Source organism: Vibrio sp. VB16 (assembly GCF_015594925.2).
In the GTDB taxonomy this organism is placed as follows: Bacteria; Pseudomonadota; Gammaproteobacteria; order Enterobacterales; family Vibrionaceae; genus Vibrio.
Genome location: NZ_CP087590.1, coordinates 517,471 through 575,141, shown reverse-complemented (window position 1 = coordinate 575,141; position 57,671 = coordinate 517,471). Strand labels below are relative to the sequence as shown.

Sequence of the window (57,671 nt, the reverse complement as noted above, 5' to 3'; positions counted from 1 at the left end):
AATAAGCGTTTTAGAAAAAAAGGATGGGTAAAAATGGCAGTACGGGAGGTGTATCCGTACCGCCATAGAACACCAAAAATGATGCTCCAAGCTCAACGCTACAGATAAAATCATACCTTGGTAATAGCAATTACTTAATTTTTTGCCAAAAATACAAAAAGGCCACTATTTCTAGTGGCCTTTCTTTTTGCATAGATATGCAATTGTAATGGCAGGGGTGGAGAGATTCGAACTCCCAACACGCGGATTTGGAATCCGCTGCTCTGCCAATTGGAGCTACACCCCTATAACTGTTTTCTTGTAAGAACTGGCGGAGTGGACGGGACTCGAACCCGCGACCCCCGGCGTGACAGGCCGGTATTCTAACCAACTGAACTACCACTCCACATGGTATTCTTACGACAATCGAAGTCTTATAAAAGATAGCTTTGATTGTTTTTGCCTTATCTTTCCTAAAAAAGATAAAACGATATTAAAGCCTGGCGATGTCCTACTCTCACATGGGGAGACCCCACACTACCATCGGCGCTATTGCGTTTCACTTCTGAGTTCGGCATGGAATCAGGTGGGTCCACAACGCTATGGTCGCCAAGCAAATTTGGTAAAGCTTCCTAATAATTTAGAAAACTTTAATAATCTGGATTACTGACCTAAATAAAAGTTCACACACATTCAATGTTCTTACATTGAGTCCACAAAACCCCTTGGGTGTTGTATGGTTAAGCCTCACGGGCAATTAGTACAGGTTAGCTCAACGCCTCACAACGCTTACACACCCTGCCTATCAACGTTCTAGTCTCGAACAACCCTTTAGGACACGTAAAGTGCCAGGGAAGACTCATCTCAAGGCTCGCTTCGCGCTTAGATGCTTTCAGCGCTTATCGATTCCGAACTTAGCTACCGGGCAATGCCATTGGCATGACAACCCGAACACCAGTGGTTCGTCCACTCCGGTCCTCTCGTACTAGGAGCAGCCCCTTTCAATCTTCCAACGCCCACGGCAGATAGGGACCGAACTGTCTCACGACGTTCTAAACCCAGCTCGCGTACCACTTTAAATGGCGAACAGCCATACCCTTGGGACCGACTTCAGCCCCAGGATGTGATGAGCCGACATCGAGGTGCCAAACACCGCCGTCGATATGAACTCTTGGGCGGTATCAGCCTGTTATCCCCGGAGTACCTTTTATCCGTTGAGCGATGGCCCTTCCATTCAGAACCACCGGATCACTATGACCTGCTTTCGCACCTGCTCGAATTGTCATTCTCGCAGTCAAGCGGGCTTATGCCATTGCACTAACCACACGATGTCCAACCGTGTTTAGCCCACCTTCGTGCTCCTCCGTTACTCTTTGGGAGGAGACCGCCCCAGTCAAACTACCCACCAGGCACTGTCCGCAACCCCGATAAGGGGCCTACGTTAGAACATCAAGCATACAAGGGTGGTATTTCAAGGTCGACTCCACTCCATCTAGCGACGAAGTTTCAAAGTCTCCCACCTATCCTACACATGTAGGGTCAATGTTCAGTGCCAAGCTGTAGTAAAGGTTCACGGGGTCTTTCCGTCTAGCCGCGGGTACACTGCATCTTCACAGCGATTTCAATTTCACTGAGTCTCGGGTGGAGACAGCGTGGCCATCATTACGCCATTCGTGCAGGTCGGAACTTACCCGACAAGGAATTTCGCTACCTTAGGACCGTTATAGTTACGGCCGCCGTTTACCGGGGCTTCGATCAAGAGCTTCGTCCGAAGACTAACCCCATCAATTAACCTTCCGGCACCGGGCAGGCGTCACACCGTATACGTCATCTTACGATTTTGCACAGTGCTGTGTTTTTAATAAACAGTTGCAGCCACCTGGTATCTGCGACTCCCGATAGCTCCATCCGCAAGGGATTTCACCGTCAAGAGCGTACCTTCTCCCGAAGTTACGGTACCATTTTGCCTAGTTCCTTCACCCGAGTTCTCTCAAGCGCCTTGGTATTCTCTACCCGACCACCTGTGTCGGTTTGGGGTACGATTTCTTATAATCTGAAGCTTAGAGGCTTTTCCTGGAAGCATGGCATCAATGACTTCATCACCGTAGTGACTCGACATCGGGTCTCAGCCTAACAATTTCCCGGATTTACCTAAGAAATTAGCCTACACCCTTGAACCTGGACTACCATCGCCAGGCTCACCTAGCCTTCTCCGTCCCCCCATCGCAATTATAAGAAGTACGGGAATATTAACCCGTTTCCCATCGACTACGCCTTTCGGCCTCGCCTTAGGGGTCGACTTACCCTGCCCCGATTAACGTTGGACAGGAACCCTTGGTCTTCCGGCGTGGGAGTTTTTCACTCCCATTATCGTTACTCATGTCAGCATTCGCACTTCTGATACCTCCAGCAGACCTTACAGTCCACCTTCAACGGCTTACAGAACGCTCCCCTACCCAACATAATAAATTATGTTGCCGCAGCTTCGGTGTATAGCTTAGCCCCGTTACATCTTCCGCGCAGGCCGACTCGACCAGTGAGCTATTACGCTTTCTTTAAATGATGGCTGCTTCTAAGCCAACATCCTGGCTGTCTGAGCCTTCCCACATCGTTTCCCACTTAGCTATACTTTGGGACCTTAGCTGGCGGTCTGGGTTGTTTCCCTCTCCACGACGGACGTTAGCACCCGCCGTGTGTCTCCCGGATATTACTTACTGGTATTCGGAGTTTGCAAAGGGTTGGTAAGTCGGGATGACCCCCTAGCCTTAACAGTGCTCTACCCCCAGTAGTATTCGTCCGAGGCGCTACCTAAATAGCTTTCGGGGAGAACCAGCTATCTCCAGGTTTGATTGGCCTTTCACCCCTAGCCACAAGTCATCCGCTAATTTTTCAACATTAGTCGGTTCGGTCCTCCAGTTGATGTTACTCAACCTTCAACCTGCCCATGGCTAGATCACCTGGTTTCGGGTCTATACCTAGCAACTCGACGCCCAGTTAAGACTCGGTTTCCCTACGGCTCCCCTATACGGTTAACCTTGCTACTAAATATAAGTCGCTGACCCATTATACAAAAGGTACGCAGTCACAGGACGCAATGCCTGCTCCTACTGCTTGTACGTACACGGTTTCAGGTTCTATTTCACTCCCCTCACAGGGGTTCTTTTCGCCTTTCCCTCACGGTACTGGTTCACTATCGGTCAGTCAGTAGTATTTAGCCTTGGAGGATGGTCCCCCCATATTCAAACAGGATATCACGTGTCCCGCCTTACTCGTTTTCACTTAAAATGACGTGTCGGTTACAGGGCTATCACCTTGTATCGCGATACTTTCCAGAATCTTCACCTGCATCATTAAAAGCTTAAGGGCTAATCCAATTTCGCTCGCCGCTACTTTCGGAATCTCGGTTGATTTCTACTCCTCCGGGTACTTAGATGTTTCAGTTCCCCGGGTTTGCCTTATTAACCTATGTATTCAGTTAATAATACTAGCTTATGCTAGTGGGTTTCCCCATTCGGAAATCGTAGACTCAAGTGGCTTTTACTGCCTTATCTACGCTTATCGCAAGTTAATACGTCCTTCATCGCCTCTGACTGCCAAGGCATCCACCGTGTACGCTTAGTCACTTAACCATACAACCCCAAAGGGTTTCGCTTACGCGAAATAACAACGAATTGTTATTGTATTAGTAACCAAGGTTTCTATCGTTGCCTCATTATTTGAATGAGCGAGACAACATTTTCGATTTTGCCGGACTCAAATATTAAACAGTTAACCGAAGTTAGCTGTTTCCAAGAACACTTGAATGTGTGTTGGTTTGTTATCACCGAAGTGACAACAAGTACCTAAATCTAAAAGACTTAGGATTTGAGAACTTTTATTTTGATAAATAATAATCAATTATTTATCAGTCAGCTTTCCAAATTGTTAAAGAGCAAAGATTTCATACTTATAAAAATAAGCCAAAACCATTTTTAAATATTCTTTTCTCTATGCAGAGTAAAAACACTTAAAGATGGTGGAGCTATGCGGGATCGAACCGCAGACCTCCTGCGTGCAAGGCAGGCGCTCTCCCAGCTGAGCTATAACCCCATCAGTTGGGTGTTTTTTTTGACAACTCATGAAATCTAATAAAGTTAACTCTTTTTAGACAAGGCAAATTGCAAGGAAGTGTATGTAAATACACGACGAACAATTTAACGCAGTATAAAGGAGAGTTTGGTGGGTCTGAGTGGACTTGAACCACCGACCTCCCGCTTATCAGGCGAGCGCTCTAACCAGCTGAGCTACAGACCCATTCTTGCTTTATGCTTTCTCTTAGTTGAACTAAGAAAAATCATGATGCAATAACAGAAGATATTTCTGAGTTATCATCTCTTTGCTTTTCTAAACCTATTTCAATCTGTGTGGACACTCATCATGAGCAATCATCGTTTAAGGAGGTGATCCAGCCCCAGGTTCCCCTAGGGCTACCTTGTTACGACTTCACCCCAGTCATGAACCACAAAGTGGTAAGCGTCCCCCCGAAGGTTAAACTACCTACTTCTTTTGCAGCCCACTCCCATGGTGTGACGGGCGGTGTGTACAAGGCCCGGGAACGTATTCACCGTAGCATTCTGATCTACGATTACTAGCGATTCCGACTTCATGGAGTCGAGTTGCAGACTCCAATCCGGACTACGACGCACTTTTTGGGATTCGCTCACTATTGCTAGTTGGCTGCCCTCTGTATGCGCCATTGTAGCACGTGTGTAGCCCTACTCGTAAGGGCCATGATGACTTGACGTCGTCCCCACCTTCCTCCGGTTTATCACCGGCAGTCTCCCCAAAGTTCCCGACATAACTCGCTGGCAATTAAGGATAAGGGTTGCGCTCGTTGCGGGACTTAACCCAACATTTCACAACACGAGCTGACGACAGCCATGCAGCACCTGTCTCAGAGCTCCCGAAGGCACACCTGTGTCTCCACTGGCTTCTCTGGATGTCAAGAGTAGGTAAGGTTCTTCGCGTTGCATCGAATTAAACCACATGCTCCACCGCTTGTGCGGGCCCCCGTCAATTCATTTGAGTTTTAATCTTGCGACCGTACTCCCCAGGCGGTCTACTTAACGCGTTAGCTCCGAAAGCCACGGCTCAAGGCCACAACCTTCAAGTAGACATCGTTTACGGCGTGGACTACCAGGGTATCTAATCCTGTTTGCTCCCCACGCTTTCGCATCTGAGTGTCAGTATCTGTCCAGGGGGCCGCCTTCGCCACTGGTATTCCTTCAGATCTCTACGCATTTCACCGCTACACCTGAAATTCTACCCCCCTCTACAGTACTCTAGTTTGCCAGTTTCAAATGACCTTCCGGGGTTGAGCCCCGGGCTTTCACATCTGACTTAACAAACCACCTGCATGCGCTTTACGCCCAGTAATTCCGATTAACGCTCGCACCCTCCGTATTACCGCGGCTGCTGGCACGGAGTTAGCCGGTGCTTCTTCTGTAGCTAACGTCAAACAATAAGCGTATTAAACTTACTGCCTTCCTCACTACTGAAAGTACTTTACAACCCGAAGGCCTTCTTCATACACGCGGCATGGCTGCATCAGGCTTTCGCCCATTGTGCAATATTCCCCACTGCTGCCTCCCGTAGGAGTCTGGACCGTGTCTCAGTTCCAGTGTGGCTGATCATCCTCTCAGACCAGCTAGAGATCGTCGCCTTGGTGAGCCATTACCCCACCAACTAGCTAATCTCACTTAGGCTTATCCAATCGCGGAAGGCCCGAAGGTCCCCTCCTTTCCCCCGTAGGGCGTATGCGGTATTAGCTATCGTTTCCAATAGTTATCCCCCTCAACTGGGCAAATTCCTAAGCATTACTCACCCGTCCGCCGCTCGACGCCTATTAACGCTCCCGAAGGATTGTTAACATCGTTTCCGCTCGACTTGCATGTGTTAAGCCTGCCGCCAGCGTTCAATCTGAGCCATGATCAAACTCTTCAATTTAAGTTCTTTTTGGCTCAATGAATACTGACTTTAAATTGCCTTTTACTTTAGATAACCGAAGGTTAAATAGTAAAGTGTTCTTTAAAGTTCTATCACTCCAACAGAGTGATATTTAAATAACTGTGTTCGATACCCGAAAGCATCAAATTAGGTCACTCAGTTCATTGAAACCGTTGTTGATTTCATGCCCTAAGGCAGAGAATCATCTTCGATTGTCATCAACGAGTGCCCACACAGATTGATATAGGTTTAAATTGTTAAAGAGCGTTGCTTGGAAGTCTCTCTCAAGCGGACGGTCATTTTAGCGATATAGCCTTCTGTGTCAAACACTTTTTGCTATTTATTTTCTCTCGTTTGGCTTTTCACTTTTTGAAGTGATCTGGAACAAGAAAGAGAAGATAAATCTCTATCGCCAGTCTTTATTGACCGACATCATCAACACGTTTAGTTAGTAACTATTCGGTGACAACGGAGGCGCATTATAGGGAGAAATCACGAGAGCACAATACCTATACGTCATTTATTTTCAAAAATGATCCTGTTCGATTATTTTTCAATCTAATCGAACAAAAAAGGGGCTTTCGCCCCTTTGATTGTTAATAAATAGTAATTTCTTCAAATATTATTGATGTGCGATGATTCGATCATTACTGACTAAAAGCTGCACTTTCTTATCTGGGTCGACCTTCCCTGCCAATATTGCTTTGGCCAATGGGTTCTCGACACTCTGTTGAATTGCTCGTTTCAACGGTCGAGCACCATACACAGGATCAAACCCTACATGTGCAATGAGATCGAGCGCCTTTTCGGAAACGTCTAGCTCATAGCCATTATCTTTCATGCGGCTTGCTAGTCTCGCTAACTGTATTACCGCAATTGATCTAATGTGCTCTTGGCCTAACGGATGGAATACAACCATTTCATCCACTCTATTAAGGAACTCAGGTCTGAAGTGTTTAACCACAACATTCATCACCTCTTCTTTTATCCCTTCATAATCTAGTGTGTTGAAATGTTCTTGTATTCGATCGGAACCTAAATTGGATGTCATGATGACTACGGTGTTTCGAAAGTCGACTGTTCGTCCCTGACCATCAGTAAGACGCCCATCATCGAGAACCTGAAGAAGTATATTGAATACATCAGGATGAGCCTTTTCTACTTCATCTAATAGAATGACAGAATAGGGTTTCCTTCTAACGGCTTCAGTTAGATACCCACCTTCTTCGTATCCAACATATCCAGGGGGTGCTCCAACTAGACGCGCGACAGAGTGTTTTTCCATAAATTCGGACATATCTATCCTAACCATAGCCTCCTCACTGTCAAACATAAAGTTTGCAAGTGTCTTGCAGAGCTCCGTTTTACCTACACCTGTTGGGCCCAAGAATAAGAACGAACCGATAGGACGATTAGGGTCAGATAAACCCGCTCGACTGCGACGAATCGCATTCGATACCATTTTCACCGCTTCTTTTTGTCCAATGACTCGCTTATGAAGCACATCTTCCATTGCAAGTAATTTACTGCGCTCAGCTTCTAGCATTTTCGATACAGGGATACCCGTTTGTTTCGACAACACTTCTGCAATTTCTTCATCAGTAACCTTATTTTTGAGTAAGGTCATTTCTTGCATTTCAGCTTGCGCTGCAAGATCAAGTTGCTTCTCTAGTTCTGGAATACGTCCATATTGAAGTTCAGACATTCGATTAAGATCACCGGCACGTCTAGCGAAGTCCATATCCATGCGAGCATGCTCTAATTCGCTCTTTATATGTTGCGTACCAGAAAGTGCTGCTTTCTCTGCGTTCCAGATCTCTTCCAGTTCAGCGTAGTCTCTTTCCTTAACGCTCAGTTCTTGATTAATGACTTCTAATCGTTTGCTACTCGCATCATCATCTTCGTTAACCAACGCTTGCTGTTCTATTTTTAGCTGGATGATCTTTCGTTCTAGTTTATCTAATGACTCTGGCTTTGAATCAATCTGCATACGGATACTAGATGCGGCCTCATCAATTAGATCGATGGCTTTATCTGGTAGTTGTCTATCCGAAACATAACGATGGGATAAACGTGCTGCTGCAACAATTGCAGGGTCGGTAATCTCAACATGATGGTGAAGTTCATAGCGTTCTTTTAAACCACGTAAGATAGCAATCGTATCTTCTACGCTCGGCTCATCAACAATTATTTTTTGGAATCGACGTTCTAGAGCTGGGTCTTTTTCAATGTATTGGCGATATTCATCAAGCGTTGTTGCGCCAACACAATGCAGCTCGCCTCGAGCCAGCGCTGGTTTTAACATATTGCCAGCATCCATTGAGCCTTCACCTTTACCCGCACCTACCATGGTATGAAGTTCATCGATAAAGAGAATGATATTGCCTTCTTCTTTAGACAGTTCATTTAACACTGACTTAAGCCGTTCTTCGAACTCGCCTCGATATTTCGCGCCGGCAATCAAAGAGCCCATATCTAACGAAAGTACACGACGGCCTCTTAAACCCTCGGGGACTTCATTATTTATAATGCGTTGAGCGAGTCCTTCAACAATAGCCGTTTTACCCACACCCGGTTCACCAATAATAACCGGGTTGTTTTTTGTTCTTCGCTGGAGTACTTGAATGGTACGACGAATCTCATCGTCACGACCAATGACAGGATCCAGCTTTCCTTGCTCAGCTCGTTCGGTTAAATCTATAGTGTATTTTTCTAACGCTTGGCGTTTTTCTTCTGCATTTGGGTCATCCACTTTTTGTCCACCACGTATTTGTTCAATTGCAGCAGACAACGTTTTTTCTACAAGCCCCATTTCTTTAAGCAGTAGACCTAGTGGCCCTTTATCTTCTATGGCTGCTAATAGAAAAACTTCGGATGAGATATAGGCATCTTTTCTTTGCTGTGCAATCTTGTCGCACATGTTAAACAGCTGACCCATTCCACTTGATAGCTGAACATCACCACCAATGCCGCTCACTTTGGGTAAGCGATCCATCATCTCAGACAATTTGGATCTTAACTGGATAATGTCTATATCTAACATGGTGAGTAATGGGCGAATTGCACTGCCATCTTGGTTTAATAGAGAAACCATAAGATGTACAGGTTCGATATATTGATGATCACGTCCGAGTGCTAATGACTGGGCATCGGATATCGCTACTTGAAACTTGCTTGTAAATCGGTCTAAACGCATAGCAGCCCCCAATATGAAATTTATTGTCTGCTATCAAGATGGATACAAGTTGGCGTTTTTTCAAGGGAGGACGTTAATCTATCCAAATAAAGGTCGCTTGACGACCCGTTACACCATCTCTGCGATAAGAATAGAATTTCTCTGAGTCTTCGAAGGTACACATATTACTTCGATAAATACTTTCGACACCTACGTCATTTAGACGCTGCGTTGCGAGCATATTCATGTCAGCTAGGTATTTACCATTACTCTTAGATTGAAAGGCTTTTTCTGCTTGCGATGAATGTGAGACAAAGATATCAAACACATCTTGACCTACTTCAAAGGCACCAGCACCAATTGCAGGCCCTAGCCACGCAATAACAGGCTTAGTGAATTCTTTAACGGCGTTCTCTAAAATACCGTCAGCTAACCCACGCCAACCTGCATGTACTGCCGCGACCATTGTCCCTTCTATGTCAGTAAGTAATACCGGCAAACAATCTGCCGTCATTACCGTACAAACCACATTCGATGACGATGTTAATGCACCATCTGCATCAATAACCTTTGTTGTTGGTTGTTTTAACTCAACAACAAGGTCCGAGTGCGTTTGGTTAAGCCATACCTGATTACTCGGTAGCATGGCTTTTTCGTGAAGAATTTGACGGTTTTTCTTAACAACAATTGGATCATCCTCAACGTGCAGTCCTAAATTAAGCCCTTTATATACACCATCTGAGATTCCACCCAGTCTAGTCGTAGTAAAGGCCTTTATATTTCCAGGTACTTTCCAATTAGGGACAATCAATTCCATTTAGATGTCATACTCTTTGTTATATTTTGCGTCATCTCTTAGCGCTTGCGTCAGCACAACCATATCGTCCGGAATAGGGGCGTGAAACTCCATCTCTTCTCTCGTCGCTGGATGCTCAAATTTTAACATCGCAGCATGCAGAGACTGGCGATCAAAACGACGAATCATTTCAGTTAATTCCTCTGAAGCGTCTTTCGGAATTCGAGCACGACCACCATAGGCTATATCTCCTAACAATGGATGTTGGAGGAAAGCCATGTGCACACGAATCTGGTGTGTACGACCGGATTCTAGGCGCAGACGAATTCTTGTATGCTCTCTAAAGTGTTCAGCAACACGGTAGTGTGTAATTGCTGGTTTACCCGTTATATTCACCGCCATTAGAGTGCGTTTTGTCGAGTGACGACCAATAGGTTCGTCAACCACCCCACCCGCGGTCATTTTGCCAATCGCAATCGCTTCGTACTCTCGCGTAATTTTGCGCTTTTGAAGCGCACGTACTAATCTCGTTTGCGCAGGAACCGTCTTAGCCACCACCATTAGACCTGTGGTGTCTTTATCCAAACGATGCACGATACCAGCTCTTGGTACTTCTGCTATTTCAGGATAGTGAAATAACAATGCATTGAGTATCGTTCCATCTGGCGTGCCGGCACCTGGGTGCACAACTAAGCCTCGTGGTTTGTTGATAACAATTATATCGTCATCTTCGTAAATAATATTTAGGGGTATATCTTGAGCTTCCCAACGCTCTTCATCTTCAAGTTCACCTTGAATGGTTATTAATTCGCCACCCATCACTTTAACGCGGGCTTTGGAAACAACTTCACCATCAACTTGAACTTTTCCTGCTATTATCCATTCTTTCAAACGAGAACGAGAAAAATCAGAAAATAATTCTGCTATGGCTTGGTCTAATCTTTGACCAAGTTGGCTATCTTTTACGGTTTCGGTTAATTCTATCTGCTGAGCCATATCGAACTTTTTAAAAAACTATGAGACTAATGCTCATGACTGTGAAAAAATACGCTACTGCTTTCTACCTTCAATTGTAGCTAGCTTCTTTATTTATAGCGTCCAAGTTGGCATCATTCTATCTGTTAAAAGATAAGAAGTAACGGAAGCAACAGAATTATTTAATTTAAGGAAATAGAATCCTGACATGAATTACCGCACTTTATCGAGCTTACTGGCACTTTCACTACTATTTGGTTGCTCGAGCAGCGACGAAATAGTACCTGACGTCCCAGCCTCTGAACTTTATACTGACGCTCAATCTTCACTCAGAAGTGGCAACTGGCTTACCGCCGTAGAAAAGCTGGAAGCATTGGATTCTCGATATCCTTTCGGCCCATATTCGGAGCAAGTTCAACTCGACCTTATCTATGCTTACTACAAAAACGGAGATCTTCCTTTAGCTCTCGCTACCATAGAAAGGTTTTCCCGATTAAATCCAACGCATACGAAAATGGATTGGGTACTTTACATGCGCGGCCTATCGCACATGGCACAAGACCAGAATTACATGCACAATATTTTTAATATTGATCGTTCTGATCGCGACCCAGAGCCTGTAAAGTCAGCGTTTGCTGATTTTAAGAGATTGCTCCAGAGATACCCGAATAGTGCATTCGCTGCTGATGCTCAAAAAAGAATGTATGCACTTAAGAATAGGTTAGCTAACTACGATTTAGCCAGTGCCGATTTCTATTTACGCAGGGAGGCATGGATTGCTGCAATCAATCGCAGCCAAGAGTTACAAAAAACCTATCCCGATACCGAAGCGGCGAGAGAATCGCTCGAGATTCAGCTTGAAGCTTATCAACAACTAGGGTTAACCGAAGCGGTGGCACGAACCAAAGAGCTCATGAAGCTCAATCCAATTTAGGCGTCACTAAGAAAAACCGTTGAATATCAGCGGTTTTTTTATTTCTAATCTATACTGTTTGGGTATAGCGTCTAATGTGTTTTCTTTGGAAACATACACCGTTCTCATAAATAAATTTCATTGCCGACATAATTAAACCAACACGGATTGTTGTATGAAAATAGATTGTTCTATCAAGATAGATCCTCGTAACAAAGCGAAAATTAACGTCGTTAAGAGGAACTCGATTAACCATTGGTATCGATGGGTATTATCTCTTCTCTTTATCCCCTTCTTTAGTGTTTCTCTTGAACTTACCCCTTTAGACAACACTCCTTACACAGGCGATCTAGATGTTTTATCTAAAAAAGGCATCCTTCGTGTTTTGGTTTCAGAAGATCTGGGCTTTTACTATGTTGAAGGCGGCAAGCCAAAAGGAATGCTTGCTGAAATCCTTCATCATTTTGAAAAAAAATTGAAAAAAGAACACCCTTCGGTACATATTCAAATAATTCCAGTGACAAGAGATGATCTAATTCCTGCCCTTAATGCGGGTTTTGGTGACGTGATAGTTGCAAACCTCACGAAAACAAACCGACGTGAAAAGTCTCTCGATTTTAGTATTCCGATGATAAGCGATATTAATGAGTTTTTGGTCACTCATACAAGAGAACCTGAACTAGTGGATATAGATCAACTTAGTGGAAAAGAGATCTGGGTTCGACCAAGCTCCAGTTACTTCGAAAGTATCCAAAGTATCAACGAGTATCTAAACCTCAGTAAATTAGAACCAATCCGCGTCCAATTTTTTGATGAAGCGCTACAAGACTATGAAATCATTGAAATGGTTAATCAAGGCTATATCTACTCAACCGTTTTAGATAGTCACAAAGTTGAGCTGTGGCTTAGCGTGATGGACAATATAAAAATACATGAAAATCTTCCACTACGTTCTGGGGCAGAAATTGGATGGGCATTTCGAAAAAACAGTCCGATACTTGAAAAGCAGGTAAATAGCTATCTACGAACCGCTAAAGCCGGAACGCTCTTAGGTAATGTGTTATACGATAGATACATCCTCAATTCAAAATGGCTTAGCCGTGCCCTTAGCCCTGATAGAATCAAACGAATGCAGTCACTCACTAACTTATTTGAAAAATATTCAGCTCAGTATGAATTCGACTGGTTAATGATATCTGCGCAGGCGTTCCAAGAGTCTGGTCTCGACAACAGTAAAGTCTCCCACAAGGGCGCAGTAGGAATAATGCAAGTACTCCCCTCTACAGCCAACGATCCCAACGTAAATATCAAAGACATTAAAAAGCTCGAAAACAATGTTCATGCCGGTGTGAAATACATGCGTTTCATTACTGACCGTTATTTTTCAGATGACGACATCACTAGAGACAATCAAGTTTATTTATCTCTAGCTGCATACAATGCCGGACCCGGTAATATTCGTAAAATGCGCAGATTAGCCGTTAAACATGGTTATGACCCAAATGTCTGGTTTAAGAATGTAGAAATCATTACACGAAGGAATATAGGTCGAGAACCCGTAAACTATGTTGCGAACATCAATCGCTATTTCGTCATTTACAAGCAGCTAGAAGACATGCGAAAAATAAGAGAAGAAAAAAGCGCAGCCCTATTAAAACTCGTCTCGCCTGAATGAATTCAATCTGCAAGACAAATAAAAATGCCACAACCATAAAGAGTGTGGCATTTCACAAATCGAATATCTAAATACGTGCCGTACGAGATCACGTTTTCATCTTGATTATTAATTAGTCATTACAAATAAAAGCCTGCACTAGGCCCCTAAAAATGGGGTTATTTCTAGTACGCAACTTCTTACCAATCTATAGAGTTCATATTTCAGTACAAGCTTTTTTAACGAATTAATTTGGTAGATTTGTTACAGATCACATTAAATGAACATTGATAGAAACAGCCTAGTTATAGTGATTTAGATCACATTATTTTCTTATTGAAACAGTAATCTGAACTTAACCCATAAGGGAAGTTTCAGAGGAAAACACTATATGAAAGTAAATATTACCGGCAAAAACTTAGAAATCACCTCTGCAATACGCACGCATATAGAGTCCAAGTTTGAGAAACTTGAGAAATGGCAAGTTGACATTATTGGTTGCCAGACTGCGATCAGCGAAGAACCAAATAACAAAATGAAATTCGAAGCAAGCATTACTGTACCGAAAGGAAAGCTTGTTGCATCTTCTAGCAATGACGATTTATATAAAGCAATAACAGAAGTAGAACAAAAATTGGAGCGTCAGCTAAACAAATTGCGCCATAAGCCTGAAGCTCGCCGAGCTACTCACGCTGAAAAACCTGAAGTATCAGAGCTAGACGAAGTTGAGTTTAGTGAAGCTGAATAGCAAAACAACCTAATAGAATTAGGAATTCAGTTATATAGCGCTTACGGGCGCTATTTTTTTGCTTGACGGGTTTGTATCCCTTGCTTATTGTGTCAGTAGACCTACAACATAGTGATTCAATGATGACGACATTTTCTCTGTTCTTTTTTGACTTCTTTTTTAACTCCTAACACTGGAGGCTGAAATCGTTTTAGGAAAAACAAGTCAAAAACGAATAGGAAGCCTCCCAAACGGGGGGCTTTTTTATAACTAAAATGGACTTACTTAGCATGACAGACAGTAAATATTCCCTTGATGAAATTCGAATCCGTTTAAATGACCTCGATGATCAACTCCTACAGCTGCTTTCGGAAAGACGAGCACTAAGTATTGAAGTAGCAAAAAGCAAAGTTGAGACATCTAAGCCAGTTAGAGACGCTAAGCGAGAGCAACAATTATTAGTCAAATTGATTAATAACGGCAAGAAAAAATACAACTTAGATGCGCAATACATCACCAAGTTATTCCACACGGTTATCGAAGACTCGGTGTTATTGCAACAGTCTCATTTACAGAATTTGGCAAATCCAGCACAGAGCCGAAAACCTATCGCACGAGTTGCTTTCTTGGGTTCAAGGGGATCATACTCACACCTTGCAAGTCGTGAATATTTTAGCCGCAAGAATACGGAGTTGGTTGAGTTAAATTGTGAGCATTTTAAAGAGGTAACCAAAACCGTAGAATCTGGTCATGCGGATTTTGGTTTGCTACCGATAGAGAATACAAGTTCAGGATCAATCAACGAAGTTTATGATTTACTTCAACACACAACACTCTACATTGTTGGCGAAATAACCCTGCCTATTGATCACTGCATATTAGCTAATTCTGATATCCATTTAGAAGACATCAAAACGCTTTACTCTCATCCGCAGCCTCATCAGCAATGCAGTGAGTTTCTTAGCCACCTAAATGGGGTTACTTTGGAATCATGCGCGAGCACAGCAGATGCAATGCAGAAAGTAAAAAATCTTGGAAGAGAAGATGTCGCGGCGATAGGTAATTCATCCAGCGGTAAGCTATACGGCTTACAGCCAATAAAGAATAATATTTCTAATCAAACAGAAAACCATACGCGCTTTATTTTGGTTGCCCGTAAACCCGTTGAAGTATCAACGCAGATCCCAGCGAAAACAACACTGATCATGTCCACATCTCAAGCCGCTGGCTCATTAGTAGAGACCCTACTCGTATTACAACGGTATGGGATCAACATGACTAAGCTAGAAAATAGACCTATTATGGGTAATCCATGGGAAGAGATGTTCTATGTTGATCTAGAAGCGCACGTTGAATCCACTGAGATGCAACAGGCTATCAGCGAACTGACCAAAATAACCCAGCATCTTAAAGTATTGGGTTGTTACCCAAGTGAGAATGTCAAACCAACTCAAATAAAACTTATATAGAGAGAAGCACCGATGAAGACCGTAATTATTGCTTCCCTTAACCCAGCAAAAATCAACGCCGTTAAAGCCGCTTTTTTGGATGTATTTCCAAAGCAAGCATTTCAATTTCAGGGTGTTAGCGTGGCAAGTAACGTTCCAGATCAACCGATATCAGACGTAGAAACAAAACTTGGCGCATTAAATCGAGTAAAAAATGCCAAAATTGAGACCAACAATGCCGATTTCTATGTCGGCTTAGAAGCAGGGAATGACGGAGACTTTACCTTTGCATGGATGGTGATTGAATCCGCCAGCAGAAGAGGTGAGTCTCGTTCAGCGAGCTTAATGCTTCCCCCTGTAGTCTTGGAGAAAATAAGAGATGGCCGAGAACTTGGGCTTGTTATGGATGAGGTGTTTTCTACAGAGAATATAAAACAAAAAGGGGGAGCGATAGGCCTACTGACAAATCATCTGCTAACTCGAAGTTCTGTCTATCATCAGGCGCTTATTCTGGCGTTAATACCTTTTATGAACGAAGACCATTTCCCAGAGAACCTATAGCACAGGTAATGAGATAGACTTAATTTACAATAATACCATCGTAATTCGTACACTAACAATTGAATCGCCCGCGGCTTCTAGAGACTAGATAACTAAAAACCCAAGGGCATTCAGGAAGATCACGTAGCAAAACGTTCATCGGTCGGTGTGTTGGTTATTAGCTCTCTGCTACTTTTAATAATTGGGACAATGCTTCACGCTCATCTTCTGTATGAATCTTTAACTCATTGGAACCACGAGTAATGGTTGCTACCCCGACACCTAGCATTTGACTAATCTGCCGCTGAGATATATCACCTTTCAAAAGCTCGTTAAAAATATTCATTCTCGCAACTAAGGCTTCTCTCTCATCCGGAGTCATCAACATGGTTAAAAGCATTTCATGTTGCTCGCTATCGGCTGCACTTTTAACTATCTTCATCACGTGTTGCCAATCTGAGATTTCTGGAGTCAATGACATTTTATAGATACCAATATTTCAAAACAGAGCAGACATTGTAATGTGTTCTACTCTAATTTGGATCAATATTTAGTCGAAACTTCATTAGAGTGCAAAAATTCGCCATCGACTTTCATCAGATTCCGATAATATGTCTCAAACATCAAAATATTCTGAACGTACCCTCGGGTTTCTTTATAAGGAATCGCTTCAATAAATGCGAAAGCATCCAGCTTTTGGTCGGATCTTTTACGCCAAACTTTCACTCTATGCGGCCCTGCATTATAGGCAGCAAACGCAAAAATTCGATTGTTATCATACTGTTTTAAAAGGCCATTTAGGTAGTGACTGCCGATCTCTATGTTCTTACCTACATCATACAGTTCACTTGTGCCTTTATATTTGAGCTTGTATTTCTTCGCTGTATATTTTGCTGTTTTCGGCATGATTTGCATAATGCCACGCGCACCAACCGGGGAACGAGCCTCGACATCCATGGCACTCTCTTGCCTAGCGACAGACATTAAAGTAATTGGGTCGATATTGTGTTTTTCACCGTAAAAATTAAACCACCATTGATGGGCAAGAGGAAAACGCAACACGGTGTTATCCCACATTTTTGCCTCTATCGTGGCTTTTACCGATAAATGATGCCATTTTTTCTTCGCTGCATAGACAGCTAAGGCCTCTTTTTCTTCTTTTCCTACCTGCCAAAGCAACCAGTTCCACTCACTTTTTGTTGCCGCAATCTTGTCTACCTCAACGAGTTCATTAATCCGAACCAAACTTGAACGATAAGGCTTAAGGATGTCAGTGGCGCGCTTATCATCACTTACTTGATACGACACTGGTTTATCCAATATCTTTGCTGCTGCCACACTGTAGAAATTTCGTTTACCTAAAATACCTTGTAGCCGTGCAATGCCCTGATTTCGCTTACCTAGTTCTAGCTCACTTCTACCGAGCCAAAACTGCCAACGCAGAGAATTTTGGTCGTCTTGAGGTAGGTGACCTATCCAATCAGAAATCCCCTGCCAATCAGCCTGACGAATAGCTAACCGAATACGTTGTTCAATCGCCGACAAGCTAGTCGATGTTATTAACACTTCATCCCGCCACTTCGCTAGGTCCATATCCTCAGTATTAAAAAGTCTAACCGCTAGGTAATCCGAAACATTTTGTTGGGTATTGACAGGAAACGCTTGTGCTTCAAATACAATCGGCAATATTCGTTGTGCTAATTCAATATCTTTCCTAGCCAATTTTTTAAGCGCTATCTGTGATTTTTTACGATTAAATTCGGTTGCAGGATATTTCTGAGAAAACTCAACCACATATTCTGAGTTTTTAGCAAGGAACTTTATTTCCTTTGCTTGTTGAATACTCTGCTCACTCGTCGGCATCTTAGCTAAATAGTTCGTCAAATCGTTGCTGTTTTTCTCAAAACTAAGCAGCATTCGCCTGAGCACCATATCATCGGTTCTTAACCCCGCTTGCTGCCATTCACTGAAAAGCTGCTCACAATTATCTGACACACTTTTTCCGCTCAGCCAAAGCTTAGCCGCACCTTCAAAAGCCTGTTCTTTTTCACCATTTTTCAATCGAGCGTAGTAATAACTACACTGATACTTCTCCATTCGAGGTTCATTCGTCTGATATTGATATAAATCGTTCCATTTCTTTTTTGCTATCAACGCGTCTAGATAACGTGACCTTATGCTGTTTGAAAAAGGAAAATCTCGATACTTCGCCGTAAATTCATCTACTTCTTCCGGTGTTCTCTTACCGATATCAATGAGAAACGTTCGATAATCAACATAAGGGGTGAGTGGATAATCTGAAATCAGATCTCGGATCTCTAAATACTCATCTACTTGTTTCTTATCCAAATAGTTTTGGGCTTTTTGGTAAATAACTCTCTGCTGTTCAAGAGACGCTGGAGCAGAAAAAGCACCAGAAGAAAACGCCAATACTGGCAACACAGCAGAGATAAGTTTATTAAACCTATACATCTATTTTGTACATCCCTATAAAATGAAGTCCATATCATATATAACCACTATGGCACGCCTTCTCACTTATTAAAGTTAATAAGCTGTAACTCTTATGTTAGAAAATGATCGTTCCTTTACGCAAGCTTTTATTTGTTAAATTATCTTTCATTCTCAGGAGTGGCAATTTGAGTTAAAATACTTGCTAATTTTCTGAAACAGTAGGAACTATCGGCAATGGCTGAATACGTTTATACCATGTCGCGGGTGAGTAAAGTTGTACCACCTAAGCGTAAAATATTAAAAGACATTTCTCTTAGCTTTTTTCCCGGTGCTAAAATCGGTGTTTTAGGTCTTAACGGCTCTGGTAAATCCACCCTACTTCGAATCATGGCTGGTCTTGATACCGACATTGATGGTGAAGCTCGCCCTCAACCAGGTTTAAACGTCGGTTATCTTCCTCAAGAACCCAAACTTGATGAAACGAAAACCGTACGTGAAATTATTGAAGAAGCGGTTTCGGATGTTGCTGGTGCACTAAAACGACTCGATGCTGTTTACGCCGCTTACGCTGAACCAGATGCGGATTTTGACGCTCTAGCAAAAGAACAGGGTGAACTCGAAGACCTTATTCAAACAAAAGACGGTCATAACCTTGAGAACTCATTAGAACGAGCAGCTGACGCACTCCGTCTACCTGAATGGGATGCTAAAGTTGAATTTCTTTCTGGTGGTGAAAGGCGCCGTGTCGCCATTTGTCGCTTGTTGTTAGAAAAACCAGACATGTTGCTACTTGATGAGCCAACCAACCACTTAGATGCCGAATCAGTAGGTTGGTTAGAGCGCTTCTTAGTAGACTATGCTGGCACCGTCGTTGCGATTACCCATGACCGTTATTTCTTGGATAATGCTGCAGGCTGGATACTAGAGCTCGACCGAGGTGAAGGTATCCCTTGGGAAGGCAACTATACCTCTTGGCTAGAACAAAAAGATGAACGTCTTAAGCAAGAATCCTCACAAGAGAACGCTCGTCAGAAAACCATTGAGAAAGAACTTGAATGGGTTCGTCAAAATCCAAAAGGTCGACAAGCAAAATCAAAAGCTCGTATGGCTCGTTTTGAAGAACTGAATAATACCGATCACCAAAAGCGTAATGAAACCAACGAACTATTCATTCCACCAGGTGAACGCTTAGGTGACAAAGTTGTTGAAGTAAAAAATCTGACCAAATCGTTCGGTGACAGAGTATTAATTGATAACCTCTCTTTCAGCATGCCTAAAGGCGCGATTGTCGGTATTATCGGTGCAAACGGTGCCGGTAAATCAACATTATTCAAAATGCTGAGTGGCACAGAGCTACCAGACTCAGGAACCATTGAATTAGGTGATACCGTTCATCTTGCTTCTGTTGATCAGTTCCGCGACAGCATGGATGACAAGAAAACCGTATTCCAAGAGATCTCGGAGGGTGCTGATATTGTCAAAATCAATAATTTTGAAATCCCGGCTCGCGCTTACTGTTCTCGCTTTAACTTTAGAGGCATTGACCAACAAAAAATTATTGGTGAACTCTCTGGTGGTGAACGAAATCGAGTGCACTTGGCAAAACTGCTTAAAACGGGTGGCAATGTTTTATTACTTGATGAACCAACCAATGACTTAGATGTTGAGACATTACGTGCATTAGAAGAAGCGCTGTTGGAGTTTCCTGGTTGCGCCATGGTTATCTCGCATGACCGTTGGTTCTTGGACCGTATAGCCACTCATATTCTTGACTACCGTGATGAAGGTCAGGTCAATTTCTATGAAGGCAACTATACTGAATACACAGAATGGCTGAAACAAACTTTAGGGGCACAAGCTGCAGAACCTCATAGAGTCAAATATAAGCGCATTACTAAATAAACCTCATTTGAACTGAATGAAAACTAAGCCGTTATTTTAACGGCTTTTTATCTTATTTATCGATACTGTTACTTAACATGTAGGCATAATTCGAACGCGATTTTTTATTTATGCTCATTAAAATGGTAACCTAGTCGAGCTATTAATATTATTGTAAGAGAGGGAGTATGGACGAACGTCGCCGTTTTTCTCGAATAGTCTACAACGCACCAGCTGAATTGTGCCAAGGGCAATTGAAAATAAGTTGCTCGATAATGGATCTTTCCTTACATGGGCTGTTATTAAATGCCATTGTGGAACCTATTGAAACAACTAAACCAGTAGATATTTCTTTCCGTCTACCTGAAAGTGATATCACCGTATCTCTTCAAGCACATGTGGTTGAAGTGTCGGATCTCTATACGCGCGTCAGCATCGAACATATTGATATTGATAGCATTAGCCACCTCAAACGTTTAATTGAATTAAATGTTGGTGATGAACAACTTTTACATCGAGATATTGAGCAACTATCTGATTTAGGCGCTCACTCCTAAAATACTATGCCTCATAAAATTAAATTTACGATCCCTACTTCTCGTGGGGAACAGACTTTTTTTGTCGGTAAAAAAGCGACTATGGCTTTATTATCACTATTGATTGGCACCCCTGTATTATTGGGTGTTTCTCTACAAAACCACAGTAATAGCCTTCAGGCGGCAAAACTCGCAGCAGACAAGATTGAGAAATCCGAGCGACTGATCAAGCAAACGGAACAGTTTAGTCAGGATAAGTCCAATCAAATTGTTCAGCTCGAAAATTCCAATCACTTACTTAATCAAGAGCTCGCAGAAAAGAATAATCAGCTAGTGACATTAAGCAAGCGCATCTATGATGTGGAATCTGTTTTAGGATTAAGTGACGAAGAACCAGATGCCTTGGATCTAGAACAGAGAGTCGATGTTGCCGCCGTAGATTCAGCTGTGCGCGCAACCATGTTTCGTTTAATTCCTAACGATACACCAATGGCCTATAACCGTATCTCTTCCGCCTATGGCCGCCGATTGAATCCAATTACAGGTAAGCGCCATACTCATACGGGAATCGATTTAACCTGTAATCGTGGTGAGCCGGTCTTAGCCCCAGCGGATGGGGTGGTAGAAACAGTTCGGCCAAGTAAGAAAGGCTTTGGCAACTTTTTGATTGTCAGGCATTCATTTGGATTTATGAGTTCATACGCTCATCTACAAAAGTTTAATGTTAAAAGCGGCCAATTTATTAGTAAAGGAGAAACGATTGCTACATGTGGTAACTCGGGCAACTCTACTGGGCCCCATCTGCATTATGAAGTGCGCTTTTTAGGCCGTTCATTAAATCCTCAATACTTAATGGAATGGACACCGGAAAACTTCGACACCCTATTTGAAAAAGAGAACCACGTTAAATGGGCTCCACTCGTGAAGCTCATCGATAATGTAGTTCGATTGCAGGTTAATTTAACCAATCATCCTTATAAAGATGATTCGGTCGATACAGCCAAAAGCACTGAACGCGATGACGCTCAAGTAAACTAAAGTGTACAGCGCTTATAAAAATCCCCACTTTTGTGGGGATTTCAATATTAATCGATAGAAGGATAACGATACTAGGTTTGATTTTTCGTCTTTCTACCTTTGCCAAGCATCAACAAACAAGGTGTCAATACCAACGTTAGAACCGTAGCAAACGCCAATCCCCCTGCGACAGCCGTCGCTAACTGAGACCACCATTGCGTACTAGGCGCACCAAACTCAACTTTTTGATTGATAATATCAATGTTCATCTCCAGTACCATCGGCATCAAACCAAGTATTGTGGTCACCGTAGTCAGCATTACCGGACGAAGACGCTGTACACCAGTTCTTAATATCGCTTCTTTGCGGTTCAGCCCTCTATCCACAAGCTGATTAAAGGTATCGATAAGCACGATATTATTGTTCACCACAATACCGGCCAATGAGATAACTCCAATACCAGACATCACAATACCAAATGGTTTTTGGAATATAAGTAACCCAGCGAACACACCCACCGTAGAGAAGAGCACTGCACTCAAAATCAAGAAGGCTTGATAGAAACTATTAAATTGAGTGATCAGTATCAAAGCCATTGCGGCTAATGCAACAACAAATGCGTACATCAAAAACTCAGACGATTTTTCCTGATCTTCATTTTGACCACGTAATTTAAATTCGACATCATTCAATCCTAGCGCTTTTAGTTGTGCATCAATTTTAGGCAGTTCTAACGCGAGATTGAACCCTTCTTTCATATCCGCTTTTACGTCAAGAATACGTTGGCCGTCGATACGCTGAATGGTGTCTTGTTTGTGCTGAGGCTTTATTTCTGCAAAATTAGTCATCGGAATTAAACCCGCAGGTGTCTTAACCCTTAATTGATCAAACCTACCAATGTCTCTCTGCTCTTGAGGGAAGCGAACCAGAATATCAACTTCTTCATTAGCATCATCTGGTAAATAATCGCCAATTTTGAGCCCATTCGTCACAAACTGAACCGTGTTACCAACCAAGGTGGCGTCCGCACCAAATCGTCCTGCATCATCTCGTTTAATGTCTATTTGCCAATCAATACCCGGTTTTGCTGAGGTATCGCTAAGGTTAGTAAACGCAGGATAAGTGTCTGCCCAATGTCTAACCATTAATGCGGCGTCATCCAGTTTGTCGTAATGTCGTGAAGACAATTGAATAACCAAATCGTGTTCACTTGGTGGACCGGCTTCTGGTTTTTTAAACTCAATCTCAACACCAGCAATGTGCGAAGTACGTTCTTGCAGTTCTTCGATGATCTCTTTAACTGGCCTTCTTAGTTGCCAATCAATAGGAGTAATCTGGATCTGGCCAATAGAATCATCACCACCCGTTTTGGTATAGATACTCTCAAACTCTGCGCCACCAAGCACTTCAGATTCAATCTGTCGCATAATCTTGTCTTTCTCATTGATCGACAGATCGCCATAAGATCGAACCTTCATCGTAAAGGAAGGAGGATCAACTTCAGGGAAGAACTCCGCTCCCAACCCGGCCTTGGAATAGGTAAAGCCAATACCAATAGCGAGTAAAATGGCACTAAACAGTATCTTCCATGGATGATTAACCGCAATAGCGAGCGTTTTATAATAAAACTTAGTAAATCCAGTAGCTTTGGTAAAATCACCGTTGTGCAACGCGACCAACTCTTGTCTAAATTCTGGCTTAATGTACTGCTCTTTACCGACTAAACTACCAAGCACAGGGACAAAGAGTAACGCCATTATAAGAGAAGCCGACAAGGTTGCTATCAGTGTTATCGGCAAGTACTTCATAAACTCACCTGTGGTATCAGGCCAGAATAATAGTGGAGCAAACGCGGCTAACGTTGTTGCTGTCGAGGCGGTAATAGGCCAGGCCATCCGTTTAGCGGCGTCTCGATAGGCTTCACGACGAGGCATACCTTCATGCATCCGTCTATCTGCAAACTCCGTCACGACGATGGCACCATCAACCAACATCCCTACCGCCATAATTAAGGCAAAAAGAACGATAATATTGATGGTTAAACCAAAGACTGCCAATGCCAATAGCCCGGTAAGGAAAGATCCAGGTATTGAGACACCAACCAAGAATGCAGTACGGACACCTAGAATGGCGATAATAACGATGACAACGAGAATAATGGCAGAAAGGATGTTGTTTTGCAGATCGCTCAACATAAGCTTGACGTCTTCTGACTCATCCCACGTGTATTCAACCATTAAATTGTCTGGCCAGTCGTCTCGCTGCTGTGCGACGACAATTATTTGCTTAACCAGATCAACCGTTTCGATGATATTTTCACCTGCACGCTTCTTAACATCCAAAACGACAGCGGATTCCCCATTTAGACGAGCATAGCTCTCAGGATCTCTAAATGAGCGTCTTACCGTCGCAATATCACCGAAGGTAATAACTTGCCTACCATCGACCTTTACTGGCATCTCCAATACATCTTTCAATGACTCAAAAACAGACGGTACCTTGACAGAAAATCGACCATAGCCCGTATCAACAAAACCTGCTGCTACTACACGGTTATTCAATGCAATTAGATTATAGATATCACCCTGGTCTAGGTTGTAACTCTCCATTAATAAGGGGTCGACAACAATCTCGACAATATCTTCTCTGTCACCAGCGATATCGACTTCCAGAACCTGTTTATAGCTTTCTAGCTTGTCGCCTAACGCTCGGGCAATCTGTACGATAGTTCTTTCAGGTACAGAACCATACAGAACAACAGACAACACAGGTTGAAATGAAGCAAGGGTGACTTCATTGACCGTTGGTTCATCACTATCGGCGGGAAGTTTAGGTTTTGCCTGATCAACGGCATCGCGGACATCCGCCATCGCTTTATCGAGATCGATACCAACATTGAACTCCAACGTAACAGAGGCATAGCCCTCTGAAGCCGTTGCGCTCATCTCTTTTACACCTTCAATAGAACGCAGTTCTTGTTCTATTGGACGAACCAATAGTCTTTCCGCATCATCTGGCGAGATACCTTCGTGACTCACACCAACATAAATAATGGGGATAGTAATATCAGGGCTCGATTCTTTTGGAATCTTGATATACGTTATTGCCCCCGCTACTAGTATCAGTATCAGTAGCGTCAGCATGGTCCTAGAACGGGATAAAGCCGCGTCTATAATCGCAAACATAGTTATCTCCGCTCTATTTTTTGTTTACTGGATCGTGTTTTACAGCGATAACCGTATCACCATCCCGTGCAAAACCTTGCCCTACGGTGATGATATCAGCGCTAAAGCCCAACCCCGTTAGCCATACGCCATCTTGCTCAGCCCTTACGAGTTGAATAGGAACAAAGTGAACCACATCATCTTTGAGTGTTTTCACACCCAGGTTGCCACTTTCATCAAGCGCTAGCATGGCCGGAGAGACCTTAATCGCCTTCTTCACCTCTAGATCTAATTCAACCTCTGCGCTGACACCAGCAGGAATTTTTTGTTCTGGATTCGGAATTTCAATCTCAATGGGGAAAGTATTGGTCGCGGTTGAAGAAACTCTAGAAATGTATCTGAGCCTGCCCTCTATTTTTTCCCCACCAATCAGTTTAATTTTTGATTTTTGATTTACTTTAAGGCTTTGTACATGACGCTCACTCACGTCAGCTTCAATAACCAATACATTGAGGTCAATGACGGTTGCAACAGGGTCTCCAACACTGACAAAATCACCCAATTCGATATTGAGGGTATCGACAATGCCGTCAAATGGTGCTCTGATTAGAGTATTGCGAAGGTTAAGCTGAGCTTTTTTGACTAACGCTCTCGCCTCAACAAGGTTAGCTTGCGCTGTGCTATAGGCAACTTCCCCCTGCAATCCTTTACTTTTTAGGGACTTGGATGCTTTAAACTCTTTTTCTTTAACCGACAGATTTGCTCTTGCTCGTTCAAGCTGAATCTCTAGATCCGCTTTATCTATCTGACCAATCGCTTGATCTTTTTTAACCTCATCACCCTTCCTGACCATCAACGTAACCACGCGTCCGGCGACTTCTGCCCCTAACTTTGCCTGTCTATCTGGTGCCGTTCTGCCATATAGATTGATATTCTTTGCCGTTAGCACAGCTTCAAACGTTTGATACTGAACCTTAGCTAATAATGCTTTCGGTTCTTCAGTCGAATTATTTTGATTCGCATTCTCTTCGGCTTGCAGCATCCCTAAACCTAACCAAAGCGATAGGCCAATAAGAAGTATGAATGAGATAAGCCAGGGGCGTTGTGAAAAAAAGCGACCGACGTGGCGGATTGCCATAACAGAGTTCCTTTTAGTTACCACAAATAAAAAGTGACTGCTAAATAATAGAGTTCGTGCGTTCAGTCACTTGGGCAGGCAAAAATTAGCAAAGCCTTACGTAAGAGTTTCAAACATAAGGCTTTGATTGTAATTTGATGACAGACTATAACACTTTCTACAGTGAAAACTGTGTAACAGATCTAGACGCTGAAAGATGCTCCACAACCACAAGTCGTCGTTGCATTTGGGTTATTGACAAAAAAGCGCGCCCCTTCAAGGCCTTCTGTATAGTCCACAACACCACCAATCAAGTATTGCAAGCTCATAGGATCCACGACAAGTGTTACACCACTATTAACAATCGTCGTGTCGCCATCATTTACTTTCTCATCGAACGTAAATCCGTACTGGAAACCGCTACAGCCACCACCAGTAATGTATACACGCAATTTTAATTCTGAATTCTCTTCTTCTTCGATCAGCGTTTTTACTCTTATTGCTGCCGCATCAGAAAAAGATAATGGTACATTTAGTTCGCTCACGATGACCTCTCTCTTTCGTGTCATATCAACTCTTAATTTATTCTATATCTTATACGAGTCAATATTAGATTTCTCAATATCTGCTGATTATCTAATACCTGACTAAATCATTCAAGTATTGTTATGCTTCATTACAAACCTTGCTCGGTCCTTTGTTTCTGCATCAACTCACTATTTTAATTATTTACGTCAATTTTCTAAACCTATCTTGCACAAGTTCGTTACAATACCAAGCTATCACTTCAAGTCAGTACAACGAGGAAAATATTGATGACCAAATCAGCAGAACTCTATCAAAAGGCGCAAAAAACCATTCCTGGCGGTGTGAACTCTCCCGTTAGAGCATTCAACGGTGTGGGTGGCTCTCCAATATTTGTAGAAAAAGCAGATGGCCCTTTGATATTTGATGCAGATGGTAAATCTTATATCGATTATGTCGGTTCTTGGGGCCCTATGATTCTTGGCCACAACCACCCAGCTATTCGCAACGCAGTTATCGAAGCCGCTCACAGAGGCCTAAGCTTTGGTGCACCGACCGAAGTAGAAGTCGAGATGGCCGAACTCGTTTCAAAAATAGTGCCGTCTATGGAACAACTTCGTATGGTGAACTCTGGTACAGAAGCGACGATGAGTGCAATACGTTTAGCTCGTGGTTTTACTGGCCGAGATAAAATTGTAAAATTCGAAGGTTGTTATCACGGCCACGCAGACAGCTTATTAGTTAAAGCTGGATCGGGTGCCCTTACCTTGGGTCAACCTAGCTCTCCGGGCGTCCCTGCCGACTTTGCGAAATATACATTAACGGCGACATTCAATAGCGTAGAATCGGTACAGGCGCTATTTGATGCCAATAAAGGCGAAATTGCCTGCATCATCGTAGAACCCGTTGCTGGCAACATGAACTGCATTCCACCGATAGAGGGTTTCCACGAAGGTCTACGCGAAATATGTGACAAAGAAGGTGCCCTGCTCATTTTTGATGAAGTGATGACGGGTTTCCGTGTGGCTCAAGGTTGTGCACAAGCCTATTACAATATCAAACCGGATCTAACGTGTTTAGGTAAAGTCATTGGTGGCGGTATGCCAGTAGGCGCATTTGGCGGCCGTAAAGATGTGATGCAACACATTGCGCCAACTGGACCTGTTTATCAGGCGGGCACTCTATCAGGCAACCCTATCGCAATGGCAGCGGGCCTCGCTTGTTTAAAAACGCTAACAGAAGAAGGCAATGAAGCAGCGCTGGCTGAAAAAACCAAACAACTTGCGGACGGTTTTAAAGCACTGGCTGATAAAAACCATATCCCACTGCTTGTTTCTCAGGTTGGCGGCATGTTTGGCTTCTTCTTTACAGATCAAGAGAAAGTAACCTGCTATGAAGAGGTCGCGAAATGCGATGTTGAACGCTTTAAAGCTTTCTTCCACCTGATGTTAGAAGAAGGTATTTACCTTGCACCTTCCGCTTTTGAAGCGAGCTTTACTTCACTTGCTCACGGTGAAAAAGAGATTGAAGCAACGCTCGCAGCAGCAGACCGCTGTTTTGCAAAACTCGCTTAACGTTCTAGCACACTAACATAACTAAAGGGGCCGATATTCATCGCCCCTTCTTAATCTATTCTTAATATTCTCATCCGAATAACGAAACAATCGATGGGTTAACGACTCTAAACGTCCGTTCACCATTGTTAATGCCAGTTCACAATCACTAGAATTAGAATCACACTTATAAAACCGCTGAACCATGGGAATTTTCTAAAACGCATTTTCGATTTGGAACATTTTTTATTACCACCACAACACGCCATACCTACCCCTACAAGATTCTATTCATTATTTTTCAGATGGATTTTCATATCTATTAGAATACCGTTAGTTATGAAATCAATTGTTGGCGAAAATCAATTAAAACAATTATTTGAAAACCAGCGCTTTAACAGCCATTATAATCATCATCATTACTCTGACATATAAGCGATTACCTAGTGCCAGAAAAACTTCAGATATCTTCAAGCCATTGGGTGCTTGTTGCTGCCTTATTAGTGAGTGGCTACGCGTGCTACCTACTCGTTGCACCCTATATGAATTCTATCGTAATGGCATTCATTATATCCCTATTAATGTTCCCCTTACATGAATGGATCGAGAAAAAAATCCCCAAACACAATAATCTCTCTTCCTTGCTCTCATGTATTGTACTTACCTTCATTATTGTCATTCCGTTACTTGCTGTTTTTGCCGCCATTGTTCAGCAAGGTTCCCTTGCAACACAACAGATTTATCATTGGGTAACGGCAGGTGGTATCCAAGAATTTTTCAAACTACCTTGGATAGTGAAAGCGCTTGATTTTGTAAATGAATATTTACCGTTTGAAACGATAGAACCACAGCAAATAGCAGAAAAGATTGGCAAGCTAGCAACAACCTTTGGTAGTAATCTTGTCTCCATTAGTGCGAAAATTTTAGGCGATGCCACCAACTTTCTTATGGATTTCATGTTGATGTTGTTTGTCTTATTTTTTCTACTTAGAGATCACGACAAAATCATCGTTGCAATGCGCCATATTCTTCCCCTATCCCGTAGCCAAGAAGACAAGCTATTGGACGAAGTGGAAAAAGTTGCAAAGTCGGCCGTTCTTGGTTCGTTTTTAACCGCAATAGCACAAGGATTCGCAGGTGGTATTGGTATGTGGCTATGCGGATTCCCGGCACTTTTCTGGGGGGCGATGTTTGGTTTCGCATCTTTTATCCCTATTGTTGGTACCGCACTGATATGGATACCTGCAACGTTGTATTTATTGATCACAGGCGATACCAACTGGGCTATTTTTCTAGCCGTTTGGTCAATTGCACTTGTTGGTTCAATCGACAATGTTCTGCGTCCATTATTGATGCAAGGCAGTGCTGGCATGAATACACTAATGATCTTTTTCTCCTTGTTAGGAGGGATTCAATTATTTGGTTTAATCGGTTTAATCTATGGCCCTATAGTCTTTGCTGTCGCCATCGTCCTATTCAATATATATGAAGAAGAGTTTCATGGTTTTCTAAAAAGCCAAGACAAAAGTTAGAACGAACTAAAATAGCTTCATGCTATGGGCAGATTATGCGAAAATCTGCCCACTTTAGTCTTTCCGGAAAAAAACATGTCTTATACCGCCCCTAGCCAGATAGCAGAACGTCAACTCACCTACTTTGAAGGGAAGCACGTTTTGGTTGCTGGAGAAGCAGAAGATCTATTTCCTGTAGAGTTGGCTAAACACTGCGAATCCGTTTCTGTATTCACTTCAAATTATAGTTATCACCGCTTAATTAAGAGTAAAGACACCATAACGAGTTACTTTGGTACGCAGTTTAATCAAGAAACACAAGCGGATATGGTTTTACTTTATTGGCCTAAAGCGAAGGCTGAGGCTGAATATCTCCTTGCCATGCTTTTTGCACACTTAGGTACCGAGACTGAAATCGTCGTCGTCGGTGAAAATCGCTCTGGTGTCAAAAGCATAGAAAAAATGTTTACCAAATACGGTCGAGTTACAAAATTTGATTCGGCACGTCGATGTTCTTTTTACTGGGGACAATGTGATACTCAACCAGAGCCATTCGACTTAGAGCAATGGTATAAGAGTTATACATTAGAACTTTCAGGCCAAGAGTTGGTTGTCAAAAGTTTACCCGGTGTATTCAGCCATGGTCAATTAGATGTAGGAAGCAAACTATTAGTCGATTCACTACCAAAACTAAAAGGTAAAGTGCTCGACTTTGGTTGTGGTGCAGGCGTTATAGGGGCAACACTCGCGCTCAAAAACCCAGATATCGCTCTCGAAATGTGTGATATCAGTGCTTTTGCTATTGCCTCTTCAATTGAGACATTAAGAGCCAATGGATTAACCGGAAAAGTCTTTGCTTCTGATGTTTATTCAGACACCAGCAATGATTATAACTTTATCATCAGTAACCCTCCTTTCCATTCAGGATTAGACACGAATTATAATGCGACAGAAACTCTGCTTACCGATGCTCCAAAAAAACTGAGTAAAAGAGGCGAGCTTTTTATAGTGGCAAATAGTTTTCTAAAGTATTCACCTATCATTGATAATTATTTCACGGATTGCGAGACCATAAATAAGACCTCTAAATTCGCTATTTATCATGCGAAAAAGCAAAAAAAACCAACCTTGAACCGTGACGAATTTAATTTTTAGCACAACTATTGAGCAACTTACTTGCTAATGTAAAAAAAGTTGTTATTTTTAGGCGGCGAATCCCTGCTTCAAGATTTTGCTTGAGAGGCGCCGCCAAAAATAAAGACTTTTATTATGCTGACGATTTCAAGAAAACAAAAATTCAAACGCCTGCAGAGCACCTTAATGCTCGCATTTTTAATTTTAAGTTTAGCGCCGCTTACTATCACTGCACTCTTTTTTCTTCAATCTCATAAGCAAGATCTTCAAGATCAAAGCCACTCGTTTCTTACTTCAGTGCGCGACAACAAGCAGCAACAAGTTATCTCTTATTTAAATGCTCAAAAATCTTATGTCATGGGATTCGTTCGTTCAGAATTAGCCTTTGCTAGCGGAGGGCGATTTTATGGGTTAGTCAACGCGTTTCAACAACTCGGATCTGATTTATCTGAGACGAAAATAAACGCCCAAAAACGTTATATCACCGGCTCCGGTGATAAAATTAATTTAGCTATTAATAAAGACTCTGACGATTTTATAGGTAGTGAACGATATCGCTTACTGCATAAACGATATCATGAGGCGTATAGTGAAATACTGAAACGAGCAGATTTTGATGATATTCTTCTAGTCGATATCGACGGTAATGTAACCTATTCGAATTTAAAACTGGATAACTTCGGTACTAATTTGATATCAGGAAGGAACCAAGCGAATAACTTAGGCAGCACATTTCAACAACTCCATAACCAAGTAAAAGAGCAAAAGGATGAGAATGCTACTCCCATCGTCATGTCCGATTTTTCTTTTGATAAAAATGGGCAGCTATACGCCTGGCTGGCAGCACCAATTATCCAACAAGGATATCTACACAGTTACGCACTAATGCGATTACCCATAGATGGTATCAATAGAATCATTTCTAACCAAAACAACGCCTCTACCACTTTATTAGTCGGTTCAGATTTTTTGCCACGCTCTCTGGATGTATCCAAAGAGCAGATTGAAGAGAGTAAGCCAATCATTAAATTGGCTCTAGCGAATCAATCAAATGAACTCACTTATCTTAATGGCAATAATCAAACCATTATCGCCGCTTACGCACCAATAAAAACGGACCACTTTCATTGGGCAATCGTTGCTCAAATACCGGAAGATGTTGCCTACACTAGGATCCACAAATTAGAACTCATTTTTATGGCAGCAATGTTAATTGCTACCATCATTGTATTTATTGCTTCTCACTATTTTTCACGTTTTATTACTGATCCTATATTAAAGCTGGCATGGACGGCAGAAAAAGTCTCCGCAGGAAACCTTGATGAAGAGGTAATCAATACGGAACGTCAGGATGAAATAGGACGCTTGGCGATCAGTTTTGAACGCATGCAACGATCTATTCGAGAAAAAATTCTCACGATAAAAACACAAAATAAAGAACTAGAAAAAAACCTTACAGTGATAAAGAAGCAGAACCAAGACCTACAATTATCCGATAAACTGAAAGATGAGTTTCTCGCAACAACCTCTCATGAATTAAGAACACCACTGCACGGCATGATTGGTATTGCAGAATCTCTGTTATCTGGCGCTTGCGGCTCGGTTCCCGACCAACAACAGCATCAATTAGGAATCATTATAAATAGTGGTCAACGCCTGTCACATTTGATTGATGACCTACTCGATTATCACAAGATGGTATATGGCAAAACAGAAATTAACCTTTCTGCTATCAATTTAGGCCATTCTACAAGCTTAGTTTTAGAGCTTTCTAGTCACTTAATCGGTACAAAAGGAATTAGAATAATCAATCAAACGGCAGATGATCTTCCGCTAGTGTCCGCCGATCCTCAACGCCTAGAACAAGTTCTTTATAATCTTATTGGCAATGCTATCAAGTATACAAGTGAGGGGAAAATAATCATTTCAGCTCACCACATCGATAATAAATTACGTGTACAGGTTGTCGATACAGGACAAGGTATACCTTCAGAGCAGCTAGAACAGGTCTTCGAACCTTTATCACAAGCAACAAGTAATCCAAATCAATTTCGACAGGGAGCTGGGCTCGGCCTCTCCATCAGCAAACAACTCATTGAACTAATGGGAGGAGCTCTCTATGTCAGCAGTCAAGACTCCGTTGGAACAACATTCAGTTTCACTTTACCTATTGCCTCAGAGAACGAAATTAAAGCAGCACAACAAAATCAACAGCAGTATCATTTTCAAATACCAGAAAATAACACACCAACACAGATAGAAAATAATGCTCTTCCTGATAATTTAGAGGGAGCTTTGTTACTCATTGTCGATGACGAACCCGTCAACCTGCAGATATTGGATAGTTTTTTACGGATTGAAGGATATAGAGTAAAAACAGCAAACAATGGTGCCGATGCGATAACCTTAATCGAAACTGAGAAGCCAGAACTTATATTGCTAGATGTGATGATGCCAGGAATGAGTGGTTATGAAGTATGTGAAGAACTGAGAGTCACTTACGACCACGGGCAATTACCTATTATAATGTTAACCGCACTTAGCCAAGCTAACGATAGAATTCACGGTTTTGATATTGGTGCTAATGACTACCTGACTAAGCCATTTAATAAACAGGAGCTTGCTGCCCGCATTCGAGCTCATTTGAGTGCAAGTAAAGCAGAACAACGGCGAACTGAAAACAAACAACTTCTAATAGAGTTACAACGACGAGAACAGGTAGAAGCGAGTCTGTTAGAAACACAAGGACGCCTGTTGGAACAACTTGAATCCGCTCCGGAAGCAATAATATGCTATCGAAAGGATCAGCGTATTCGATTCGCCAACCAAACGGCCATTCAACTTTTCAATCGTTCTTTAGAACAGCTCAAGCGATCCAATATGGATGAACTGATTGCATCCAAATTCTTAACACAGAATAAGTCTCACTACTGTGGTGACATAACCATTTACGTTAACGATAAAGTTAAAACAGTCTCGGCTGATATTCTCACTTTGCCAGAAGGTTCTGATATCCAGTCTATGATTATTATGAACGTTGAAAATAGCGTGTCGGATTTAAGAATAGAGCAGCTGGAAACCGCAGTGGATGCACTATCAAGCTACGCATTTGAAGGCGATAAAGAGAAACTAGAAAACTTAAAATTACTTGGTCAAGAATTTAGCCAAATAGTCGACCAAGCAACGATCACGCAATCGGAAAAGCAGCAGTTATTACGAGAGACGGTTGTAGATGCCATGATTATGGCGATGTTCTACTGGACACAAGCGACCGACAAGAGCAAGTTTGACTTTGCTGAACAGAGTGGATTATGGCGCGTCTATTTAGATAGAAGCACCTTACAAACCCGCACACTAGACAAGTATCTGCATTTAGAAAGTTTACCTAAAACCCCTCGCTGGAGAAATGTTCTCAGCTCTTTAGATTACATTTTAGCCCACGGTTCAAAAGAAACTCAAGAACGCAGAGAGTTGATTCAATTTAGGACAAAACTCAAAGGATTACTAACCGAGCAATAAGTAAATGTATACTACTCGCTCGATTTTCTCGCGACCTTTAAATGGTATTCTTGAACAGCCGAAATCCAGGCAGGACGGTTAATATACCTACCGATAATAAAAACAGGAATCACAAAAAAATACAAAGGTAATGACTCATGAAAAAAGAGGTTTGAAACATTATATTCGTGAGAAAGATATGTCATTAATGCAAGTACATCAAACAAAACACCAAGTATTACAGTTACAAACGAGAGGATTAATATGAGCCCTAATAGGTCTCTAAACGCAATTTTTGATGCCGTCATTCTCGTGTCCCTTAAGTCCTTTTTAAATAAAGTACTCCTCTAAAACGGATAAAAAAAGAACTTCAGCATCTAATTGGTGTGCAATATTACATTTCAAAAATAGATTCTTTCTCTAAAAAACTGGAAGAATTACATTGGAACATTCATTTTTTTCGTCTATTAAAAAGTCCGATTTCACATCTACTTAATCTCTTTAAATCTGTTTTTTTAATCAGTAAAAACCCTCTATTTAGTTATATTGAGAGCAATATCACGACATTTTGTCATATATTTTTTCTGCTGCTAATTTAACAAAAATGACATAGCTGATTTAGATCACAAAATATAAACCTTAATTTAACACCAATAAAAATAATGAGACTAGAAATAGTAAGCACTTACAAATTAACATTATAAAACATCAAAACCGTTCAAGATCACATACTTGTTTGATAACATTTCTCATTCCTACGGGGTGAAAATAACGTTTATAACGAAAGAGGAATTAATTTTAACGTAATTGACGAAAAAGACATTTGACCAAATGAGAACTTAGGTGTTTTCTTGTTACATCCAACACCTACAGACAGCTCAAGAGTAAGGAACAACAATGCTTACCAATCTAAAAAAGACGACCCTTGCGGCAGCAGTGATTACGGCGGTAATTAGTGTCTCGGCACCAGCCTCGGCTCGTAGTGAATTAACTGTCGTACCCGACTTTTACCCTACAATGATACGTAACTTTAACCCCTATTTAGCGACTAACCTTCGTACAACTACAGATTTCATCTACGAGCCACTCGTTATCTTTAACGAAATGCACGGCAATGAAGCCGTAATGCGTTTAGCAGAAAGCTATCATATGTCCGACGACCTTCTGACGGTTACTTTTGACATTCGTAAAGGGATTAAATGGTCCGATGGCGAAGCATTTACCGCTGACGATGTTCTCTTCTCTTATCAGTTATTAAAGCAGAAGCCAGAACTTGACCAACGAGGCATCAATAAGTGGGTGACAAAAGTTGAAAAAACGGGGGATTATCAAGTTACTTTCTCTTTAGCGGAACCCAACTCTAATGTTCCTTATGAAATTTCCCTTGTTGCAATTGTTCCTGAACATGTGTGGAAAAACGTAGAAAACCCAACAACATTTACCAATGAGAATCCTGTAGGTACGGGGCCGTTTACTGAAATAGACACCTTTACTCCTCAACTCTATATTCAGTGCGAAAACCCAAATTATTGGGACGCCGAAAACCTAGATGTCGATTGTCTACGAGTCCCACAAGTCGCGAATAATGATCAGCTATTAGGTAAGATTCTTAATTCCGAACTCGATTGGACGTCATCTTTCATTCCTGATATTGATCGTACTTATGCGGCTGCAAGCCCTAAACACCATTACTGGTATCCACCATCAGGTACACAAGCATTTGTTGTGAACTACAACAACCCAGATCCAGCTAAACATGAAGCTCTCAATAATGTGGATTTTCGTCGTGCACTCTCAATGGCGATTGACCGTCAAACAATTATCGACATTGCTTTCTATGGTGGCGGTACCGTGAATGATTTTGCATCAGGCTTAGGCTATGCTTTTGAATCTTGGTCAGATGAAGAGATACATAATAAATATAAAGGTTTCAACAGCTACAACGCTGAAGGAGCACAGGCTCTGCTTGCAAAAGCAGGATTCAAAGATATCGATAACGATGGTTACGTCGAAACTCCAACAGGAAAACCATTCGAACTATTAATTCAATCACCAAATGGATGGACAGATTTTAACAACACCGTCCAATTAGGTGTTGAACAGCTAGAAGAAGTAGGAATCAAAGCGCGCGCTCGTACACCTGAGTTTGCGGTGTATAACCAAGCGATGTTAGAAGCGACCTATGACGTGGCTTACACCAACTATTTCCACGGTGCCGACCCACTCCTTTATTGGAATAGCGCCTATAATTCTGCACTGCAAGAAGGTGATGGCATGCCTCGCTTTGCAATGCACTACTTTAAAAATGACAAACTTGATGAGCTGTTAGATAGCTTCTATAAAACGGCGGCAAAAGAAGAGCAGTTAGAAATTGCTCATGGTATTCAGAAAATCATCGCAGAAAACCAAGTGACGATTCCTGTGATGTCTGGAGCCTATATGTATCAATACAACACCACTCGATTTACTGGTTGGTGGAACGAAAAAAATCCTCAAGGTCGTCCAAACATCTGGGCTGGTATCCCTGAGCGTTTACTTCACGTATTGGACCTAAAACCCGTTAAGTAACTCCCTATATACGGCGTACTATTTGTGCGCCGTACTTCACTTCCTCTTTCGTCGTTCATGATATGACGCTGTTCGTCAGGGGTTTTCTCACCCAAAATTTGGGCATCTAGATACTTTCTAAATTGATACATAAAGGATCTAGACATTAAGGTAGTCAGTTATGGGTTATTTTTTAAGACGATTGTCATTCTATTTTATTGCACTTTTGGTTGCAGCCACACTCAATTTTATTATTCCTAGAGCAATGCCGGGTGACCCAGTCACTATGATGTTCGCTAATGCCACTACTCAGGTAACACCAGAGCGGATAGAGGCAATGAAACAACTACTGGGTTTTGTTGACGGTCCTATATGGATGCAGTATTTCACCTATATGAAAAGTATCTTTAGCTGGGAGCTAGGTACTTCTATCAAATTTTACCCGTTGAGCGTTAACGAGCTACTCGGTAGTGCATTCGGGTGGTCACTGTTTCTAGCAGGTAGCGCCGTTGCTCTTTCTTTCTCGATTGGTTCTGTTCTCGGTATTTTCGCTGCATGGCGACGCGGAAGCACATACGACACCATTGTCACACCCGGAATGCTGGTTATTCAAGCTGTTCCACAGGTAGTCATTGCCATGTTAGTCATGTTTACTTTTGCAATCGGACTAAAATGGTTCCCTACTGGTTACGCTTATACCGCGGGCACAATGCCGGACTGGACAAGCTGGGCGTTTATAAAAGACGTTGCTTACCACGCTGTATTACCTTTATTTTGCGCTTCAATTGTTCAGATTGGCGGATTCTTAGTCAACATGCGTAACAATATGATTAACCTGCTTGGCGAAGATTACATCACAATGGCAAAAGGCAAAGGTTTAAGCGAAAACCGTGTGGTATTTAATTACGCGGCTCGTAACGCTTTGCTTCCAAGTGTCACTGCGCTTTCTATGTCGCTAGGTATGGCTATCGGTGGTCAACTGATCATTGAGATTATCTTTAACTATCCGGGATTAGGTTCGGTTTTATTTAACGCCATAACCTCTCGCGATTATCAAGTACTTCAAGGTCAACTGCTTATTATGACCCTTTTTATGCTCTTCTTTAACCTCATCGCTGACATGCTCTATGTTGTGCTGGATCCTCGCTTACGTAAGGGAGGAAATTAATCATGAAAGATATCTTAAAACTTATTCGAGGCAATACGGTTGCTATGGTCGGTGTCGTGATATTAAGCACCTTTCTTTTTGTTGCTTTGGCAGCCCCACTTATCACACAGCATGCCCCCGATAAAAGAACCGGTAATCCACACGAATACCCTTCGTTTATTGTAAAAATGGCAAAAGCCAACCCCGATGGCTGGATAGCGGAAAACTTAGCTAACGATCGTCGCACTATGCATATGTCTAAGAAAGAAGATCATACCTTGGGCACATCCCGCATGGGACGTGATATCTGGTCTCAAGTCGTTTACGGTGCAAGAGTTTCATTAGCGGTAGGGTTTGGTGCGGGTATTACGGTCTGTTTCTTTGCCACTATCATTGGTGTATCGGCTGGATACTTTGGTGGAAAAGTAGATGATTTTCTCACCGCAGCAATGAACATCATGTTAGTCATCCCTCAATATCCGTTACTGTTTGTTGTGGCGGCTTTCATCGGTGAAGCGGGGCCTCTTACGATTGCACTCATTATCGGTTGCACTTCCTGGGCTTGGGGAGCAAGAGTAGTGCGCGCCCAAACTATGGCTATTCGAGAAAAAGAGTTTGTGAAAGCCGCTGAAATTCTGGGCGAGTCATCGTGGAGAATTATCTTCGTTGAAATACTGCCAAATCTGATTTCTATTGTAGGTGCTAGCTTCATCGGTTCAGTCATGTACGCCATTATGATGGAGGCGACTATCTCCTTCTTAGGGCTTGGCGACCCAAATACCATTAGTTGGGGCATCATGCTTTATAACGTTCAAACATCATCGTCTATGTTAATTGGCGCTTGGTGGGAACTTCTCGCACCTTGTTTTGCCCTTACACTGCTTGTAACTGGTTTAGCTCTACTTAATTTCGCCGTTGATGAAATTGCCAACCCTCAACTTCGCTCTCATAAAGGAATGAAACGTTGGAAAAAACTGACCAGACAAGAAGAACAAAAACGTACTAGCGATAACGCACCACACCATTCCTTTGTCAGTGGAGATAAACAACCATGAACGAACCACTAATTTCTATCCGTAATCTCTGTGTTGATTACATTACTGATGCTGGTGATGTTCGCGCTTGCAACGATGTCAGCTTCGACATTGGCGAAGGTGAAGTATTTGGTTTAGCGGGTGAATCTGGCTGCGGAAAATCCACTATCGCATTCTCCCTAATGCGCCTACATAAGCCGCCCGCGTTTATCTCTGGTGGAGAAGTCATTTTTAATGGCGAAGACATCCTCAAATACAATGACAACAAGATGAACTCATTTCGCTGGAAAGAGATGTCAATGGTATTTCAAAGTGCAATGAATGCGCTAAACCCAGTAATAACCGTACAAGATCAGTTCTGCGACGTGATCATGCGCCACACTAGCATGACGAGAGATCAAGCCAAAAAACGGGCTGTACAATTACTTGAGATTGTCGATATCCATCCCAGCCGCTTAAACGACTATCCCCATCAATTTTCTGGTGGTATGCGTCAACGCTTGGTTATCGCCATTGCCCTCGCCCTTAATCCAAAGATGATCATAATGGATGAACCCACCACCGCTTTAGATGTGGTTGTTCAACGAGAAATTCTTCAAAAAATTCACGCCCTTAAAGAGGAATTTGGTTTCTCTATACTGTTTATCACTCATGATATCTCCCTTATGGTCGAATTCTCAGATCGTATTGGCATTATGTACTCTGGTGAACTGATAGAAGTTGCCCCTTCTAAGGAAATTTTACAATCACCTTATCATCCGTATACAGAAGGGTTAGGTAGTTCTTTCCCTTCATTAACTGGCCCAAAAACTAAGCTTACTGGCATTGTGGGAAGTCCATTAAATCTGTTGGAAATACCTCAAGGTTGCCGCTTTCAAGCTCGCTGCAATCATGTTCATCACGCTTGTACCACGACACCAACATTGTTGCGTCAAATTGAACATGGTCGTTTTTCAAACTGTCATCTTTACGGTGAACCAATTGCTATTGCAGATGCTTAGAAAGTGAAACGTATTAAGCCGTCAGCCACTTATTTCGGGAGAGAATAATGAATAATAATTTTGGTCAATTGCTGGTCGAAGGAAACAACCTTGTTAAAGATTTTCCAATCAATAGTAACGCCCTAAAACAACCAATGATGCGAGCGATCAACGACGTATCCTTCAAGATGTACAAAAGCAGAGGCCTTGCTGTGGTTGGCGAATCTGGGTCTGGAAAATCTACCACAGCAAAAATGATAGCCAAAATGTATGCGCCGACTAGTGGTGAAATCATTTATAAAGGAACGAATATACAAAACATAAAAAAAAGAGCGGACCTTAAACGTTACCGTGAAGGTGTTCAAATGGTCTGGCAAGACCCCTTTGGTTCCTTAAACCCAACACACAATATTTTTCATCATATTGCGCGCCCTTTATTGATCCATAAAAAAGTACGTTCAGGGAATAAAAAAGAGCTACAAGAACGCGTTTACGAACTGCTACTACAGGTCGGTCTTACGCCAGCAAAGGAGACAGCGGAAAAATTCCCTCATCAGCTTTCTGGTGGCCAGCGCCAGCGCGTCAATTTAGCCCGAAATATCGCCGTTGGAGCCGAAGTGGTATTGGCTGACGAACCCACTTCCATGTTGGATGTATCCATACGAGCAGGCGTTCTTAATCTAATGGAAGAGATGAAATTTGAGAAACAGATGTCTCTACTCTATATCACTCATGACATCGCCACCGCTCGCTATATTGCAGAGGACCTTGCCGTTATGTATGTCGGTCATATGGTAGAATGGGGAGATACCGAAGAGATCATTCATGATCCTCAACACCCTTACACGCAATTACTCATTTCGGCCGTGCCAGATCCTAAGAAATCTATTCACGAAACTCTGCAAGGCAATAAAGGTGAAATACCGCTATGGACCCCTAGCTCTACCGGTTGTCCATTCGCTGGTCGTTGCACGCACGCGATGGCTAGATGCTCAGAACAGCTGCCTGAGATCACCCAGCTATCAAACAATCATTTTGTTCGCTGTTATCTGTATTAATTTTATTACCCGGAGAGGTATATGAAAATTTTAGTCAATCACATAGGTTATGAAGTCTACGGCCCTAAACAGGCGCTGATCAGCACTCAAAGCAGCTCATTTAGCCTAAAAACCATTGAGCTGCATTGCGCGATAACAGATAAAAAGTTGGCTTCATATCTAGTAACTCATCACTATACGGTAGCAAATTGGCATACTGGTCGTTACTTAAAAGTTGATTTTAGTATATTTACTCGCTCTGGGCAGTTTTATCTAAAAGCGGGAGATCTCTGCTCATCAACATTTGAGCTAGGTGAAGGCATTCTGATGCAGCGTACCTTTTCAGATCTGCTGCATTATTTCAAGTCACAACGCTGCGGTGGTATCTTTGACGAGCAAGATAAGCAAGCCCCTCTACTCAACAGTGACAAAACTGCAAATGTTAGCGGCGGTTGGTACGATGCCTCTGGGGATGTGAGCAAATATTTAAGTCATCTCTCTTATGCTAACTACCTGAACCCTCAGCAGACACCAATGGTTGTCTGGAACATGTTAAAAGGGCTATCCCTTTTAGACAGTACTTCTTTATACTCTACGTCGCTCAAAGATAGTGCACTGTTCGCTGATTTTTCACGCACTCGACTAATAGAAGAAGCTCTATTTGGCGCTGATTTTCTTGTCCGTATGCAGGATGAACAAGGTTTTTTCTATACCACCGTATTTGATAAGTGGAGCAAAGACATAGCTCAAAGAGAAATCTGTGCCTACACATCGCAAGATGGCATTAAATCCGATGATTTCCAAGCTGGGTTTCGTCAAGGTGGTGGTGTTGCGATTGCTGCTCTTGCGGCGGCGTCACGTATAGAGACTCATGGCGAGTACAACCAATCCGAATACTTAGCTAGTGCAGAGAAAGGCTATCTACATTTACGCGATAATAATAAGCAATATCTAGACAACGGCGAAGAAAACATTATTGATGAATATTGCGCTCTACTCGCCTGTAGCGAATTATACCGCGCAACCAAAACACCCTTTTATCTCAGCGAAGCTAGAGATTGGGCTATACGCCTAAGCAAAAGGCAGCACTCGGATAGCAATATTAACCATTATTGGTCTGCCAACAATGATGGCACTCGTCCATATTTTCATGCTAGCGAAGCCGGTTTACCAGTCATTGCCTTATGTGAATACTTATCGATTGAACCCGAAGATAATGTAAAAAAATCAATAAAATCAACAGTCGGGTTTGCCATGATCTTTGAGCTCACTATAACCCAAAAAGTGTCTAACCCTTTCGGCTACCCTCGCCAATATGTTAAGGCGCTAGATGGCGCAAAACAGGATAATTTCTTTATTCCACATAACAATGAATCTGGCTACTGGTGGCAAGGAGAAAATGCTCGCATTGCCTCTTTAGCTGTCGCGACCTTTCTCTCTTTGCCCTATATTGACGACGTTACTTTGAAGCTGAAACTCAACCAATACGCACACAACTGCATGAACTGGATTTTAGGTCTCAACCCATTTGATATCTGCATGCTAGATGGTCACGGCCGAAATAACCCTAACTATTTGCCTAAACTAGGTTTCTTTAATGCCAAGGGCGGGATTTGCAATGGCATAACCTCTGGCTTTGAAGATGAAAACGACATCGCTTTCAATCCAAAAAATCAAAAAGATGACATGGTGCAAAACTGGCGTTGGGGAGAGCAATGGATCCCGCATGGTGCGTGGTACTTGCTTGCTATCATGGCCCAAACATCCTATCAACATGGCGAAGAAGAGCCAATCGCTAAAAAAGGAGACGAGCTGTGACATTATATTATGTTGGTATTGATGGTGGAGGAACGTCTTGTCGAGCAAGGATTCGTGATGAATTGGGCACTCTAATTGGCGAAGCAAGCAGTGGAAGCGCTAATATTCTTCTTGGTACTCAACTGGCCATGAACTCAATACATACGGCAATATCCAACGCGGCAAAACAAGGTAATCTGACTGAAAATGATTATAAAAATATGCATGTTGGATTAGCGCTAGCAGGTGCTGAACAACGTTCCGCATGGAATGAGTTAATGTCCATCCCACACCCATTCGCCAGCGTTACATTAAACACCGATGCTTATGGCGCATGTATTGGTGCTCACGCAGGTAAAAATGGCGCTATTATGATATCAGGCACCGGTTCGTGTGGGATCTACTTAAAAAATCATAAACAACATGTCGTCGGTGGACGCGAATTCCCTATTTCTGATCTAGGCAGCGGCGCAATGATGGGCTTAGACCTTATACAACAGACACTGCTCGCTTATGATGAAATTCACCCTCATACAGAACTTTCACAACATGTTTTCCATTATTTCGAACAAGATGTCGACAACATTGTCACTTGGTCTAAAACAGCGAAACCCAAAGATTACGCCCAGTTTGCACCACTAATTTTTGAACTAGCCGATAAGGGTGACGAATTGGCAGTGGCCCTGTTGAAAAAGACGGCCAACGACATTGAAATGTATTTAATAGCTCTGAACCGAAAAGGGGCGAACAAAATCGCCCTAATGGGTGGCATTGCCCAACGAATAGAAAATTGGCTATCCCCTCCCGTTCAACAATGGATTGTAAAACCGCAATTTGATGCCATTGAAGGTGCCATTATGTTCGCGGGAAAACCAGTACATAACCTATATACTGTTGAAGACAGTAAGGCTTGAAGATGACCTATAAACTTGATACTACCGTACTTACCGAACGTGACAACCAAAGCACACTCGCATTAACATTGCATAATGTAGACAACCACAGTGTGAATAATTGGACTCTGCATTTTACGTTTGACCGTTATATTCAACCTAAATCTGTCTCAAATGGACATATTAAACAGATTGGCAGCTATTGTGTTTTTACCCCTGATAATGGCGAAATGTTAGCAAAAAACGGCCCATATTCTCTAGAATTTACCATTGAAACCCCACCTTTGCGTTTTTATTCGGATGGGTTATTTGACGCTTTTTTGCAACAAAACAGTCCACATTCTGACAAGATTGCCAATGTAAAACAAAGGTTTGCTGTCGACGTTTCTAACTTATCTTTGATTTGTGCTCACATAAAGAAAACAGAAGTCGCTCAAGTTAACGTCGCTGAATTATCTTTGATTCCAATACCGACACAATTAACAAGACTAGATGACACTTTTACTTTTCACTCGCTTGCCATTGCCTCTACTGAACTCTCTTTCGATGCCGTAACTTGGTTCAATCAGGAGTTATTGTCCAGAACAGGCATCAAGGCAGAATTAAGTAGCCTTGCATCTGCCAATATTTTATTGAAAACAAACAAATACTTAGAAGATGAAGCTTATCATCTCACTATTAGCCCAAATAAAATTACTATTGAATCTAGTACGCACAATGGTTTTATTTATGCCGAAGCGAGTTTATTACAATTGTTGCAACAGTCGAATGGGCTCAATACTCTTCCCTGCCTAGAGATCAGTGATAAACCAAATTATCGTTATCGAGGAATGATGTTAGATTGCGCTAGACACCTCCACTCTATCGATAAAATTAAGCAAATAATTAACCAACTGGCCTACTACAAGTTCAATACATTTCATTGGCACTTAACTGACGATGAAGGTTGGAGAATTGAGATCGACGCTTTTCCTGAGCTTACTCAGGTAGGCGCATGGCGCGGACCGGATAAAACTATCCACCCTCAATTTTCGTTTGCGTCTGAATGCTATGGTGGTTTTTATACGAAAGAACAGATTCGAGATGTTGTTGAGTATGCGAATAGAAGGGGGATAAACGTTATACCCGAAATCGATATTCCCGGTCACTGCCGAGCCGCTATTTTGTCGCTACCTCACCTTTTGATAGAAGACGAAGACAAATCAGAATATCGCAGTATTCAACATTATACCGACAATGTACTCAACCCCGGTATACAAGGTACCTACAACTTTATTGATACTGTTATCGACGAAATATGTGAGTTATTCCCATCTAAATATATACATATTGGTGCTGACGAAGTACCGAGTGGCGTCTGGGAAAATAGCCCTGCTTGCCAGCGATTATTAAATCAAGAAGGTTACACAGAATACCCGCAGTTACAGGGGCATTTATTACGCCATGTAGAAAAACGGCTGCAAAATATAGGCAGGAGAATGCTTGGCTGGGAAGAGGCCCAACACGGCAATAAAGTGAGTAATGAAACCGTTATCTATGCTTGGCAAAATGAAGCCGCAGCCATTAAATGCGCAACACAAGGTTTTGATGTGGTACTGCAACCCGGTCAATATACCTACTTAGATATGGCACAAGATTTTAACCCTGAAGAGAGCGGCGTACACTGGGCAAACGTGCTACCACTTGAAAAAGTTTACTGCTACCAACCATTAGCAGATCTGGCCAAAAACGCCCCCATCAGAGAGAAAGTTTTAGGTATTCAATGTGCGCTTTGGTGCGAATTGATACCTACGGAAAAACAGCTCGACTATATGCTCTATCCAAGGCTATTAGCTGTTGCGGAAACCGCTTGGTCTCAAACAAATAATAGAATATGGAAAGGTTTTCTCTCACGACTTAAAGGACACCTTCCAATATTGCAGCAGCAAGGTATTCACTTTCGCGACCCATGGAAAGAGTCGTTGCATAAATAGCCTATGAGTTACTGAGTCGTACCCAATATATACGGTTTAACCTCATCTATTGGGTAATTATGTTGCTCAATTCGGCGGTTCAGTTTCTCTACTCTAGAGGTAGGGTTTGGGTGAGTAGAAAGAAAATTATAATCTTGTTCTGATTGGTCTGAAATTCTCTCAAAAAAGTCGGTGGCACCACCTGCATGTCCATAAGTTCGAACGAGTAGATCAAGCGCGAATAGATCCGCCACTTCTTCTTGGTCTTGAGAGTACTGGGCTTGAAAGCTCATTGCTGTATTTGAAATCAATTCGTTTACGTCACTATCCACGCCCAATAAAAACGTAGAGATAACCGCAATACCTAAACCTCGGCCGAGTCCTCGTAAATGGTCACGAGAATCAAAGTGTCCGAGCTCATGGCTAAGTACCATGTCGAGTTCATTCTCTGATTCAATGACACTAAGCAAACCTGAATAGACAATAATATTTCCGCCCGGCAACGCCATGGCATTAACCTGATCATCATCTCCGAGATAAACCTGAAAATCATACTGCTTTAAGATCGAGTCGCTAGGGAGTTTTTCTATCATTCGATTAAGTCGTAAACTCAATTCTGCATTAGGCACGGCATCAAAGTTTTCGACAATACTGTCGGAAAATACGGCTTCTATTTCTGGTGATGTTTTTGATACTGCCCAGTCAGTCATCATACCAAGAGAAATAAATATTACGCCTGTCAAAAATATCAGTCCCCCCACTAACCAGAAAAGCTCTATCAATGGATGCTTTTTGGTTACATTGGGGTTTTCTGAAAGAACTTTCGGCGTATATTTAATCATCGCAATTTGCTACTGATTGGAGTTAATGTACGCTGTCCCGTAAGCGACAACTTCAACACTACCTACCTGCCTTTTTTGATTAGCACTATTACCAATCGCGGCGGTTTCTAAACGTAGATTAACCACCATATTCGCGCCTTTAGCCAGTGCCTCTTCTTTCATTCTAAGTATTGCTTCTCTACGCGCTCTATCTACAAGTGATTCATACGAGGTTACATTTCCACCAAATATGTTTCTCAACGTAGCCAACAGTCGCTTAAAATAATCGATGGAAATAACCACATTACCCGTAACAAGTTCTGTTCGTTGGCTGGAAGCATCTTTAGGCTCCCACTTAGTGGTAATAACAGGAATATGGATGAGTTCACGCTCTCGTTTTTCGATTGATGCATAATGAGCCCGCTCAAAATACGAACCAGCTCCGTAACCCACACAAACCAAAATGAGGAAGATAACAATATTTAGATTCTGCAGTATCAGTTCCATACGATCACCTATACCACTTTAACTGCGGTACCGTAGACGAAAAGTTCGGCTGCGCCTTGAGCAACAGATGATGTTGCAAAACGAATGTTGACGATGGCATTCGCACCCATTAACTCCGCTTGATCTCCCATTCGATTCATCGCCTCTTCACGGGAGTCTTGTAGTAATTCTGTGTAACCTTTAAGTTCACCACCAATGAGATTCTTAAGGCCCGCCATAAAATCTCTACCAACGTGTTTCGCCCGAACAGTACTCCCTTGAACAATACCAAAATGCTCAACAATTTCTTTTCCTGGTACCGTTTCAATATTCGTATAGATCATTATCGTCCCCTAGCAAACATACATTATTCAATCTCAGAAATATGAAACCACATTACATTCTATCTAATTGTAATGTCAAAGATTTATTACATAGCAGTAGATTAAGTATGACCTCGAAGCACGAACTTAAAATCGTCAGAGGATCCAGGTATAATGACTTATAAGAATGCCAATATAGATTGCTCTTCTAATGCAATACTGACGGTATCACCAACCGATATTGCCGACGCGGCTGTCGCAACGAGTTTAGTATCATCTATCTCGATAACATAGCGACATTGATCCCCCATAAATAACTGTTCCACAACCTTAGCGACCCCTGCTACATTCTGAGACACTTGCACGTACTGCGGTCGTATTAGCAATAGGCAGTCGTCACCATTTGCTATATTCCCTTTTGATTGAGCAGTAATGACACCAAACACCGTCTCAAATTTTGTTTCGCTGATTTTTTTTGCCGCTAAATAACTGCCACCACCAAGGAAATTGGCAACAAATTTACTCGACGGTTGATGGTAAAGATCGGAAGCTTCACCAAATTGTTCAATAACACCATTGTTCATAACCGCCATCTTATCCGCGAAGGCAAATGCCTCTTCACGGCTATGAGTCACGAAGATTGCCGTTACACCCTGCTGCTTAAAAATTTTGCGAATCTGCAATATTAGATCGTGCCGTACTTGAGTATCGATATTGGAAAAAGGTTCATCTAGCAAAAGTAGGTTTGGCTTATATGAAAGGGAGCGGGCAATCGCAATACGCTGCTGCTGACCGCCGGATAACTGATGAGGATATCGATTTTGATAACCGGGAAGATGTATCAGCGCCAACATTTCGTCGACTATCTTCAGCTTCTCTGCGGTGGAGACTTCTCGTAGCCCGAATGCGATATTTTCTGCAACAGTCAGATGCGGAAAAAGGGCGTAATCTTGAAAGATCATACCAATATGGCGCTGTTCAGGTGGCAACCAACTTTCGCCATCATCCAACAATTGGTCATTCAGACTCATGGTACCGCTCGTTAACGGAAGCAGCCCCGCAATTGCCTTTAATAGTGTTGTTTTTCCGCAACCGCTCGCACCAAGCAGGCAGACTATTTCGCCCTGCTCAACCTCAAGGGAGAGTGATTCCAGAACGTTTTCATTCTCGTACTGGCAGGTCAAATTGTTGATGGATAAGGTACTACTCATTAATGTGCCTGTTCTAAAGATCGATTGATAACGATAAGAGGGATTAAACCTACCAGTATTAACAAGACGGCAGGTAGTGCGCCCAACTCTAGGTGTTCATCTGAGACAAAATTGTAAACATACGTCGCTAAGGTTTCGAAGTTAAATGGTCTTAACAACAGAGCAGCATTGAGCTCTTTCATTGATTCAATAAATACCAACAAGCCTGCGACCAAAACACCGCGTCTAACCAAAGGCAAATGAACGCGTTTTAACATCTGATTCTGATTGCACCCCATTGTTCTACTGGCCATATCCATAGACGGGGATATTTTGTTTAAGCTACTTTCCACGCTACCAATCGCAACAGCAGAAAATCGCACCACCATAGCAAATATCATGGCAAACATTGAACCAGAAAGAACCAAGCCGGGTCTTCCCCATTCCATCTGTTTGGCGATATCGTTTATCCAGTGGTCCATCGTAAGCACTGGAGCCATGACACCAATCGCTAACACAGTACCTGGCACCGCATAACCTAGAGAGGCCAAACGCATAAATGTCACACTCAAACGGTTACCATTGAGTCGATGTGAGAAATTGACCACCAATGCTACCAGTATCGCGATGAGAGCCGCAATAATAGAGACCTGCAAACTATTCACCGCATACTGTCTGAATTCTTCCGTCCAGCTTTGCGAAAAATATTTATACGCGTAGATAAGTAGCTGGCCCAATGGCAAGATAAACGCGACGGAAACCAGCCCCCAACACCATGTTAGTGCTAACCATTTCTTCCACCCATGGAGTGTATAACGCAACTCTTCGTGGCTAGTAAAGTTTGCCTGAAACAGCTTTTGCTTTCTCCGGCTATAACGTTCGGTGCTCAATAATAGGATAACCACGAGCAACATAATCGCAGATATTTTTGCCGCTGCATTGAGATTTGAATAACCAAGCCACGTATCGTAAACGGCCGTGGTTAAAGTATTAACTGAAAAATAGCTAACCGTGCCAAAATCGCCAATCGTTTCCATTGCCACCAAAGACAAACCCACGGCAATGGAAGGACGTGCGAGAGGAAGAGACAATCGTCTAAAGCTTTCGAATGGCGAGCACCGAAGTAGCCTTGCCGATTGCAGTAAACTGGCACTCTGCTCCATAAAGGCGGCTCTGGCCATCAAATAAACATAGGGATAAAAAACCAAAGCTAAAATGGCCATCGCACCACCTAGCGAGCGTAGATCAGGGAACCAGTAGTCTCCAGCCTGCCAGCCAAAAAACGCCCGAATGAATATCTGTATTGGACCCGCATAATCAAACCAGTCCGTAAAAATATACCCAACAACGTAGCCTGGCATAGCCAACGGCAGTACGAGTGCCCACTGCAATATTCTTTCACCCGGTAATCGGCACATCGCCATTAACCATGCACTTGGCACGCCAAATAACAGCGCTAAAACAAGCACACCCAATACAAGAACGACAGTGTTGTAGATATAGGTAGGCATTACCGTAGAAATTAGATGTGCAAAAAGATCACCTGAGTCACCAAGCGACAAATAGAAGATAGCTAAGATCGGCAAAACCAGTAGCAGAGACAAACTCCCACTACTGGCTTTCCAAATACGATTTTTTTCTTTCATTTATATAACAGCATATAAAATAAATGCACTCGATTTAATATGTCGTCACTTCCGTGTAAACGAGAGTCTTTGTAAAGTCATATCCCCACTTTCATGCAGTGCTGTTCGGTTAGAACAAAAAAAACCGTCATTCCCGTGGAGACGGGAATCTTGATGAAATTAGATCCCCGCTTTCGTAGGATGACGTTGCTTTTGTAGGGACACAGAGTTAGATAGCCTTAACCTAACTACATTACACTTTCGTTGGAGTTACGGGTTAGTTCACCCTTATTAAAGGTCAAACTTCACTTCGTCCAATAATTTTACCGCTTTACTATGATTGGCGGCTATCTCTTCTAATGCAAGATCATCTGCTTTAAAATCACCCCAAGATGCGACAAGTTCAGATCGCTTCACACCTTCTTTAACTGGGTATTCGAAGTTCACTTCAGCATACATTTTTTGAGCAATATCGCCAGTTAGGAATTCCATCAGTTTTACCGCATTCTCTTTGTTTGGAGAATACTTAGCCATTGCCATGCCGCTTACATTGACATGAGTACCGGTGGTATTTTGATTCGGGTAGTTAATATAAACTGCATCAGCCCATGCTTTTTGCTCTTTATCGTTAACCATTTTACCTAGGTAATAGCTATTTCCTAATGAAACATCACATAAACCTTCTTTGATCGCTTTTACTTGACCACGATCGTTACCTTGAGGTTTACGTGCTAGATTCGCTTTGACACCTTCTAACCAAGTTTTGGTTTCAGCTTCACCCTTATGCGCTATCATCGCAGAAACAAGGGAAACGTTGTAAGCATGCTTACCAGAACGTGTACAAATTTTACCTTTATATTCTGGATTCGCTAAATCTGCATAATCAAATTCCGCACCCAACTTACCCACACGATCGCGAGAAGAATAGACATTACGGCTGCGTAGCGTTAGAGCGAACCACTCATCTTTGCTGTCTCTGTATTGTGTTGGAACGTTTTGTTCAATCACATCATTTTGCACTGGCTGAACGACATCTTTTTCAACTAATTCCGCTAAGCGGCTAATGTCCGTCGTTAAAATTACATCTGCAGGGCTATACTCACCTTCCTGTTGTAGCTTCTCTGCCAAACCTTTCTTAGCAAATTTAACGTTAACTTTGATGCCTGTTTCTTTAGTAAATTCGTTAAACATTGGTTCAACCAAGAACGGTTGACGATAAGAATAAACATTTACCTCTTCGGCAGCAAAAGTAGGTGAGCTAATAGAAATCAAAGCTAGGGCAGAAAGAGATAGCACTTTTTTCATTGTAATTCCTTAAACATAGATGCAAATGATAATAGTTATCGTTCGCTATTATATTTAAAAAAATAGTTTCTGCAATGATAAATATCAATAAACAAAAGAAAAACCCGCCACAAGGGCGGGTTTAATATTACGAATTGTTATTACTTATAACTAAAGCCTAATGACGATTACTTTAGAGAAACAAACTCTGGGTAAGCACCAACGCCACAGTCGTGCATGTCCATGCCTTCCATCTCTTCGTCTTCCGTCACTCGGATACCCGTTGTCGCTTTCAGTACAGCCCAAACCACTAGACTTGCTCCGAATACCCAAGCAAAGATAACTGCCGCACCGAGAAGCTGGGCTCCAAATGTTGCATCCGCATTGCTTACAGGAACAACCAATAAACCAAATAGACCACATACACCGTGTACAGAGATAGCACCAACGGGATCATCAATCTTGATTTTATCAAACGCGATAATAGAGAATACAACGAGCGCGCCTGCCACTACACCGATGATAATCGCGGCAACAGGTGATGGTGATAGTGGGTCAGCGGTAATAGCGACAAGACCGGCTAATGCACCATTCAAAATCATCGTTAGGTCTGCTTTACCCCATGTTGTTTTACACACCAGTAGAGCGGCGATAGCACCTGCGGCTGCGGCAGCATTCGTGTTTAGGAATATTTGACCTACCGCCGTCGCGTTTTCGAAGTCAGAAAGCATTAACTGAGAACCACCGTTAAAGCCGAACCAACCGAACCAAAGGATAAATGTACCGAGTGTCGCAAGTGGCATATTTGAACCAGGAATTGGGTGAACTTCACCGTTCTTACCATATTTCCCTTTACGAGCACCGAGTAGCAATACACCCGCTAACGCAGCAGCGGCACCAGCCATGTGTACAATACCTGAACCAGCAAAATCACTAAAACCAGCAGCAGCAAGGAAACCACCACCCCAAGTCCAGTATCCTTCAACAGGATAGATAACCCCGGTAAGAACAACAGAGAAGATTAAGAATGCCCATAGTTTCATACGTTCAGCAACCGCACCAGAAACCACTGACATTGATGTCGCCACGAAGACAACTTGGAAGAAGAAATCTGATTCTAGAGAGTGATCTGCGCCTTCAGCTTGTGAACCGATGAGTGCACCAATCGAAGGAATGATGCCACCTTCAGTATTATCTACATACATAATGTTGTAGCCAATCAACAAGAACATGGTACAAGCGATAGCATAAAGTACGAAGTTCTTAGTTAAAATTTCAGTGGTGTTCTTTGAACGAACAAGACCCGCTTCTAGCATGGCAAAACCGGCTGCCATCCACATGACCAACGCACCTGAAATTAAGAAGAAAAAAGTGTCCAGTGCGTAACGAAGTTCAGTTACTGTAGTTAATAGTTCCATTATATATTCTCCAATCCCTTAAAGTGCTTCACTATCCATTTCACCAGTACGAATACGTACAACTTGGCTTAAGTCATAAACGAAAATCTTACCGTCTCCAATTTTTCCTGTGTGTGCAGCTTTGCTTACCGCTTCAATTACGCGATCTACGTTTTCAGCTTGAGTGGCGATTTCCAGTTTTACTTTCGGTAGAAAGTCCACTTGATACTCGGCACCACGGTAAAGTTCTGTGTGTCCTTTTTGACGACCAAAGCCTTTAACTTCGGAGACCGTCATACCTTCAATACCAACATCCGATAAAGCTTCACGAACGTCGTCTAATTTGAATGGTTTTATAATGGCGTTAATTAGTTTCATTGCATCCTCTCTGAGCATATATTCCTTTAACAGTGAAATAACAATCAAGAGCTGTGCCAGTTTTATATCTCATTGTTTTTGTTAATCTTTAGTGTTTAAAAACAAAGCAAGCTCTAATTTTCGCACCGTATTGGTGCGCAAGACTCACTAAATTAAGGCAGGAATAAAGCAAGCCCCAAATTTGTGCAGGTTATAGTTTCAACACTGAATCGGGGTATGAATACAGGGGGATTGGCCGAGGAAAATTAAAAGGAATACCGCAATCTCAATCAGGTATCTGGGGTTATCTAACAGTATCATTTGCGTGACTTCTAAATTAACCTGAATGCATTAATGTTTATTACACATTTAGGTCAATGAGACGATAAAAGTACATAGAGAAAAAATGAATATTTCTGAATGCCATAAAAAACAGATAAAAAGAGTTTGCGACTATATAAGTAGTAACTTAGATGACGATATGTCACTTGAAATGCTAAGCCGCGTTGCGGCATGCTCAAAATTTCATTTTCATCGTATTTTTAAATCATATATGGGATTAAGCGTTATCCAATTTGTTCAGCTTAGTAGAATGAAACGTGCTTCGTTTCGGTTAGTGTTTGAACCAGAACAAAGTATTACAAATATCGCCTATGAAGCTCATTTCGATAGCCCAGAAGCATTTTCTCGTGCATTTTCAAGGATATTTGAGCAATCGCCTTCTCAATTTAGACGTCGTCCGGAGTGGCCATTTTGGCACTCAAAATATGAATTTAATCCACCTATTAACGGAGATAAAATAATGGACGTTAACGTTATCGATTTTGACGAAAGACCTGTTGCCCTTATAGAACACAAAGGTAATCCTCAAAAGGTTTATGATACGGCGAGTAAGTTTATCGCATGGAGAAAATCTACTGGTCTATCCCCTATTAAGAACAATGAAACCTTTGGTGTTCCCTACGGTGACCCAAATGATACCGTAGAAGAAAGTTTTCGATTTGAGATCTGTGGAAGCCATGAAGGTGCTGTCCCAGAAAATGAGTTTGGCGTAAAGGCGGGTATCATTCCATCGGGTCGATGTGCTTTGGCAATTCATCATGGTAGCCATGATTCCATAAGCGACACAGTCTATTATTTATACCAACAATGGTTGCCAAAAAGTGGCCAAGATCTAAGAGATTTCCCTTGTTTTTTCCAATATATGAACTTTGTTCATGAAGTGAATGAAAACGAATTAATCACAAAGATCTACCTACCGTTGGCCTAACTGGCTCTCATAGTTAGATCCTAGTAAGCGATAACCTTGCAAGTATGGATAACGTTATCGCTTTAGATACGCTCGGTAAGCAGGCAGTACCATCATTCCAATACAGAAAATAACCATTGAAAGTGCACCAAATAGTGTGCGCTCACTCCATCCAAGTTCGATGAAGAAACCGAAAATCCACGGCGCGGCGGCGGTAGCAAAAATCATCAGTGAGGTCATCATAGAACGGATTGCACCGATGTTTTCGGTTCCATAAACTTCAGCCCACAGTGCGTTTATCACTGGACCCGACACCCCAATTCCCATACCAAATAACGTCATAAATACAACGGCTGACCAGCTTTGGTTGAATACGGAAAGTACACATAATCCAAAAAACAAAGGGATGATCATGAAAGGAAGTAAATGCTTCGCACTGTACTTGTCTACCAAACTTCCGGTCACCATCGAGCTTAACCAATGCATGATACCGTAAGCAATAAAACTGTTTGCCAATAAGCTGGGTGCCCACTCTTTTTGAGTTAACAGAAAATTTTGCTGTATAAACACGCCAGTCACGACAAAAGGCGCAGCCATAACAGCGGGTAAAATCGCCCAAAATCGCCAATCTGATAACACGTGTCGCCGACCGCTTTTATTATCCGCTTGTCCCTGAACATTGGTTTTTTTAACATTAGGTTTAATGTGAGGCGATTTAGCCAACAGAATGTGAGCAAGCGGTAAGTAAGCAAAAGCCACTATCATTGCAAAAACTAGCCAGCTTGAACGCCAACCTAGCCAGCTGATTAATAGCACAACAATGATAGGTAAAATCACTTCACCTAATGCGACACCACTAGACGCTAAGCTAATCGCTTTTCCTCTTTGATGAGAATATGAACGAATCATAGTGGTCTGTGCGGTATGAGGAAGTAACCCTTGCCCCGTTAATCTCAACATATAAAAAGCAAAGAACAGCATGATGGGAGAAATAACGTAAGACATAACGACACAAGCTATCACTAATATGACGGCGACAAGCGTAACAAAACGACGAACATTCCACTTATCGACTAACCCGCCAACAAACATAATAGTCATGCTGCTACAAAGCGTTGCGATAGCATATATCATTCCGTAATCAGTCGCCGACAAGGCTAAGTCGTTCTGGATGTCTGCGCCAAACCAACTTAAAAAGAAAGATTGTCCGACATTTCCAATGAACACGGTCAAAAAACCAAATGACAATAACGGCCATTGCTGGCGAATGAAATGGAGATAGCTGCTCATGATACCCTTTAACGAAACGTGATTTGGCCTGAACTGAGGATGCTTACTTAGCGTTATACTTGATGAAATCACACCAAGACTGGATGAGTTGCTCAAAGTCTTCGAAACCACAACCGGCATCGCTCTCACAGTCATAAAAATCGAATTCGCTGTCATGCAACGTATCATCTTCATGCGCTAATGCGTTTTCTTGGACGGTCACTTCGTCTCGTCGAATTACAATGCTGATTTCTTTACCGAGCAGCGAATACTCTTGGGAATCTTCTGATTTTATCTGCTCTATTGCCACCAGTAGTGACGCAATACGGACTTTATCGGTATATATTTCTTGTTCTAACCAACGACCAATTACTTCGTGACCCATACTGCACTTAATGCGGTACTCACCAGTTAAACCTTTAACAAATTGATATTCCATGAATTGTATTCTCGATAACTCGGCATTAACATCGGTACAAAAGATAAGACCACCGCATTGGCGGTGGTCTTATCTTCAATTCACTGCAGTGATTACGCTTGCGGTCTCATTGCTGGGAATAAGATAACGTCGCGAATAGTATGCGTGTTAGTAAACAGCATCACTAAACGGTCGATTCCAATACCTTGACCAGCTGTTGGCGGTAAACCGTGTTCTAGAGCCGTGATATAGTCTGCGTCGTAGTACATCGCTTCATCATCACCAGCATCTTTTGCGTCTAGCTGTGCTTTAAACCGAGCATCTTGATCTTCTGCATCATTAAGCTCAGAGAAGCCGTTAGCCACTTCACGACCACCAATAAAGAACTCAAAACGATCGGTAATAAAGGTATTATCATCATTACGACGAGCAAGTGGCGAGATATCTGCTGGATACTCTGTGATGAACGTTGGCTGCATCAGTTGTGGTTCAGCCGTTTCACCAAAGATCTCTTCAAGCAGTTGTCCACATGTCCAGAATGGTTCAACATTGATATGTAAAGACTTAGCAATATTCACCATAAAATCACGATCTTGTACGTGATCATAGGTCATCGACTGTATGTCAGCGCGTTCTGGGCTGTACTGTTTAATCGCTTCTAACATACTCATTCGAGGATATGTGCCGCCAAACTCTACCAATTCTTCCCCGTAAGGCATTGAAGTCGCACCAAGTACCTCTAAAGACACCGTACGCAGCATCTCTTCGGTCAGATCCATAAGGTCATTGTAATCTGCGTACGCCATGTAGAATTCCATCATAGTAAATTCTGGGTTATGTCGTGGAGAAAGCCCTTCATTACGGAAACTACGGTTAATTTCAAATACGCGATCAAAACCACCTACGACTAAACGCTTCAAATACAGCTCAGGTGCAATGCGGAGATACATATCGATATCTAACGCATTGTGATGGGTGATAAATGGACGTGCAACTGCACCACCAGGGATAACATGCATCATTGGTGTTTCTACTTCCATGAACTGCTTATAAATCATGAAATTACGAATTGCAGTGACCAGCTTAGAACGGATAATGAAAGCGGTACGAGAGTCTTCGTTCACAATAAGGTCAACGTAACGCTGACGGTAACGCATCTCTTGGTCGGTTAAACCGTGGAATTTTTCAGGCAATGGACGTAATGCTTTTGTCAGCAATACATACTCTTCCATATTCACGTAAAGATCACCTTTACCTGATTTATGTAGAACACCTTTTACGCC

Annotated in this window: 41 protein-coding genes, 4 tRNA genes, 3 rRNA genes and 1 other annotated feature (2 of these 49 only partly in view); of the genes, 22 read left to right on the top strand and 26 right to left on the bottom strand. The window is 42.3% G+C overall.

From position 1 onward, the window contains the following. On the top strand, positions 1–31 hold the end of the coding sequence (locus IUZ65_RS23400; protein WP_269213768.1) for a hypothetical protein. 98 nt of this gene lie to the left of the window's left edge; the window shows 31 of its 129 coding nt (coding positions 99–129); the start codon falls outside the window, past its left edge; its stop codon occupies positions 29–31. Between the two features lie 178 nt (positions 32–209). Here the strand turns inward: IUZ65_RS23400 and IUZ65_RS02730 are convergent. The 10 genes from IUZ65_RS02730 to rluD all read right to left on the bottom strand — a co-directional run bounded on the left by IUZ65_RS02730 (position 210) and on the right by rluD (position 10,931). After that, positions 210–286 (bottom strand) — tRNA-Trp (locus IUZ65_RS02730). Between the two features lie 22 nt (positions 287–308). Next, positions 309–385: transfer RNA gene (locus tag IUZ65_RS02725), tRNA-Asp, on the bottom strand. A gap of 92 nt (positions 386–477) precedes the next feature. Further along, a 5S ribosomal RNA gene (gene rrf, locus IUZ65_RS02720) occupies positions 478–593 on the bottom strand. A gap of 122 nt (positions 594–715) precedes the next feature. Further along, positions 716–3,608, bottom strand: a 23S ribosomal RNA gene (locus IUZ65_RS02715). A 384-nt stretch (positions 3,609–3,992) separates the two neighbouring features. Beyond that, positions 3,993–4,068 (bottom strand) — tRNA-Ala (locus IUZ65_RS02710). 127 nt (positions 4,069–4,195) lie between these two features. Beyond that, a tRNA-Ile gene (locus IUZ65_RS02705) sits at positions 4,196–4,272 on the bottom strand. 139 nt (positions 4,273–4,411) lie between these two features. Then, positions 4,412–5,964: ribosomal RNA gene (locus IUZ65_RS02700) — 16S ribosomal RNA — on the bottom strand. The 16S, 23S and 5S rRNA genes sit together here with 4 tRNA genes alongside, the layout of an rRNA operon. Before the next feature lie 622 nt (positions 5,965–6,586). Next, positions 6,587–9,160 carry an ATP-dependent chaperone ClpB gene (gene clpB / locus IUZ65_RS02695; RefSeq protein WP_195702266.1) on the bottom strand — a complete coding sequence of 858 codons (2,574 nt, stop codon included), beginning with the start codon at positions 9,158–9,160 and terminating at the stop codon, positions 6,587–6,589. A 73-nt stretch (positions 9,161–9,233) separates the two neighbouring features. After that, positions 9,234–9,956 carry a peptidoglycan editing factor PgeF gene (pgeF, locus tag IUZ65_RS02690; RefSeq protein ID WP_195702265.1) on the bottom strand — a complete coding sequence of 241 codons (723 nt, stop codon included), beginning with the start codon at positions 9,954–9,956 and terminating at the stop codon, positions 9,234–9,236. Beyond that, entirely contained in the window at positions 9,957–10,931 is a 975-nt protein-coding gene (gene rluD, locus IUZ65_RS02685) for a 23S rRNA pseudouridine(1911/1915/1917) synthase RluD (protein WP_195702264.1), read from the bottom strand. Between the two features lie 187 nt (positions 10,932–11,118). Between rluD and IUZ65_RS02680 the strand changes: the two genes are divergently transcribed. From IUZ65_RS02680 to yjjX, 5 genes are all read left to right on the top strand, one after another. Continuing rightward, positions 11,119–11,844 (top strand): outer membrane protein assembly factor BamD, encoded by a 726-nt coding sequence (locus IUZ65_RS02680; protein WP_195702263.1) that lies wholly within the window; start codon positions 11,119–11,121, stop codon positions 11,842–11,844. Between the two features lie 154 nt (positions 11,845–11,998). Further along, complete coding sequence (locus IUZ65_RS02675) at positions 11,999–13,498, top strand: lytic transglycosylase F (protein ID WP_195702262.1); 1,500 nt, start codon at positions 11,999–12,001, stop codon at positions 13,496–13,498. Positions 13,499–13,868: 370 nt separating this feature from the next. Continuing rightward, on the top strand, positions 13,869–14,225 hold the full coding sequence (hpf, locus tag IUZ65_RS02670; protein WP_195702261.1) for a ribosome hibernation-promoting factor, HPF/YfiA family: 357 nt from the start codon (positions 13,869–13,871) through the stop codon (positions 14,223–14,225). A gap of 124 nt (positions 14,226–14,349) precedes the next feature. Further along, positions 14,350–14,472 (top strand) — a sequence feature (Phe leader region). 22 nt (positions 14,473–14,494) lie between these two features. After that, the gene (gene pheA / locus IUZ65_RS02665; protein WP_195702260.1) at positions 14,495–15,673 is read left to right on the top strand and encodes a prephenate dehydratase; all 1,179 of its coding nucleotides are present in this window, start codon (positions 14,495–14,497) and stop codon (positions 15,671–15,673) included. Between the two features lie 12 nt (positions 15,674–15,685). Beyond that, positions 15,686–16,213 carry an inosine/xanthosine triphosphatase gene (gene yjjX / locus IUZ65_RS02660; RefSeq protein ID WP_195702259.1) on the top strand — a complete coding sequence of 176 codons (528 nt, stop codon included), beginning with the start codon at positions 15,686–15,688 and terminating at the stop codon, positions 16,211–16,213. Positions 16,214–16,370: 157 nt separating this feature from the next. Here yjjX and trpR read toward each other — a convergent pair whose 3' ends face one another. Both trpR and sltY read right to left on the bottom strand, forming a co-directional pair. Beyond that, complete coding sequence (gene trpR, locus IUZ65_RS02655; RefSeq protein ID WP_195702258.1) at positions 16,371–16,673, bottom strand: trp operon repressor; 303 nt, start codon at positions 16,671–16,673, stop codon at positions 16,371–16,373. A 62-nt stretch (positions 16,674–16,735) separates the two neighbouring features. Continuing rightward, positions 16,736–18,664 carry a murein transglycosylase gene (gene sltY, locus IUZ65_RS02650; RefSeq protein WP_195702257.1) on the bottom strand — a complete coding sequence of 643 codons (1,929 nt, stop codon included), beginning with the start codon at positions 18,662–18,664 and terminating at the stop codon, positions 16,736–16,738. A 216-nt stretch (positions 18,665–18,880) separates the two neighbouring features. Here sltY and ettA point away from each other — a divergent pair, with 216 nt between their 5' ends. The 3 genes from ettA to IUZ65_RS02635 all read left to right on the top strand — a co-directional run bounded on the left by ettA (position 18,881) and on the right by IUZ65_RS02635 (position 22,101). Continuing rightward, the gene (ettA, locus tag IUZ65_RS02645; protein WP_195702256.1) at positions 18,881–20,548 is read left to right on the top strand and encodes an energy-dependent translational throttle protein EttA; all 1,668 of its coding nucleotides are present in this window, start codon (positions 18,881–18,883) and stop codon (positions 20,546–20,548) included. Positions 20,549–20,715: 167 nt separating this feature from the next. After that, a complete protein-coding gene (locus IUZ65_RS02640; protein WP_195702255.1) occupies positions 20,716–21,084 on the top strand; it encodes a PilZ domain-containing protein in 369 nt (122 codons plus the stop codon). A 6-nt stretch (positions 21,085–21,090) separates the two neighbouring features. Beyond that, a complete protein-coding gene (locus IUZ65_RS02635; RefSeq protein ID WP_195702254.1) occupies positions 21,091–22,101 on the top strand; it encodes a M23 family metallopeptidase in 1,011 nt (336 codons plus the stop codon). A 71-nt stretch (positions 22,102–22,172) separates the two neighbouring features. On the opposite strand, the gene IUZ65_RS02630 is transcribed toward IUZ65_RS02635, so the two are convergent. From IUZ65_RS02630 to erpA, 3 genes are all read right to left on the bottom strand, one after another. Further along, entirely contained in the window at positions 22,173–25,265 is a 3,093-nt protein-coding gene (locus tag IUZ65_RS02630) for an efflux RND transporter permease subunit (protein WP_195702253.1), read from the bottom strand. 13 nt (positions 25,266–25,278) lie between these two features. Then, complete coding sequence (locus IUZ65_RS02625) at positions 25,279–26,382, bottom strand: efflux RND transporter periplasmic adaptor subunit (protein ID WP_195702252.1); 1,104 nt, start codon at positions 26,380–26,382, stop codon at positions 25,279–25,281. A 182-nt stretch (positions 26,383–26,564) separates the two neighbouring features. Beyond that, positions 26,565–26,906 (bottom strand): iron-sulfur cluster insertion protein ErpA, encoded by a 342-nt coding sequence (gene erpA / locus IUZ65_RS02620; protein WP_195704977.1) that lies wholly within the window; start codon positions 26,904–26,906, stop codon positions 26,565–26,567. A gap of 270 nt (positions 26,907–27,176) precedes the next feature. Here erpA and hemL point away from each other — a divergent pair, with 270 nt between their 5' ends. The 12 genes from hemL to IUZ65_RS02560 all read left to right on the top strand — a co-directional run bounded on the left by hemL (position 27,177) and on the right by IUZ65_RS02560 (position 45,990). Next, positions 27,177–28,460, top strand: coding sequence for a glutamate-1-semialdehyde 2,1-aminomutase (gene hemL, locus IUZ65_RS02615; protein WP_195702251.1), 1,284 nt, complete (start codon positions 27,177–27,179; stop codon positions 28,458–28,460). 425 nt (positions 28,461–28,885) lie between these two features. Then, positions 28,886–29,971: an AI-2E family transporter gene (locus IUZ65_RS02610; protein WP_195702250.1), complete on the top strand. Its 1,086-nt coding sequence runs from the start codon at positions 28,886–28,888 to the stop codon at positions 29,969–29,971. Between the two features lie 75 nt (positions 29,972–30,046). Continuing rightward, positions 30,047–31,105 (top strand): 16S rRNA (guanine(1207)-N(2))-methyltransferase RsmC, encoded by a 1,059-nt coding sequence (rsmC, locus tag IUZ65_RS02605; protein WP_195702249.1) that lies wholly within the window; start codon positions 30,047–30,049, stop codon positions 31,103–31,105. A 114-nt stretch (positions 31,106–31,219) separates the two neighbouring features. Continuing rightward, positions 31,220–34,603, top strand: a complete 3,384-nt coding sequence (locus tag IUZ65_RS02600) for a hybrid sensor histidine kinase/response regulator (protein WP_229637967.1) — start codon at positions 31,220–31,222, stop codon at positions 34,601–34,603. Positions 34,604–35,479: 876 nt separating this feature from the next. Then, positions 35,480–37,150 (top strand): ABC transporter substrate-binding protein, encoded by a 1,671-nt coding sequence (locus tag IUZ65_RS02595; protein ID WP_195702248.1) that lies wholly within the window; start codon positions 35,480–35,482, stop codon positions 37,148–37,150. Between the two features lie 160 nt (positions 37,151–37,310). Next, on the top strand, positions 37,311–38,297 hold the full coding sequence (locus tag IUZ65_RS02590) for an ABC transporter permease (RefSeq protein ID WP_195702247.1): 987 nt from the start codon (positions 37,311–37,313) through the stop codon (positions 38,295–38,297). Positions 38,298–38,299: 2 nt separating this feature from the next. Beyond that, positions 38,300–39,331: an ABC transporter permease gene (locus IUZ65_RS02585; RefSeq protein ID WP_195702246.1), complete on the top strand. Its 1,032-nt coding sequence runs from the start codon at positions 38,300–38,302 to the stop codon at positions 39,329–39,331. Further along, entirely contained in the window at positions 39,328–40,311 is a 984-nt protein-coding gene (locus tag IUZ65_RS02580; RefSeq protein WP_195702245.1) for an ABC transporter ATP-binding protein, read from the top strand. The genes IUZ65_RS02585 and IUZ65_RS02580 overlap by 4 nt, the downstream gene beginning before the upstream one ends. Before the next feature lie 47 nt (positions 40,312–40,358). After that, entirely contained in the window at positions 40,359–41,348 is a 990-nt protein-coding gene (locus IUZ65_RS02575) for an ABC transporter ATP-binding protein (RefSeq protein WP_195702244.1), read from the top strand. Between the two features lie 21 nt (positions 41,349–41,369). After that, positions 41,370–43,145, top strand: a complete 1,776-nt coding sequence (locus IUZ65_RS02570; protein WP_195702243.1) for a glycoside hydrolase family 9 protein — start codon at positions 41,370–41,372, stop codon at positions 43,143–43,145. Beyond that, positions 43,142–44,038, top strand: coding sequence for an N-acetylglucosamine kinase (locus IUZ65_RS02565; protein WP_195702242.1), 897 nt, complete (start codon positions 43,142–43,144; stop codon positions 44,036–44,038). The genes IUZ65_RS02570 and IUZ65_RS02565 overlap by 4 nt, the downstream gene beginning before the upstream one ends. Positions 44,039–44,040: 2 nt before the next feature. Further along, complete coding sequence (locus IUZ65_RS02560; RefSeq protein ID WP_195702241.1) at positions 44,041–45,990, top strand: beta-N-acetylhexosaminidase; 1,950 nt, start codon at positions 44,041–44,043, stop codon at positions 45,988–45,990. A gap of 8 nt (positions 45,991–45,998) precedes the next feature. Here IUZ65_RS02560 and IUZ65_RS02555 read toward each other — a convergent pair whose 3' ends face one another. The 8 genes from IUZ65_RS02555 to glnK all read right to left on the bottom strand — a co-directional run bounded on the left by IUZ65_RS02555 (position 45,999) and on the right by glnK (position 53,473). Beyond that, on the bottom strand, positions 45,999–46,811 hold the full coding sequence (locus IUZ65_RS02555; protein ID WP_195702240.1) for a M48 family metallopeptidase: 813 nt from the start codon (positions 46,809–46,811) through the stop codon (positions 45,999–46,001). A 9-nt stretch (positions 46,812–46,820) separates the two neighbouring features. Beyond that, positions 46,821–47,297, bottom strand: a complete 477-nt coding sequence (locus tag IUZ65_RS02550; RefSeq protein ID WP_195702239.1) for a YbjQ family protein — start codon at positions 47,295–47,297, stop codon at positions 46,821–46,823. A gap of 8 nt (positions 47,298–47,305) precedes the next feature. Next, positions 47,306–47,620 (bottom strand): YbjQ family protein, encoded by a 315-nt coding sequence (locus IUZ65_RS02545; protein ID WP_195702238.1) that lies wholly within the window; start codon positions 47,618–47,620, stop codon positions 47,306–47,308. 158 nt (positions 47,621–47,778) lie between these two features. Then, positions 47,779–48,810, bottom strand: a complete 1,032-nt coding sequence (locus tag IUZ65_RS02540) for an ABC transporter ATP-binding protein (protein ID WP_195702237.1) — start codon at positions 48,808–48,810, stop codon at positions 47,779–47,781. Continuing rightward, the gene (locus tag IUZ65_RS02535; protein ID WP_195702236.1) at positions 48,810–50,435 is read right to left on the bottom strand and encodes an ABC transporter permease; all 1,626 of its coding nucleotides are present in this window, start codon (positions 50,433–50,435) and stop codon (positions 48,810–48,812) included. Before IUZ65_RS02535 ends, IUZ65_RS02540 begins: the two co-directional genes overlap by 1 nt. 270 nt (positions 50,436–50,705) lie before the next feature. Further along, entirely contained in the window at positions 50,706–51,719 is a 1,014-nt protein-coding gene (locus tag IUZ65_RS02530) for a Fe(3+) ABC transporter substrate-binding protein (RefSeq protein ID WP_195702235.1), read from the bottom strand. Between the two features lie 167 nt (positions 51,720–51,886). Next, positions 51,887–53,116 carry an ammonium transporter gene (locus IUZ65_RS02525; RefSeq protein ID WP_195702234.1) on the bottom strand — a complete coding sequence of 410 codons (1,230 nt, stop codon included), beginning with the start codon at positions 53,114–53,116 and terminating at the stop codon, positions 51,887–51,889. A gap of 18 nt (positions 53,117–53,134) precedes the next feature. Then, on the bottom strand, positions 53,135–53,473 hold the full coding sequence (glnK, locus tag IUZ65_RS02520; RefSeq protein ID WP_195702233.1) for a P-II family nitrogen regulator: 339 nt from the start codon (positions 53,471–53,473) through the stop codon (positions 53,135–53,137). A gap of 385 nt (positions 53,474–53,858) precedes the next feature. On the opposite strand from glnK, the gene IUZ65_RS02515 reads away from it, so the two are divergent. Next, a complete protein-coding gene (locus IUZ65_RS02515; protein WP_195702232.1) occupies positions 53,859–54,722 on the top strand; it encodes an AraC family transcriptional regulator in 864 nt (287 codons plus the stop codon). A gap of 54 nt (positions 54,723–54,776) precedes the next feature. Here IUZ65_RS02515 and IUZ65_RS02510 read toward each other — a convergent pair whose 3' ends face one another. The 3 genes from IUZ65_RS02510 to lysS all read right to left on the bottom strand — a co-directional run. Further along, positions 54,777–55,991, bottom strand: a complete 1,215-nt coding sequence (locus tag IUZ65_RS02510) for an MFS transporter (RefSeq protein WP_195702231.1) — start codon at positions 55,989–55,991, stop codon at positions 54,777–54,779. 43 nt (positions 55,992–56,034) lie between these two features. After that, entirely contained in the window at positions 56,035–56,409 is a 375-nt protein-coding gene (locus IUZ65_RS02505) for a YacL family protein (RefSeq protein WP_195702230.1), read from the bottom strand. Between the two features lie 92 nt (positions 56,410–56,501). Next, positions 56,502–57,671, bottom strand: partial view of a lysine--tRNA ligase gene (gene lysS, locus IUZ65_RS02500; protein WP_195702229.1) — the 3' portion only. Its footprint extends 345 nt past the window's final position; 1,170 of the gene's 1,515 nt are visible here — the last part of the coding sequence; its start codon lies beyond the right edge, outside the window — the gene reads right to left on this strand; it ends in the stop codon at positions 56,502–56,504.

Bases quoted from the DNA above. Each gene is read 5' to 3' on its own strand.
- clpB (WP_195702266.1), bottom strand. From the start codon at position 9,160: ATGCGTTTAGACCGATTTACAAGCAAGTTTCAAGTAGCGATATCCGAT.
- pgeF (WP_195702265.1), bottom strand. From the start codon at position 9,956: ATGGAATTGATTGTCCCTAATTGGAAAGTACCTGGAAATATAAAGGCC.
- rluD (WP_195702264.1), bottom strand. From the start codon at position 10,931: ATGGCTCAGCAGATAGAATTAACCGAAACCGTAAAAGATAGCCAACTT.
- IUZ65_RS02680 (WP_195702263.1), top strand. From the start codon at position 11,119: ATGAATTACCGCACTTTATCGAGCTTACTGGCACTTTCACTACTATTT.
- IUZ65_RS02675 (WP_195702262.1), top strand. From the start codon at position 11,999: ATGAAAATAGATTGTTCTATCAAGATAGATCCTCGTAACAAAGCGAAA.
- hpf (WP_195702261.1), top strand. From the start codon at position 13,869: ATGAAAGTAAATATTACCGGCAAAAACTTAGAAATCACCTCTGCAATA.
- pheA (WP_195702260.1), top strand. From the start codon at position 14,495: ATGACAGACAGTAAATATTCCCTTGATGAAATTCGAATCCGTTTAAAT.
- yjjX (WP_195702259.1), top strand. From the start codon at position 15,686: ATGAAGACCGTAATTATTGCTTCCCTTAACCCAGCAAAAATCAACGCC.
- trpR (WP_195702258.1), bottom strand. From the start codon at position 16,673: ATGTCATTGACTCCAGAAATCTCAGATTGGCAACACGTGATGAAGATA.
- sltY (WP_195702257.1), bottom strand. From the start codon at position 18,664: ATGTATAGGTTTAATAAACTTATCTCTGCTGTGTTGCCAGTATTGGCG.
- ettA (WP_195702256.1), top strand. From the start codon at position 18,881: ATGGCTGAATACGTTTATACCATGTCGCGGGTGAGTAAAGTTGTACCA.
- IUZ65_RS02640 (WP_195702255.1), top strand. From the start codon at position 20,716: ATGGACGAACGTCGCCGTTTTTCTCGAATAGTCTACAACGCACCAGCT.
- IUZ65_RS02635 (WP_195702254.1), top strand. From the start codon at position 21,091: ATGCCTCATAAAATTAAATTTACGATCCCTACTTCTCGTGGGGAACAG.
- IUZ65_RS02630 (WP_195702253.1), bottom strand. From the start codon at position 25,265: ATGTTTGCGATTATAGACGCGGCTTTATCCCGTTCTAGGACCATGCTG.
- IUZ65_RS02625 (WP_195702252.1), bottom strand. From the start codon at position 26,382: ATGGCAATCCGCCACGTCGGTCGCTTTTTTTCACAACGCCCCTGGCTT.
- hemL (WP_195702251.1), top strand. From the start codon at position 27,177: ATGACCAAATCAGCAGAACTCTATCAAAAGGCGCAAAAAACCATTCCT.
- rsmC (WP_195702249.1), top strand. From the start codon at position 30,047: ATGTCTTATACCGCCCCTAGCCAGATAGCAGAACGTCAACTCACCTAC.
- IUZ65_RS02600 (WP_229637967.1), top strand. From the start codon at position 31,220: ATGCTGACGATTTCAAGAAAACAAAAATTCAAACGCCTGCAGAGCACC.
- IUZ65_RS02595 (WP_195702248.1), top strand. From the start codon at position 35,480: ATGCTTACCAATCTAAAAAAGACGACCCTTGCGGCAGCAGTGATTACG.
- IUZ65_RS02590 (WP_195702247.1), top strand. From the start codon at position 37,311: ATGGGTTATTTTTTAAGACGATTGTCATTCTATTTTATTGCACTTTTG.
- IUZ65_RS02585 (WP_195702246.1), top strand. From the start codon at position 38,300: ATGAAAGATATCTTAAAACTTATTCGAGGCAATACGGTTGCTATGGTC.
- IUZ65_RS02580 (WP_195702245.1), top strand. From the start codon at position 39,328: ATGAACGAACCACTAATTTCTATCCGTAATCTCTGTGTTGATTACATT.
- IUZ65_RS02575 (WP_195702244.1), top strand. From the start codon at position 40,359: ATGAATAATAATTTTGGTCAATTGCTGGTCGAAGGAAACAACCTTGTT.
- IUZ65_RS02570 (WP_195702243.1), top strand. From the start codon at position 41,370: ATGAAAATTTTAGTCAATCACATAGGTTATGAAGTCTACGGCCCTAAA.
- IUZ65_RS02560 (WP_195702241.1), top strand. From the start codon at position 44,041: ATGACCTATAAACTTGATACTACCGTACTTACCGAACGTGACAACCAA.
- IUZ65_RS02555 (WP_195702240.1), bottom strand. From the start codon at position 46,811: ATGATTAAATATACGCCGAAAGTTCTTTCAGAAAACCCCAATGTAACC.
- IUZ65_RS02550 (WP_195702239.1), bottom strand. From the start codon at position 47,297: ATGGAACTGATACTGCAGAATCTAAATATTGTTATCTTCCTCATTTTG.
- IUZ65_RS02545 (WP_195702238.1), bottom strand. From the start codon at position 47,620: ATGATCTATACGAATATTGAAACGGTACCAGGAAAAGAAATTGTTGAG.
- IUZ65_RS02540 (WP_195702237.1), bottom strand. From the start codon at position 48,810: ATGAGTAGTACCTTATCCATCAACAATTTGACCTGCCAGTACGAGAAT.
- IUZ65_RS02535 (WP_195702236.1), bottom strand. From the start codon at position 50,435: ATGAAAGAAAAAAATCGTATTTGGAAAGCCAGTAGTGGGAGTTTGTCT.
- IUZ65_RS02530 (WP_195702235.1), bottom strand. From the start codon at position 51,719: ATGAAAAAAGTGCTATCTCTTTCTGCCCTAGCTTTGATTTCTATTAGC.
- IUZ65_RS02525 (WP_195702234.1), bottom strand. From the start codon at position 53,116: ATGGAACTATTAACTACAGTAACTGAACTTCGTTACGCACTGGACACT.
- glnK (WP_195702233.1), bottom strand. From the start codon at position 53,473: ATGAAACTAATTAACGCCATTATAAAACCATTCAAATTAGACGACGTT.
- IUZ65_RS02515 (WP_195702232.1), top strand. From the start codon at position 53,859: ATGAATATTTCTGAATGCCATAAAAAACAGATAAAAAGAGTTTGCGAC.
- IUZ65_RS02510 (WP_195702231.1), bottom strand. From the start codon at position 55,991: ATGAGCAGCTATCTCCATTTCATTCGCCAGCAATGGCCGTTATTGTCA.
- IUZ65_RS02505 (WP_195702230.1), bottom strand. From the start codon at position 56,409: ATGGAATATCAATTTGTTAAAGGTTTAACTGGTGAGTACCGCATTAAG.